We start from the raw sequence: 57,671 nt of genomic DNA, 5'->3' as shown, positions 1-57,671 counted from the left end.
CAAGTCTCCGTTTATTTTTTCTAACTTCAATGGAACATCAGGAGATGTGGATGTATTGACACACGAAGCGGGGCATGCATTTCAAGTTTATTCCTCTAGATGGATAGAGATACCTGAGTGTAATTTCCCTACTTATGAAAGCTGTGAGATTCATTCAATGAGTATGGAATTTTTTACTTGGCCATGGATGAATTTATTCTTCAAAGAAGATACAGATAAATATAAGTTTATACATTTAGGAAGTGCTATAAAGTTTATACCTTATGGAGTTACTGTTGATGAATTCCAACACTTTGTTTATGAAAATCCTGATATAGCTCCAGAAGAGAGAAAGACAGCTTGGAGAGAAATAGAAAAAAAATATCTCCCACACAAAAATTATGATGGTTGTGATTTCTTAGAAAGAGGGGGATGGTGGTTCCAACAATCTCACATATTTACCTCTCCTTTCTATTATATAGATTATACTTTAGCTCAAATCTGCGCGCTTCAATTCTGGAAAAGAGCTAATGAAGATAGAGAAGACGCGTGGAAAGACTACGTAGAGCTTTGTAAAGTTGGAGGAACAAAATCATTCTTAGAACTAGTTAATTATGCAAACTTGAAATCTCCATTTGAGGACGATTGTGTAAGTTCAATAATAACTTCTATAGATCAGTGGCTGGACTCAGTAGACGATAAGAAACTCTAATATTCTAAAAGATATTAAATAAAAAAGAACTCCAGGAAGGAGTTCTTTTTTTTAATGTTCTCTAGTAGCATCTTCTTTAACTAATCTTTCGATGAATCCAACTAATTCTAGTGAACCTTCATCGCCAGCTTTTCTACTTCTAACAGATACTGAATTATTTTCTACTTCTTTTTCTCCAACTATAAGAATATAAGGCGTCTTATCAACAGAAGCTTCTCTTATCTTATAACCAATTTTTTCAGCTCTGTAATCACCCTCAACTCTTATACCTTTAAGTCTCAATGATTTAACAACAGATTCTGCATAATCATTATACTTATCTGATATAGGAAGTACTTTAGCTTGAACTGGAGCTAACCATGTTGGTAGAGCGCCTGCGTATTTTTCGATAAGCATTGCTAGAGTTCTTTCATAGCACCCAATTGAACTTCTATGGATTACATAAGGAAGTTTCTTTTCGCCGTTCTTATCTATATAAGTCATATTGAATCTTTCAGCTAAAGCAAAGTCAATTTGTACTGTTATTATAGTATCTTCTTTTCCATGAACATTTCTAGCTTGAATATCAAGTTTCGGTCCATAGAATGCTGCCTCACCTTCAGCTTCAACGTAATCAATTTCTAAATGATTAAGGATTTCTCTCATTAAGTCTTGAGTGTTTTCCCAAGCTTCAGGGTTGTTGATATACTTTTCCTTATCATTAGGATCCCATTTTGAGAATCTGTAGGAAATATCATCTTGAATCCCTAATGTAGACATAACGTATTTTATTAAATCTACTACATCCTTAAACTCTTGTTCAACTTGTTCAGGAGTACATACAATATGACCGTCTGCTAAAGTAAATTGTCTAACTCTTGTAAGTCCGTGCATTTCTCCTGAAGCTTCATTTCTAAATAGAGTAGAAGTTTCAGCATATCTAAGAGGAAGATCTCTATAGCTGTGTTGTTCTGAATTATATATTGAAAATTGGAATGGGCAAGTCATAGGTCTTAAACCAAACACTTCACTGTCATGTTCCTCATCACCTAAAACAAACATTCCGTCTTTATAATGTTGCCAGTGACCAGATATTTTATATAAATCACTCTTAGCCATAAAAGGAGTTTTTGTAAGAAGGTAACCTCTTCTTTCTTCCTCATCCTCTATCCATCTTTCAAGAACTTGAATAACTTTAGCACCCTTAGGCATTAATAGAGGAAGACCTTGACCTACATTTTCATCAGTAGTGAATAAATTTAACTCTCTACCTAATTTGTTATGATCTCTTTTTTTAGCTTCTTCTAATGCTGCTAAATGTTCGTCTAGTTCTGATTTTTTTGGGAAGGAAGTGCCGTATATTCTTGTAAGCATCTTATTTTTTTCGTTTCCTCTCCAATAAGCACCAGCACTTCTAAGAAGTTTAAAAGCCTTTATTGGCTTTAATGACATTAAGTGTGGGCCAGCACACAAGTCAGTAAAGTCACCTATCTTATAGAAAGATATAATCTCGTCTTCTGGAAGATCGTTAATTAATTCTACTTTATAAGATTCATTTTTTTCTTCCATAAGCTTTAAAGCCTCTTGTCTTGGAAGTTCAAATCTTTCAATTGCAGCATCTTCCTTTATGATTTTTTTCATTTCTTCCTCTAGTTTTACTAAATCAGCTGCTGAAAAAGAACTGTCTTTATCAAAGTCATAATAGAAACCACTAGTTATAGAAGGACCTATAGCTAATTTAGTTTCAGGGAACAGTCTTTTAACCGCATATGCTAATATATGAGATGTTGTATGTCTAAACGCATCCTTACCCTCTTGTGAATCAAAAGTACAAATGCTCAAGTTGCAGTCAGCATCAACCTTAAATCTTAGATCAACCACCTTGTCATTAACGATGCCACAACAAGCTACTCTTGCAAGACCTTCACTTATGCCTTTGGCAATTTCATAAACTGATAAACCAGCTTCAAATTCTTTAACTGATCCATCTTTAAGAGTTATTTTTACCATTTGTGAATCTCCCTTCATAATGAAATTTATATAATAGTCCTAAGTTTAAACTCATATTCCGTGGAATACAGATAGAAGTACGTTTAAATATAAATTAAACTTGAAAAGGACAGTATTGAAGACAAAATAAAAAACTCCCGTCCCTATACAAAGGGACGGGAGAATACTATTCCCGTGGTTCCACCCAAATTACTTGAAAAACAAGTCACTTTAGTAATCTTAACGCGATTTTCACGAACTTTATTAAAGTCACTCAGAGTTAGTTTTCAGCTAATTCCATATAAAAATACTCACAGCAAATGTATTTTCTCTCTGCAAATGTACCAAAGCTTACTCTTCTCTTCATAGAATTAAACTTAGCTATTTTTTATAAATTATAAGTTTATTTTATTTTAATGTCAAGTATTTAATAGATAGCCTATTTACATTATTTAAAAAGCACATTAAAAATACATTTAACTATAATATTAAATTAACCTGATAGATTTTCCTTGGAACTGGGTTATCTATAAATAAGTTCTATTTAAAAAACATACATAGTTTTCAATGTGTTTTTCTTTCTTAACTTAAAGAGATTAAGGGCGGTAGGAGACACTGAAAATTTAAATTATAATATCTGCATAATATAGTTCAATTATGTAAACTTTTTTGTAAATATCATAATTTAGAGTTGTGAAATATATAATAAAACAACATATTAAGAAATGTAAGAATGTTATTTATTTAAATCTCCATACTGCAGTTTGTGAGTTATATTCATTACAATAAGAGCTTTCGTAATTTAGAAATTCCAAGCCTAGTTCGTTTTCATAATTGCTTATAAAACTTGTGAGCCCAATATTGTTTGTACTATATGAAGGTGTATATGGGGAACCTGTGATTTTTTCTATAATTCCAATTGTGGTAATTTCTGAATAGTCATTGTATAGCTCGGTAAGTGCCCTTTTTACCTCTTCTAATAAGATTTCATCTAAGTTTTTCATAGGATAGTTCCTCCAAATATTATTTCTTATGAATTATATTAATAATAATCAGGTAATATAACTAATTATAAAAAAATGACAAGTTAAAAAATCATCGATGTCTTAATTTACTAAATAGCAATAGTATCACCATATATTTACAATGTATGATTAATATGGTAAAATGTTACTGTGAATTATGAGCGGCAATAACTCAACGGCAGAGTGTCACCTTCCCAAGGTGAAGGCTGCGGGTTCAAATCCCGTTTGCCGCTCCAAAAAAATAATATAGAAAACTATTGATTTTATTTCTAAATAGTGTATAATATTTTTTGTGAGCAATGCAGATGTGGCGGAATTGGCAGACGCACTAGACTTAGGATCTAGCGCCTACGGCGTGGGGGTTCGACTCCCTTCATCTGCACCACTTGCGGAAGTGACTCAATGGTAGAGTGTCACCTTGCCAAGGTGAAGGTCGCGGGTTCGAGTCCCGTCTTCCGCTCCAAATAAAAAAGCAGCTAGAAAGCTGCTTTTTTCGTTTTACAAAATAATATTGTTAGTGCTAATATTAAAATAGTCAAAATCATAAAAAGTTTTATGATTTTGACTATTTTAATATATTTTTATATTTATATACAAACAATAAGATAGTAGTGAATATAATATTAGTAATTAGAAAGTATTTTTTCTAATATAAAATCTTCTATCATTTCACTGGTGTATGATTTTTGCCCCATTATTTGAAAAATGATATCTTTGGATTTATAACCTTCTTTAAACAGTTTTATATTTCTTACTAGTTTTTTTAAAGAGTTATTGTTTATTTCCAATATCCTTAATAAATCGATAAAAGTATAATGTTCTTTAAATAAAATGGTTTGGAGTTTATCCTGTAATTCAACTTTATATTTTAAATTGACTGCATTATTTCTATGGGGACCATCTTTGCCACGATGGTGGCTGTGGCATAAATATTTGTAATTTAGCATTATATCAAGTCCGCCTTCACTCTTATAAACGATATGATGAATATCTGCTGATTTTCCACAGATCTCGCATCGGTACATATGATTCCTCCTGAATATTTTATAATTATAAAATATCATGAACTATTGATTCAATCAAGCATGTAAATGTTGAAAAGTTGGATTTCTATTACATAAATGGCACTAATAAATCTGAAGCAAAGGGTTTTTTATATTGCATTAAAAGGTAGTATGAAATATAATTAAATAGAAAAGGTTTACATATTTAGAGAGGAAGTGGTTAAATGATAGTAACTTATAACTCTATAGATTATTGGGATAAACTAGTAAGAAATAATAAAACTTTAAAATCTAGAATATTCGAAAACGAACCTATAACAGAAAAAACTGTATATATGCATTATGTAATTTTTACAAGAAAGTCTGGAATACAAAGTGTTTGGACTCCAATACCCAAGGCAAAAATGTTATTAGGATATATACAATATTGCTTGCTTCCAGAAGCATTTTATAAATGGATAGAAGGAAAATATAAAAATATAGCTGAGTTTTCTCAACTGAATGCTGAAAAAATTATATCTGAGGGATTAAAGGATGCGAAGTTAAGTCAATCAGAGGCAGCTATAATGAAAAAACAAATAGCGTTTATCAAATCATTATGGGATGTTCCGAGCGATAAAGTTATGAAAGAATTAAAAAAGTTTTCTAGAGAGTTCAATATGAGCTGGTTAGGAGACATAGATACATTTCTATATATGAAGGTATTTTCATCTGCATCTGAGTTAGGTCAATTTATTATAAATACTAACCTACAAACTGATAGTGAAGATGACTTTGAGAAAAAGATTGGAATGAGTGAAGAAAACTGGATAGAACTATGTAAGCAGGTTCATAAGAATCCAATTAGTGGTGAAAAACTAAAGTTAACTTTAACAAGAGATTTGACAGAGATTGTGTAAAATATAACTGTTGACATATTGTTAAAAATATATTAAAATATATTTTGTTTGAAATGCGTCTTTAGCTCAGCTGGATAGAGCAACGCCCTTCTAAGGCGTGGGCCAGGGGTTCGAATCCCTTAAGACGCACCATATTTTGGGATGTCGCCAAGCGGTAAGGCAATGGACTTTGACTCCATTATCCGTAGGTTCGAATCCTGCCATCCCAGCCAAAGCACGTTATACGTGCTATTTTTTTATTCTTTAAGATTTGAAATAATTTTTATCTAAACTTATATATGTATATATTTACAAATATTCAATGTAGTGATAAAATTATTAATGTTGACATTGGGGTGTCGCCAAGCGGTAAGGTAGCGGACTCTGACTCCGCCAGTCGTAGGTTCGAATCCTACCACCCCAGCCAATTTATTTGAAAAAATGTTGACAAGTAGTTTTAAATTGATTTATAATATTTGTAGAGTTTAATATGCGGGTATCGTATATCGGTAATACTCCAGCCTTCCAAGCTGAAAAGGTGGGTTCGACTCCCACTACCCGCTCCAAATAGGCACCATTAGCTCAGTTGGTAGAGCACCTGACTCTTAATCAGGGTGCCCCGGGTTCGAGTCCCTGATGGTGCACCAAAAATCGTAATCAAGTGATTATGATTTTTTTTGATTTAAAAAATATTTAAATAAAAAAATTGCTGAATAGATCTGCATAAGTGAGTTTTTTGCGCATCTGCCTTTACGAAAGTGGTAGATGTTTTTTGTTTTTTAAATTTGTTTATTTTAAGGTTCATTGAAGGTTTAATTATATGATTAATAATTAAAATAAATAATGGTTACGGATTCTTAAGAAGGTTAAAATAAATAAACTATGAATTTATTTATAAGTATTATTAGATTGCTTAGGTGCAAAATATAATTGAACCATTTCAATATTAAGTTCCACTGCTGAAGTTAAGTAATTTGGTTATTCAATGCTTTAATAAACTTCCGAAAAGTCACTTGATTTTAGCAGTATTCCAAAACATATCATTAAATTATTAGTACTATAAACTTTAGCACATTTATATGAAAGAGTTTTTAAGGAGGTAATAATTATGAATGATGGAAGAAAACAAGAAGTAGAAAATAGAATAAATCAAATAGTGGATACTGTTGAGAAGTATACAAGGACAGAAAGACATATAGAGCAAAATCAAGATATAATATCTTCTGAGCAAATGAAACATGCTGAAGAAATACAAAATGCAAGAAGAAGAGAAATAGACACCCTAAAGGACAAGATTGTATATGGTGATAATTATAAAGAAGATGAGCAGCAAAATATAATTGATAACATGACAAATGCTGCAGGATACATAAAGAATAATGGAGAAAATATGTCAACAAAAGACCTCAACAATATCAAGGATAAACAAGCTAATAGAAAAGATCAACTAGAAACATTTTAGTTTTGGTCTAATTTAAAGATGTACCACTTTGTAGTCAAGTTAATACGTACGGTTTTTAGGACTATACGTATTTAACTGATTAACTGCAAAGTGGTATTTTCACTTAAAAAAATATTACATAATATGGGATTTTGTATAAAAAGTATTCAAATAATTCATATGAACTCACAAATGAAATATTATTATGAACATGTATAATATAATTACAGTGCAAACGATTTCGTACAAAGATGCAATCGATTGCACAAAAGTATGAGGGGGATGAATATGAGAAAAAGGTATTACAAAGCTCTAAGTTTATTCGCTTGCCTCACATTATTTATTACTTTGTTTAGTAATATTTATGTGAAGCCTGTTATGGCAGAAGATGAAGTTACAGTACAAGCTGATGCCATGGCAAACATTGTGGGAGATTTCTTTACGGAGAAATCAGATCAGTGGAATCCATCTAATTTGAAGGGTCTTATGAAAGAATATAAAAATGGAATATACGAAATCTCATTAGACCTAAAAGCAGGAAATTATGAATATAAAGTTGCCATGAACAAATCTTTTGATGAGAATTATGGCAAAGACGGAATTAAGAGTGGCGACAATATAAAACTAAAATTAGACATTGATGCAAAGGTATATTTTAGATTCGATTATAAACAAAAGAAAGTATATGATTCTATAAATAATGCAGATCAATTTAAAACAAAAGCCATACTAACTGGTAACATAGACAATCTATTAAATGATGGTAAGTCTTGGAATCCTGGAGATGATAATTTTAAGCTTGATTATATTGGTGGGGGAATCTATAGTAAAACTTTTGAAATAAAAGATTCTGCTAAAGCAAACGATTACGAACTTCAATATAAAGTGGCTTTTAACGGTGCATGGAGTAATGGAGAGGTTGGAAATAACGGAGATAATGTAAAGGTAATTATCCCAAAAGGAACTAATAAAATAACTATTTTTGCAGATTATTTACAAGGTTATGCAAGTAATGATATAGCTGTTCCCGAATATTTAAAAATTCCATCAGTGATTGGAACTATAAGACAGAGTGGTCAATCTGTTGATTGGAAGACAGATGAAAAGGGGTGGGAGTTAACACCATTAAGTAGTGCAGGATTGTTTATATACTCAGGATATTTTGCGAGTGGTGGTAATTTTGAGTATAAGATACTTAATAACTATTCTTGGGATGATGGTGGAGTTCCAGCAGGACCAAATGTAAAAATAACAATACCAAGTGGTGGAAAACAGGTGGTGTTTGTTGCTGATGAAAAAAATAAGCTTGTTTATGATTCCATAAATGACTATACAAAAATAGCTGAGCTATTAGGGCTTAAAAGTGTTCCTAAGCCACCAGTAGAGCTAAGTGGACCAGTTGTAAATGATAATGGTACTGTGAAGTTTTTATATAAAGATTTAAATGCCAAGGAAGTTTATTTGGCTGGAGATATAACAAATTGGCAAAATAATAAAATCAAGATGGTTAAAGATGCTGATGGAATATGGTCAACTTCAGTTAGAGTTGGTGATGCTGCAAAGGAAATCCAATATAAATTTATAGTTGATGGCAATTGGATAACGGACCCATCAGTACAAGATCAAAAGGATGGTAACTCTATATATAAGTTTGCAGGTTTTTCAGGTAGAAAAGTAGTTATAGCAGGTACTATTCAAACAGTTGCAGGAGAATCAGCATGGACTGCTGGTTCAGATAAAACTGCAATGGAATATGCAGGAAATGGAAAGTATAAGCTTACTTTAAAAGATGTTCCATCTGGAAGTTATGAATATAAGATAGCGATGGGAAGCTGGACTGAAAATTATGGACAGAAGGCTGTAAAAGATGGATCTAACATTCCACTTGTTGTTTCAAAGGTTGGAGATGTAACATTCTATTATAACGATGATAGCCACTTTGTGGTTGATTCAACCAGCTATATAATGGTAGATGCCTTTATAAATGGTCCTGAACTTTCTGAAAAGGTTAAGCTTGAGGATAATGACTATAAGGGAATTTATTCAGCTGAACTAAATTTGAAAAAAGGAATCCATGATAAATTAGTAATAGAATGTGGTGATAAAACTTATAAGGTTAATCCTATAGAACTCTCAGAAGATAAGCTAGTATCAATAAACTTTGATCCAGTAACTGAGACGATTTTTAATGATGCTGCTACAGTGAAAATTAATGAAAATGAAGTTTCCTTTGACTCTAGAAGTTCAGATTATAAATTACCATTTGGTGCAGCAAAAGAAGGGGAAGAATTAACTTTTAATTTAAAAGCTGCTAAAAATGATTTAACAGAGGCTAAGGTAATTGTAAAAGGTCCAGAAGGAATAAATAAATATGAGATGAGCAAAAACGGTATCTTTGATGATAGCCATGATAAATGGACTGCTAAGTTTACCCTTAATACTATAGGTCAATATAGCTATTATTTTGTTATATCCAATGGATCAGATGTAAAAACCTATAGTGACGATGATGGATATTTTGGAACAGGTAAGGCTGGAGATTTATCATCCATATTGGAGTATGGTTTAAATATTTATAAGAAAGATTTTAAGACTCCAGATTGGATGAAAAATGGTGTTGTATATCAGATATTCCCTGATAGATTTTTTGATGGAGATACTGATAATGATTTCTTGCAAAAGCTTTCAAGAGGAATGACTCCATATGAATTTTACACAAACTGGTATAGTATAACTGAAGATCCTGAACTTGAATATTTAAAAGATAAAGATGGAAATGTGATAAAAGATGAAAATGGAAATCCAAAGATAAACCCTGATTATAAGGGAACAGTAGGTGATGGTAACTGGAGTAATGAGATGTACGGGGGAGACCTTAAAGGTGTAGAAAAGAAACTTGATTATCTTAAGGCTCTTGGGGTTAATATACTTTATTTTAACCCTGTTGGACAATCTATTTCCAGTCATAGATATGACACTACTGACTACTCAAAGGTAGATCCATTGCTAGGAAACATGCAAGACTTTGCGAACCTTACAAAAGCAGCTAGTGAAAGAGGTATGCACATAATATTAGACGGAGTATTCAACCATGTATCTGATGATTCAGTATACTTTGATAGGTATGATAAATATATGGCTAAGAATAAACCAATAGGAGCATATCAATATTGGTCCAGAGTCTATGACCTAATGAATTTACAAAATCTAAGTCAGCAAGATGCTGAGAAACAGGTGACTGCTGATTTGGCCTCAAAGGGAATAACAGATTTACACTACAAAGATTGGTTCAAAGTTGAGAATGAAAAGGTAGATTCTGGTCTTCCAACTGAACATTATAGCTATGAAGGCTGGTGGGGATATGATTCAATGCCAGTTATACAAGCTTTAAACGGATCAGAATATCAGGTGAAGTCTTGGGCAAATGAAATAATTGATGGACAAGATGCTATATCTAGATTATGGCTAAGACAAGGTTCAAATGGTTGGAGGCTAGATGTTGCAAATGAAGTTTCAGATGAAACCTGGAGAAACTTCAGAGGTGCAGTAAAGTCTGAAGGAGACAATGTCATAATAGGAGAAATTTGGACTGATGCATCAAGATATATTCTTGGTGATATGTATGATTCTGTAATGAACTATAGATTTAGAGGTGCAGTCCTTGATTTTGCAAAAGGAACTAAAGATGATAATAAAACAGTAACTTCAGCAACAGATTCGGTAAAAGAATTAGAAAAGATGAGAGAACAATATCCAAAGGAAGCTTTCGAAGCAATGCTTAATTTAGTTGATTCTCATGATACTCAAAGAGTGTTATCTGCATTAGATGGTTGGCAAAAAAGTCAAAGAGGAATTGCAGGAGAGGCATCTGAATTAGCTAAACAGAAGTTGAGATTAGTACCTTTCTTACAAATGACTTATCCAGGAGCACCATGTATCTATTATGGTGATGAAGCAGGAATTGTTGGCGCTGATGATCCAGACAATAGAAGAGGCATGATCTGGGGAAAAGGGGATAAGGATATTGTAGAATGGTACGCTACTTTAGCTAATATTAGAAATGCTTATAGTGTTCTTAGAACTGGAGATATAAGTTCTATTGATGTAGATAAAGATAGTTTAAATGATGTAATAGCATTTACTAGAATTAACGAGGAAAATAAAGCACTAGTGGTTGCTAATAGAAAGACAACAACAGTAGAAATGACTTTAGAAGCTAAAGGAATAAGCAATGGAACTAAGCTAACTAATATACTCAACAAAAATGAAAGTTACGTAGTAGAGAATGGAAAAATTACAGTTAAAGTTCCAGCAGTTGGTGGAGTAATACTTGTAGATAAAGTTAAGGATATAACAATAAATACAGATGCATTAAAAGCTGCCTATGACCCAAGCTTTATAGTAAAGGAGACCAAGGCTCCTATAAAGGATAAAGATGTTATAGCAGAAGTAGGTAAAGCGTCTAATGCTGGTAAAGAAGTGGTTGTTTCAAGCCAGATTGAAGAAGTAGCTAGAGCTATATTCAATGAGGCTACAAGGAATAATGTAAAGCCAGTAATACAAAGAGGGGACACCACAATAACTATTGAAGACTCAAGTAAGCTTTACGATATTCTTACTAATTTTGGACTTACAGGTTTGATGTTTAGAACTTACGATACTTTAGAAAATCAAGAAGCTTTAAAGAGTATAAAGAAGGATTATTCTCCAAAATTAGCTTTTGAATTAAGAATGGAAAATAATCTTCCGGAAGGTAAGTTTGGTACTAATGTAACTGTAAAGCAAAAGATAGATAGTGAGTATAATGATAAAGATTTATATGTTTATTATATTGATAAGACTGGTTCATTAAATCTTATTAGTAAGAGTACTGTTAAAGATGGATATATTTCTTTTGTGACCACACATTGTAGCGACTATCTAATTACTGACAAAAAGCTTGAAAGTAGCAATAATGGCGGAAACACAGGAAACAACAATAATGGAAGTGGTAATGGAAATAGTAACAACAATAACAATGGAAATAGTAACAGTGGTAATACTGGAAATAATAGTTCATCAAATAACGGACAGAATAATAGTGGTTCAGCAAGCAATGGTGTAACTTCTAACACAGGAAATAATAGTAGTGCTGCTAATGGCAATGGAGTGAGTCAAATAGCTAAACTTGGAGGCATATCAACTACAAGCTTATTATTATTTGCAACAGTATTTATTGTAGCAGGAGTATTATTAGTAACAAAAAGAAAAAAAGCCGTTGAATAAGTAGCTTGCATGAGTTAAAATTACATTATAATGAAGTAGAGGGGGCATGTCATAAAGGCAGGCCCTCTTCACGTTATATTGATAGAAAGTAAAGTTAAGATTGCCGGTATGATAAATTTATATCTTATAAATCCTTAAAATATTGATTTATTGTTAAAGAATCTAGAGCATTAATTTTAAAAGTAATCATTTTAGATATTTATTACGACTTTTGGAGGTATTTATGTTCAACAACAAGATAAGTAGACTTAAATTAATATCTTTAATAATGATCATGCAGGTAATTGTAATAGTTATATGTTATTATTGTCTAAGCATTAGAGAAAGCTTTAAATACAGCATAGTATTATTTTGTAGTATATTAGTAGTAGTAACAATTATATTATTTATAGCTTATAATTTAAAAAGTTATGAAATAAAGAAGCTTGAAAATATAATAAATGAGCATGAAGACACAATAAATAGATTGATAGTTTATAAAAAAAGCGAAGAAGAGCAGTTTGAGCTATTATCAGATGTATCTCATGAGTTAAGAACACCACTTACATCTATTATAGGATTTGCAAAAATAATAAATAGAAGGCTTAATAAGATGATAATTCCGTTTATAACAAATGAAAATAATAATGAACAGAGTGATAAAACCGAAATTAGTAAAGCAATTTTAGGTATAAATAAGATAAGCGAGAATATAGAAATTATAATATCAGAAAGTGAGAGATTGACTTCACTTATAAATAATTTACTGGATTTCTCAAAGCTTAGATCAGATAAAATCGATTGGAAAGTAGAGCAGACAGATTTGAGAGAGATAATAAGTAAAGGTATACTTATATCTTATTCTCTTTTAGACAATAAGAATTTAGAGCTAAATGATGAAATCGATGAAAATATTCCGCTAGTATATGTGGATAAAAACAAAATTTTACAAGTTATAATTAATCTGCTATCTAACGCAATTAAGTTTACTGAAACAGGTAAGATAATTTGTAGAGCACAAATGTATAATGAAAATGAAGTTCTTATAAGTGTTGAAGATACTGGAGCAGGTATACCAGAGCGGTATTATACAAAGATTTTTAGAAGATTTGAGCAGATTCCAAACGATTCTCAAAAATCTCAGGGGTCAGGTCTTGGACTAGTCATATGTAAGGCTATTGTTGAAAAGCATGGAGGGAGTATTTGGCTTGAGAGTGTGGTAAATAAAGGGAGCATTTTTTATTTTACTATACCTGTAAATCAGACAGAAGGTGAATAATATGAAAAAGTTAATGATAGTAGATGATGATAATAATATAAGGCTATTAATAAAACAGACGCTTGAAGAATTAGAGGGTATTGAGATTAGTGAAGCCAATAATGCTGAGGATGCTCTATATATGGTACAGCAGATTAAACCAGATTTAATTTTCTTAGATGTTACTTTACCTAATATGAATGGGTATCAATTTGTTGAGAAAATAAAGCAATCCCCAGAGCTTGAGAGTATTAAGATATTTATGATAACGGCAAAAGCGCAAGAAAAGGAGATAAATAGAGGCATAGGACTGGGAGCAAATTTGTACATAACAAAACCTTTTGATCCAGAGTATTTGCTTATAAACACCTGTGAATATTTAAATATAAATATTGAATAAGGATAAATCACCTAACTAGCAGTCTTGTAAAACAAGATGTTAGTTAGGTGATTTACTATTTAAATCAATCTATTAAACATATCGCTTGTGCAGATATACCTTGCCCATTACCTGTGAAACCTAAACCTTCTTCAGTAGTTGCCTTTACATTAATTTGATCTATAGAAATACCTAAAGTAGAAGAAATATTTACTCTCATTTCATAGATAAAAGGAGCAAGTTTAGGTCTTTGAGCAATAACAGTGGAGTCTATATTAACTATCTTATAGTTATGGTCTAATAGCAATTTGTTTACTTCCGAAAGCAATTTTATACTAGACGCTCCTTTAAACTTATCATCGGTATCAGGAAAGTGCTTTCCGATATCCCCTAATGAAGCTGCTCCTAGTAGTGCATCCATAATAGCATGAAGCAGTACATCAGCATCTGAGTGTCCTAATAGACCAAGATGAAATGGAATGTTTACCCCACCCATTATAAGGTCTCTTCCTTCTACAAGCTTATGAACATCGTATCCCATGCCTATTCTCATGTTTATCACCTCAAAATCATATTTAAATAGTATTCTACCATAAAAACATTCTTAAGGTAATAGACAGCTTTCAGACTTTTATAAGTAGCACTTGAAGAATATTAATTAGCAATTAAAATTGTTTGAGTTAGTTTTAAGCATAAGTGTATTATAGTGTGAAGTATAATATATTAACTTATATAGCATGTGAAGCCGTAAAAACAATAACATTATGAACAAGTGCCTTATAAACGTTTACAAAGAGCTTGTTATAAAATAGTATTAGCTTTATATACAGTATCTAGATATTTTCTTGAGTTTGACTTACCAGAAAAAATCCTCTTAAATCCTACGGCTAATTTTCTAAACAATGATGTTTTGCACTCTTCTGAGGTAATTACTTTCTTTCTCTGGGCAAAATCAACATATACTACATTATTTTTCATGGTATCACCTCACTACATATTTTATAATATTATTATAACATAAAATTGTATGAATATTAAGAAAAAATCTTTTAACAACGAAGTCATTTTCTTTTATAGACTTTTTATATAGTTAAAATTAAGAACAAGTCTATGTTATAATATAGTATATGATTAATTTTTAAAAATGAGTAGGGGGAAGTGTATGAAAAAGAAAATTATTAATATAGTTGCAGTTATATTAATAGTATCAGGAATAGCAATGATAGGTGCTACTATTTTTATGAAATATACTGCCCATAAAAGGCAAGCTGAACTTAGAGCCTCTTTTGAAAAAATGAAGGATAGCAAAAGTGATTTAGGAGCAGATGAGGATAAAGGTACAGTTAAAGATTCTAGTAGTGATAGTAAAAATAATCAATCTAATGTTAAACCAATAGCATTGCTTATAATACCTAAAATTGATATAAATGTTGCAGTTGGAGAAGGAACAGATGATGATTTGCTCAGATATGCAGTTGGGCATTTTAAAAATACTGCATTACCAGGAGAAAAAGGAAACCTGTGTTTAGCTGGTCACAGAAATTTTACCTATGCAGAATATTTTAAAGACTTAAATAAGCTTGAAAAAAATGATGAAATAATAGTAAAGACTAAGGATAAAGAATTTACGTATTTAGTAACAACAAGTTTTATTGTAAATCCAGATGAGGTTGATGTGTTAAGTCCTACGAAGGATGAAACAATAACATTGGTTACTTGCACTATTGGAGCTAAACAAAGACTTATTGTGAAAGGAAGCTTAAAGAAATAAGTTTTACTTTAAGTTTATAGGAAGTATTAAAGATGGATGGATTTAGTAAAGACAAGTATATATTTTCGTCAAGACCTAAAATAAAGGTAGTTAAAGATATTAATTTCTCTTACGGCAAACAAGTTTCATTATTTATTAAAGAATTAAGATTATATGGTATTACAAATAAAAGTCTTATAAATAGAACCCCTAAGTATGAGACGAGAAATTATTTACTGAATATAGCCTTATTTGTAGTAGAAAATAATGCGATTTTTGAAGAGGTTGTTTCTAAAAGAGACATACAGATTTCTAAGCTTTCCAGAGTTACAGGTGCTTCTAGGAGTATTATTGAAAATTGGAGAGATTACTTAATTTCATATATTGTATTATTCTCGAATCCAAATTATATTAATATTAGAGAATATCTTAATATCCAAGAGAGAAATGTTGATGAAAGTGGTATATCAACTAATGTAAAACTAAATTCAAATGATATGGAGTATACAGGGATTTCTATAAAAAATGAAAAAAATTATTCAGATATACTCACTAGTATAGGAGAATTTATTAGAATAAAGAATAATGATTCAGATAAAAAAGTAGGACAAGAGCTGAAGGGGAAAGAAAGAAAAACTTTTAAACATTATAGCAAGATAGTAGCTTTTTTAGCTGTTATTATTATAGTTGCAAGTTCGGTAGCTATTTATTTATATAATGAAAATTATACAACTTTAGTTATTAATTCAAATGCTAAAATTGTATTTGAAATAAATAGATTTGGTAGGATAAATGAAGCTTACTCTCAAAACGCCAATAATCAAAACATGATTGATGACCTAAGGTTACTACATGATAATGTTGATGATGGAATTACTAAGCTTTTTAAATATCTAAATGAACAGAAAAAGTTATCAGATAAAGATATAGTATTAGTTATTTCTGGGCATAAATTAAATGAGGATGCTTTGCAAATGCTAGAACAATATATACGAGATAATAATGAGCAAAAGGATAATAAGAAAATTAAAATAACTATAAATAATATGGGCAATGAAAAAAAGATAGATTACTAATTGTTATAATATAATTTTAAATCTAGGTGCTGTTAAAGCACCGTGTTGAAATTAAGTGGTTATACATCCGATGCTTTAATGAGCTTACGCAAAGAATTAATATGATTTTCTCATATTCCATGGCTAAAACTGTAAACTCACTACGTTCGAACAGTACAGTTTATTAACGCCATTTCATCTGAAAAAATCATTTAATTCTAATAGCTCGCTCATATAGCATCTCCTTTATAACCACTTAATTTCAACAACATTCTTAAACATAGCTTAAATCTAAGTGGTACATACACATTATAGAGAATGTCGTGAATATATTACTGAAAGGAATTTCATAGATGAATAGCAACACCAAGAAGAAAAATGTAGTTATACATAATGAGAAGAAAGAAGAATTAAGGATAAATAAATATATAAGTGAGACTGGCATATGTTCTAGAAGGGAAGCAGATAAATTAATAGAACAAGGAAGAGTAAGTATAGATGGCCAAGTTGCTACTACTGGAGCTAAAGTAGGATTAAATCAAAAAGTTTTAATAGACGGAAAACCAATTACAAAAGAAAATGAAGCAGTCTATATTGTTTTAAATAAGCCTGTGGGGATAACCTGTACTACTGAAAAAAAGATTAAAGGAAATATAGTGGATTTTGTGAAGCATAAAAAGAGAATATTTCCTATTGGAAGGTTAGACAAAGATTCACAAGGGCTTATTTTGCTTACTAATGATGGAGACATAGTTAATAAGATTTTAAGAGCTGGTAATAATCATGAAAAAGAATATATTGTAACGGTAAATAAACCTATTACAGATGAGTTCATAACTAATATGGCTAAAGGAGTTCCTGTTTTAGGAGTGATAACAAAGAAGTGTGTTGTAAAAAGAGAAGGCAAAAATGTATTTAGAATAGTACTTACTCAAGGATTAAATCGACAAATCAGAAGAATGTGTGAGTATTTTGGTTATAAGGTTGTAAAGCTAGAAAGAATAAGAATAATGAATATTAATCTTGGTGGTTTGAAGATTGGACAATGGAGAGAATTAAATAGAAAAGAGATAGACGGCATAAATAAGTTGATCTCTGATTCAGTGAAAACTGAAGAAGCGTCTACGATTTAATTGAGTTATAAATTCCAATAGAATAAAAAATGGGCACTTACTGTTATCATATGGTAACAGTAAGTGCCCATTTTTATGAGTTATTTTTTCTTGGTATTTAATATTTTAATAAAATCATTTAGTGTATGTTTATTTCCTATGTATAACCTATCCAAATTATATATGTTGTCTTTCTTATCCGCTAAAGCTAATGTAGTGCTCTGAAGATTAAAAGACATTTTGTATCCTGCTTGTTCTGCTGCTTTCTTTGAATCTTCAGTTAAGTTAGAAGCGGGGAAGGCTACATAACTTATACTTTTACTTAAAAACCCTTCAAGAGTTTGTTTTGACTTTTTTAATGTATCAATTTGTTTATTTATATTTAACTTTGATATATTAGAAACTTCACCAAAATGGTTTTGTATATCTATACCATAGTTTGAGAGCTCTTTAATTTGTTCAACACTTAAATATGACGGATTATTTACATAATCACTTATCATAAATATAGTAGCCTTAAATCCAAATTCCTTTAGGATAGGAAAAGCGTATGTATATGTGCCTAAATAACCATCATCAAAGGTAATAACTATTGATTTCTCAGGTATCCCCTTATCTTCTTTAAGATAACTATAAAGCTCGTCTAAGGTTATTGGAAAGTAACCGTTATCCTTTAAGTATTTCATTTGTTCCTTGAATTTAGCAGGGTCTAAAACTAAATCTGAACCTTTAGATGAACTTATGTCATGATAGCACAAGATAGGTAGTCCATTATCAGCATTTGTGAGCTTTAATCCTGAAAATCTATCTTTATTAGAATTATCTGTTGAAGTATTTTTAGTATTATCAATATTTTTATCGGTAGTGCTCGGTGTTTTATCAGTTTCCTTGGCAGTATCTTTGGTATTCTTTGTCTCCAAAGTAGCTGAACTATTATGGTTTTTTGCTGATTGTCCTATAAATACAACAAAAACAATAGATATAGCAAGAATTATGCATGCTATAGATAAAAAGGTATCCTTCTTGTTCATATAATCCATCCTTTTTACGTGTAATATTTAATACCCATATTATAACATAATAAGTGTCATTTCTACAAATAAACAATAGATACAAATGGAAAGTGGTCAAAGATGCAACACTTCGATCCAAAATCTATTTTCAAAACTCCTCTGGGTTCTGAGAGGAGTTTTGAAAATATAAATTTTATTACCAAGTGGTACATCTATATATAATTGAAAAGTTTAAGCTCACTTCATGGTAACTATCCTTATGAAATCGCTCATAGAATAATTATTGCCTATGTAAAATCTATCTAGGTTGTATATATTATCCCTCTTATCAGTTAAAGTTCCTTGAACATTAAAAGCCATTTTATATCCTGCAGCAGCAGCAGCCTTCTTTGAGTTATCATTTAGTTTACCATAAGGATAGGCTATATAGTCAATTGGTTTGTTTAAGAGTTTTTCAAGTGAATGTTTTGATTCTTTCATTATATCTATCTGTTTTGATAAACTAAGTTTGGTAAGATCGGAATGATCTGTAGTATGACTTTCTATATCAATGCCATATTCTGAAAGCTCTTTAATTTGACCAGAAGTTAAGTATGGACCATTATCCACACACTCACTTATCATAAATATAGTTGCAGTAAATCCAAATTCTTTAAGTATAGGGTATGCATATGTATAATTGCCTATATAACCGTCATCAAAGGTTAGTACTATTGATTTTGATGGAATGGCTATATTTTCTCTTAAGTATCCGTAAAGTTCATCTAATGTAAGTGTAAAAAAACCATTATCCTTTAAGTATTTCATCTGTTGTTTAAATTTATCAGGATTAAGTAAAAGATTATTACCTTTAGTGGGATTAACATCATGATAGCATAAAATAGGAACACCAGTATCCGCAGTAGTAAGTTTAGCGCCTTCGAATTTAGTAAGAACACTTTCAGTAGTGAAGGCGCATCTTTCAATAGAATATATATCATTAGATATCACAGGTTTTATAGGGATATTTTCATTTTCTTGAGCAACTTTTAATTGTGGTAAAGTACCTAATTTGTTTTCAATTCTTAATGACTGACCAATTAATACAACTAAGATAATCAAAGTAGTAATAATTACACATACAATAGATAGTAATGAATCTTTTTTATTCATAAAAATTCTCCTTTATCGTAAAGTTTGATATAAAGATGAAAGACTTCAAAATAAAATCTATTTTCAAAATGCCTCTAAGCTTTGTGCGGAGAATTTGAAAATATAAATTTAAGTATGCAGAGGTTCATCTATATTTAAGCGGATTTAAAATGCTATATAGTAAATTTAAAAATATATAGATTTTTTTTACTTTCAGTCCAATTAAAACCACCATTAGTTATTATATTTAATGGAAATAAAATTATTCAAAATGTATATTACATATAATGGAAAATTATTCACATTATCCACATTTACATGTGGATAAGTTGTTAAAGTTTTGTGAGTTTTATGTTTATAACTACTTATAGTTATTAAAGTTGTGGATAAAATATTATCAAAAGTATAAGGAGGGATAAGAGTATGATAAAAATAAGAAAAATATCTAAATCAATTGGAGTTATTTTTTTAAGTTTTATTATGTGTGGAATGACTTTAGTAGATGAAGGGTATAAGTTCACTGAAAAGAGAATAAATGAAACTAAGTCCTATGGAACTATAGATATAAAGATACCAATTATAGCTGAAAGCAATAATAATAACGTGAAAGAGTTTAATGGTATAGTTGAGGGAGATATAGCCGATTGGCAAAAAGATTTAATTGAATTAGCTAAGCAGGATGAAGCAGAATCAAAAAGTAAGGGTATAGATTTTAGGCCTTATTCATTAGATACAGTATATAAAATACCTTATAACACTAAAAACTTTGTAAGTTTAGTTGTTGATTATTATCAATATACTGGTGGGGCACACGGGTTAACAACAAGAAATACATATAATTATGATTTTAATCAAGGCAAAAGATTAAGATTATTTGAATTATTTAAAGAAGGCTATGATTATCAAACTAAAATAAATGATATCATTAGGCAACAGATTGCTAAAAATCCAAGTGAGTATTTCCAAGATGAAAACGGATTTAAAGGGATTAAGAACAAACAGGATTTCTATATTGATAAAGATGGAATAGTTATAGTATTTCAACTATATGACATAGCCCCATATGCTTCAGGGATTAAAGAATTCCATATTCCATTTTCAGCTGTTCAGGATGGATTACTCTATAAGTTTAAATAATAATTATTGAAGCTAATATATATAAATCATATAATAGATATTAAGGAAAATTGTGTATATTAGTATATTTAAATTTAAGGTGCTATTAAGGCACTGTGTTGAAATTAAGTGGTTATTCATCCTATGCTTTAATGAGCTTTCGCAAATATAACCACTTAATTTCAAGAATGTTCTTAAACGTAGCCAAATTTAAGTAAGAAGTAAAATAGACAAGCTTGTGAAATAATTTAATCCTATTTTAAGGAGAAGAACATTTTGAAAAATAGAAGTGATTATTTATTATTACTTAGGATTTTAATAATTATATATTGTATATATGATTATATTGAAGATAAGTTATTCTCTACCAATATTGTGATATTGCTATTAATTTATATCATAACAAGTGTTTCATATTATGTTCTTATAAAACATAAAAACAGTATAATCATACCCATAATTTCTATTAGCGTAATATTATATTCAAGCGTATATATAAACAATCTATTTATAGTTTTGTTGCCATGTTCAATATATGATATTGTAAAGGCAATTAATCTAAATGAAATAATATTTTCAGTGGTATCACTAGTAATGCTTATTATTATGAGTATAAGCATTCAGCCCATATATATATTTATAGTTTTACTAATTGTAATGTTAGATTCAATTTTTACAAAACATTTTGCAAGAATTGATAATCTTCTAAAGGAAAATGACTTTCTTAGAGAAAAAAATAATAATTATACTCAAGAGATAGATGATTTAAAAAGTTATGAGAAACAAGTGTTATATACAACTCAATTAGAGGAACGTAATTCATTATCCCAAAAGATGCATGACAAGATAGGACATACAATCGCAGCAAGTTTAATGCAGCTTGAAGCTGCTAAATTTATAATGAAGAGTGACAAAGATAAGGCTGAAGAAATGATTGATAATTCTATTAGGGTTCTAAGAGATGGAATGGATGATATAAGAATTACGTTAAGGAAGATAAAACCTCCAACTGAGCAGTTAGGAATAAATAGAGTAAAGATGGTGCTAGAAGACTGCACAAAAGGAACAGAATTAAAATATAGTTTGATATACACAGGAGATCTTAATAAGATAAAGTATAGTCACTGGAGCCTAATTATTGAAAGCATTAAAGAAAGCTTGACTAATACTATAAAATACTCAAATGCGAATAACGTAGAAGTGTCTATAGATGTATTAAATAAAGTAATAAGGGTTTTTGTTAAGGATAATGGACTGGGAATAGTTAATGTAAAAAAAGGACTAGGACTTTCAGGAATTGAGCAAAGATGTATAGATGCTGGTGGTAATGCACTATTTGATGGAAGTGATGGTTTTGCAGTAACTTTATTATTACCTATATTAAAGGAGAGAGAGTATGAGTATAAGACTTCTAATATGTGATGACGATGCATTAATTAGAGAAAGTCTAAGGATAATTTTGTCCATGGATGAAGAACTAGAGGTAATAGATGTAGCAGAAAATGGGCTGAAGGCATTAGACAGCTGTATTAAAAACATAATAGATATAGTTTTACTTGACATAAGAATGCCTTTAATGAACGGAGTAGAGGCTACTAGGGAAATAATAAACAAAACTAAATCAAAGGTTATAATACTTACTACTTTTGATGAAGATGAATATATAAAAGAAGCTTTAAGTAATGGAGCTAGTGGATATATATTAAAAAACAATCCTCCAGAAAAGATCATAAGCACAGTAAAGCTAGTAGCAAGTGGCAATAGTGTAATGGAAGAAAGCGTATTTAATAAATTTAAGGAAAATATGTCCTATAATGAGGAAAAGATAGATACTTCTTTATTTACCGAAAGAGAATTAGAGATAATAAGGGCTATATCAGAAGGTATGTCTAATAAAGAAATATCAGCCAAGCTATTTATATCTGAGGGAACAGTGAAGAATTATATAACTAACATTTTAAATAAGACAGACTTGAATCATAGAACACAAATAGCGATATATTATCTAAAAGGTAAGGTTTAGGATGTAACGATATTAAAGCGTTGTATTGAAATTAAGTGGTTATTCATCCAATGCTTTAATGAGCTTACGCAAAGAATTAATATGATTTTTTCATATTCCATGGCTAAAAATGTAAACTCACTACGTTCGAACAGTACATTTTCCTAACGCCATTACATCTGAAAAAATCATTTAATTCTAATAGCTCGCTCATATAGCATCTCCTGCATAACAACTTAATTTTAATAACCTAGCTTATACTTAAGAAATTGGCTGAAATAAAGATATCACTAAATATAATGCTTTTATTTTAGATATAGCAAGAAGTAAAGCTGTTTATGATATAAGTAATGTAAGATAAGAATGATATATATGACGAAAGTCATGTGAAGATATGACCTTCTCTACTGATGAAGTAGAGAAGGTTTTTCTATAATATAAGTATAGAAAATAAGTAAAGAGTTAGCACTTCGATCCGAAATCTATTTCTAAAACTCTGCTGGATTTTGAGCAGAGAATTTAGAAATATAAACTATATTACGAAGTGCTAAAGCTATAAGTCGTGAAGCGATCTTAAATAAAATGTTATTTTGAGAGGAGAAATTATAATGAATTTATTAAGTATTAAAAATTTAACTAAAAGATTTGGTGATTATGTAGCGGTGGACAATCTTTCATTTGAGGTTAAAGAAGGAGAGATATTTGGGCTACTTGGACCAAACGGGGCAGGAAAAAGCACAACAATCAATATAATGACAGGACTTCTTAAGCCAAGTAGAGGTGAAATATATCTGTTTGGAAAAGACTTTAAGGCAAATGAAAGATTAATAAAAAACCAAATAGGGTTGGTACCTCAAAGTCTTGCTATTTACAACGCATTAAGTGCAGAGGAGAATGTAAGCTTTTTTGCAGGTCTATATGGATTAAAAGGAAAGGAACTAAAGGCTGCTGTAGAAGAGGCACTAGAATTTACAGGACTTTTAGAACATAGGAAGACTCAAGCAAAGAAATTTTCAGGTGGTATGGCAAGGAGACTTAATATAGCCTGTGCAATAGCACATAAACCTAAGCTAATAATAATGGATGAACCTACCGTAGGAATAGATCCTCAATCAAGAAATCATATACTAAGATCTGTTAAAGAATTAAACAGACAAGGATGTACTGTTATATATACTTCACACTACATGGAAGAAGTTGAAGAGCTGTGTTCTAGAATAGTGATTATGGACCATGGTAAGGTAATTGCTGAAGGGACCAAGGAAGCTTTAATATCTATAGTATCAGATACTCAAAGTCTTGAGATTCAAGTTGAAGGTATAGAGAAACTAGTTGAGAAAGAACTGAAAGAGATACCAGGTGTTAAAGGCTTTGAAATAAATGATGAAAATATAACTATAAATTCAGTAAGAGAAATAAATAACTTAGATAAGATAATCAGCTATTTTAGCAGCAAAGATATGTTAATAAGAAATATAGAGTATAAAAAGATAAATTTAGAAACTGTATTTTTAAGTCTTACAGGTAGAAAGCTTAGAGATTAGGAGGAAATATCATGAGGATTTTAAAGCATGTAGGGTATTCTATATTGTATTCCATCAAAGAAAGATCTGGTATAGTGTCAATGTTAGTATTTCCAATAGTTTTTATGGTGATACTTGGAAGTGCATTAGCCAATGCCTTTGATAGTACAGTTGACTTAAATAAAATGAGTATAGTTTATGTAGATAATAGTTCGAAAGATACTAAAGATATATTTGATAGATTTAAAGAAGAGCAAAAAGATGGTAAAGTAACTTTTAAAGAAATCAGTAATATAGATGAAGCTAAGGATATAGTAAGGAAGAACTCTGATAATATATTAGTAGAGCTTCAAAGTGATAAAATACAAGTTTATAAAAATGAAAAAGATAATATTTCAGTAAATATTGTCATGGGTGGCCTACAGGGGATAGTAGAAAGATATGGTGTGTATGGCGCTATAGTAAAACTTGCTCCACAAAACATAAAATTAGTGGATGATGATTTTTCCAAGAGCTATACAAAAGTGAATACTGTATCCATAGGCAGACAGACTAGATCCTTTGATTACTATGGAGTGGTTGAAATAACAATGATGATATTATATGGTGGAATGTTTGGGTACTTTATGGTAATTAAAGCAAGAGACATGAAGATAGAGGGAAGGACTATTGTATCTGGAGTATCTAGAGGTGAGTATGTATTTACTAAAATAATAGCAACCTTCATTATAACCATTGTAACACTGATACCTGCATTTTTATTTGCTACCTTCGCTTTGAAAGTCTACTGGGGAGCTCATCTTCTAAGCATCTTAGTAGTAATGCTAGCTTTAAATTTATTTTCATCATCCTTAGGTGTATGTCTCGGATTCATAGTTAAAGATGAAAAAACTGGTCAAATGCTTTTAAATGTTGTTATAATTCCAGCTTTAACATTCCTTGGTGGAGGATATGTTTATATAAGCGAAAATGTTACTGGGGCATTAGCTATAGCAACAAAGCTATCACCAGTTAGATGGGTAAATAGAACTATTATTAATATAGCGTTTAATAATGATTTTTCCAAATTCAACACCACATTATTGATATGCTTATCATTATCAGTCTTATTTATGGCACTACCATTTATTATGAGAAGAGAGGAAGCTTAAAATGAATGAGATTTTGGTTTTAGTAAAGAAAAACTTGAAATTAATTTTTGATTCTCCAAAAGCATTAATGCAGCTTTTAGTACCAGTGCTTGTAATATTGGTATTTATGAAATTATATACTGTATCTCAAGGTGTAATAAGAGTAGGTATCATAGATAATGATAGCACTAAAGTATCAAGCCAAGTAATAGAGAATGTGAAGAATATGACGCAGGTAGACATAGTTACAGTAAAGGATGAGAAGGATATAAAAGAAAAACTAACTCAGAACGATATAATTTTAGCCATATCAATACCTAAGGGTTTTGAAAATGATATTATGTCTGGAAATACTACTGGAGCAGAAATTTATTCATCAAAGGCAAATAGCTTCACAGATAGCTTAAAAGGAGTATTAGATTTTCAAACTAAAAATATTTCTGATTTAGGAAAAGCCTCTTCTGGAGATAAGGATAAATTTTATAAGATGTTAGAAGAGTACAAAAATGGATCTATAAAGATTGAAAAGACTCCGCTAAAGGATAAAGGTGATGGATTGGCTGTAACAGAGGCAAGTATTGGGTTTATGATATATTATATGATGTTAAGATCTATAATGATATCAGGACTAACACTACAGGAAAAGAAGGAGAATACCTATTCAAGAATATTTGTAGCTCCAGTATCCTCTATAAAATATACTTTTGCCAATATATTGTCTAATGTAATATTCTTAGCACTTCAAGTGGTGGTAATCTTAGTTTCATTAAAATATGTCTTTAAAATAGAAACAGGCGTTGATTTATTACCAATGTTCTTGCTTTTAATTATGATATCAATAGTAACCGTTGCTTTCGGTATGTTATGTGTAGCATTGTTTAATGAATCTCAGAGTTTCTCTACCTTTACCGGCTTAATAGTTACAGCAACTGCTATGTTTTCTGGATGCTTTGTTCCAGCAAAATTATTGCCTGATACAGTTCAGAAAATATCCTTTTTTACCCCTCAAAGATGGGTTATTGATGGAATACAAAAGCTTCAAAATGGTAATAGTTTAAGTGATATCAGACTAAATTTTGTTGTTCTTCTGTTATTCTCAGTAGCTTTCTTGCTAATAGCTGCATACAGAATGAGACATAGTCAAAAAGCAATGAGTTCGATGGGCTAAGATATAATTTGTGAAAATATATTATGAAAAGCTTAACCTATTTAAAAATATTTAGAAAAAAGTCAACTTACTAATGGATGTAAGTTGACTTTTTTGTCAATAAGTGATTAGATATAAATATAGATGTCTTAATTGCACATTGTTGTGCAAACGATTGCCCTAATAAAGAGGAGGAAGATGTATGGTTAAAAAGAGGCTTAAGAATAAGGGAAAAAAGAAGGATTTAGAACCATCTACTAAATCTAAAAGTTTAATCGGTTGGTTTTCAACCAAACTTAGCAATAAGCATAATGATAACGTTTTTATTAAGGATATCTTTAGCATAAAAAGCTTACTTGGAAGATTAGTTATCGCCTTTGTAACTCTAGTATTAGTTGTTATGATAATTACTACTTCGTTTAATTTTGTAGTTATGTCAAGTAGTATGACTAAAGAGTTTAAGGCATCTACAGATCATATTTTAAATCAGAACAAACATTATGTAAGACTTATAAGTGATTTTTCAGATCAAATATCGTTTCAGATATTATCCAATGCCAATATTACTGATGCCATGAGTTTCTCAAGCAGTGAAAGAGATCAGGTTATAAGTAAAGCATCAGATGCTAAACAGAATCTTCAAAAAATCATAGGTCTTAATAATAGTGGAGTATTAGATAGTATATATTTATATAAAGACAATGACGGATTGTCAATTAACACTAAAAACGAGGTGTTTGAAGATTCTTCACAAAAAATAGGAGAAGAAGCTAAGAAAACAGAGTGGTATAAAAAAGCTATAGATGAACCAGGTAAGGGCTTCTGGGCGGTTACAGATCAAGATGGAGAAAAGAAATTAAGTTACATCAAGTCAGTAAATAATGGTGTTTCAAGCAAGCAGCTTGGGGTGCTTCAAATAAATGTAGCAGATAGTATATTTAAAAAAGCCATGGAAGACATCAATATAGGGGACAATGGTAAGGTAATAATAGTCGATGAAAAAGGACAATTAATTGGAGGAAATACTCAAGTAAGCTTGGGAGAGAAGTATAATGAGGCTTTTTATTCTTCTATAAAGGACAAGCAAGAAGGAGAACTTACGGAGAAAATAAGTGGACAATCTTATTACATAGCATATTCTACTTTATCAGAGACTGGATGGAAGTATGTAGCTTTAATACCTACAAGTGAACTATATAGTACTGCTCTACATGTAGGCAGATATTCCTTAATGATACTAGTAGTATGTTTGTTTTTAGCAGCATTAGCATCTATTCCAATATCCATGCAAATCACTGTGCCAATAAAGAATTTTATATCATTAGTTACAAAGGTTTCTAATTGTGATTTTACGGTTATATCTGATAAGAAGTACAAGATAAAAGAATTAAACGAGTTATCCATTAACTTTAACAATATGGTGGCAAGGCTGAAAGGTGCATTAACAAACACTGCAATATTAGCAGATGAAACAGCATCTATTTCATCTCATCTTTTAGAGGTTTCAAATAGCATAAATGAAAAGTCAGAGGATGTTGTTAGAAATATACAAGAAATATCAATAGGATCGTCTAAACAGGCAGAAGATACTATGAACTGTGCATCTATAAATACAGACCTAGATGACCAGCTTAAGTACACCACTGAAGTATTAGGAACCCTTAATGATGCAAAAGAAAATGCCATAAATGCTATAAAAAATAATACGAAAGATATAAATGAACTACATGAAACCTCAAAAGAAAATTCTCAGGCTATGACTGAAGTAGCAAGTACAATAAATAAGTTAACCAATAGCACTCAGTTAATCTTAAAGATACTGAACGAGATAAATAGCATAACTAGCCAAACGAATCTTTTATCATTAAATGCTTCTATTGAGGCAGCAAGAGCAGGAGAAGCTGGAAAAGGATTTTCAGTTGTAGCAAATGAGATAAGAAAGCTAGCAGAGCAATCTCAAAAGGCTTCATTAGAAATAAAAAATATAATTGGAGATGTAAATTCAGCTATTAATGATTCAATGATAATTGCGGACAGTGCAAAAGAAGCTTTTGAAAAGGAGCAGTTACAGGTTAAATCAACTATAGTATCCTTTAGTGAGTTAGAAAAGACCTTTGGAGAAGTATCTGCTGCAATAGAGCAATCAATGACTTCTGTAAGAAATATAGACGAAGGAAAGAATAGTTTGAATATGGCTATAGGCAATATTGCGGCTATTTCACAGCAGAATACTGCAGCTACAGAAGAGGTAACAGCAGTAATAGAAGATGAAGCTTTGGATAATAAGAAAATTAATGAATTAGCGTTAGATTTAAACGGACAAGCTGAAAGCTTAAGAGAAGTAATAGAGAAGTTTAAATTGTAGCGTGTGTAAGCGATGTTGAAATTAAGTGGTCACGCATCCAATGCTTTAATGAGCTTACGCAAAGAATTAATATGATTTTGTCATATTCCATGGCTAAAACTGTAAACTCACTACGTTCGAACAGTACAGTTTCCTTACGCCATTCCATCTGAAAAAATCATTTAATTCTAATAAGCTCGCTCAAAGAGCATCTCCTGCATAACCACTTAATTTCAATAATAATCTTAAACATAGCATTAAAATAAATAAGAAACCAGCTTGATCTAATCTCAAGCTGGTTTCTGTAAGTCATATGCGGACTTTATATAGATGTCCTAAATTAAGAACTAATGTTAGTTTTTTCAATAGTAAGGATTGACCCATCATTTGATATATCAGATACTGTTCTGCCAAGAGATTTAATCTTTCCAGAAATACAACTTCTACAGTGAGCAGGAGTATCATTTATACATATCTTTCCTGGATATAAGGCATAAAGTCTTCTATAATCACCTTCAGTAACATTAGGCATTACAACATTGGCACCACTTTCAAGGGCTATGACTCTACCATTTTTATTGAGAGTTTCCATAGCAGTAGTTGCAGTAATTCTTATACCAGGCATAAGAAGTCTAGTTAAGGCCATAACTTTAATCGACATGTGGAAGTCACCACCAGCACAATCTGCCAGCGGAGTATCTCCATTTGGTATAAATGGACCAATACCGATCATATTAGCATCTATTTCTTTGAAGAATAGAAGATCATCTGCTATAGATTCAATTGTTTGGTTAGGAAGTCCAACTAATGAACCACAACCTACTTCATAACCTAAGCTCTTTAAATCTCTAAGACATCTTTTTCTTTCAGCATGACTCATACCAGGATCAAGTTCATGATATAAATCCTCATCAGTAGTTTCTATTCTAAGTAGATATCTATCTGCACCAGCTTCTCTTAGCGCTTTGTATTCTTCGTAAGTTTTTTCACCTATACTTATAGTAAGAGTAACACCTAGTGCTTTTATCTTTCTTATTATGCTAGACATTCTATCTATAGTAAAGTAATCATCTTCTCCACCTTGAAGAACTAAATTCTTATAACCATAACCAACTGCTTTAGTGGCAAAATCTAAGATTTCTTCTTCAGATAATCTATATCTTTCAATGTTTTTATTATCTCGTCTAAGTCCACAATACATGCAGTTTCTCTTGCATATGTTAGTAAATTCTATAAGTCCTCTTAAAAGAACTTCGTTTCCACGATATTCTTCTCGAACTTCATCAGCTGCTTTATATATTGCTTCATTTATTTCGTCATTTTTTAAAAGTTCAACTAACTCATCCTTTGTAAGACAATGAGTTTCTTTAGCTTTTTGTACTAACTCCATTAGTTTATCCATAAACTCCTCCTAAAAACGGACCTTTGATATTCGTAATAATTATACTATTTAAGTAGGCTTTTTGAAAGAGAAAGTTTGTAACCAAATTGGTTACCATATAATAGCTCCTATTATGCTTATGAAATAATTTATAATTTAATTTTTATTAGTGGTTAAGCTAAGAATGAACAAATAAGTGGAGTTTGTATTTTTGCACTTATGAATTTATATATTAAATGCTTTGATAAGTTTTATAAGATATAGCATTTATAATAACAAATACTTACTGATAATTGTTATTGACAACAATAAAATGTTAATGTATGATGAAGTTATAAAGTTATTAAAAGTAATTAAGTATATTTTATATAGAGGTGAAGAATATGATAAGAAAAATTAAAAGTAGTGATATGGGACAGAGTAAGAATGGATGGCTTGAGAGCTTATTCCACTTTTCTTTTGCAGATTACTTTAATGTAGAAAACATTAGTTTCGGAGACTTAAGAGTGATAAATGATGATTTGATTAAGCCTCATACAGGTTTTGATATGCATCCACATAAGGATATGGAGATTATATCCTATGGAATAGAAGGAGAACTTACACACGAGGACTCAATGGGAAGCAAGGGAGTAATAGGAAGAGGTCAGGTTCAATATATGAGTGCTGGAACAGGCGTTTATCATAGTGAGCACAACAAAGGAGATGTAACTGCAAGGTTCCTTCAAATTTGGGTTTTACCTGATAAGAAAAATCATACTCCTCAATATGGAGATTTTAAGTTTGCATGGGAAGAAAGAAAAAATAAATGGTTCAACTTTGTTTCTTCTAAAGAAGGAGATGCACCTATAAAAGTAAATCAAGACATAAACTTCTATGCACTTGAACTAGAGGAAGGTAAAGAGATTGACTTCGTAGTAGGGAACAAAAGACAGGCATATATGGTGCAAATAGAAGGAACAAGTACAGTGAATGGTACAGAGCTTAATCAAAGAGATGCAGCTGAGATTGTTGAAGAAGATGTAAAGATTAAGGCTACAGAGAAATCTCATATATTAGTTATCGAAATGAAAAAGAAAAATGTGATTTGGAGATAAGACAACAATTAAATCGTGAAAATGCTATTCGATTATAGCTTCTAAGGTAGCGCTATAAGAATAATAGACTAGATTTAAATTAATAATAAGTCTTTTGTTTATAGGAGGATGTGAAAAATATAGCTATTCTTTTTCGTGGGCATCTTATGGCACCCACGTGAGGTGTAGAGAAACCTATATAATAGCTTTTTTTCGCAGCCTCACATAAATTATCTTATAAATTATATTAGACTAAACTTTGTATTTTAGAGATTTCCTCAATTAATAAATTAGTAAATTTTTTAGAGCCATGCTTATTTAGGTGCGTGGCATCATAGAAATCGATATAATCAAAAAAGTTAGATTCAAAATAATCAATAATTGTTACTTGTTCGGTATCTTTAAAATAACTCAAGATTTGATTGAATGCTTTTTTGATGTTTGAAGATATATTATCATAATAGTAATTAGTTGTTGGACATATTACTATTATTGGAGTAACATTATTCACCTTCAACAGTTTTATATATTCATTTAATATAGATATATTTTCTTGAACAGTTAGAGGGAAATTCTTTTTTGAATCTTTTAACGCCAGTCTGATTCCTTCATCTTTTTTGCTGGCTGAGAATACTCCACTAACAAACTTATCCCAGTTAGCTTCATTAATAGTGGCAAGTAGCTGAAATAGAGTGGATTTAAAGTTATTTGTTAAGACTTCTCTCTCTATACTTTCAAACAAGGTGAGTTTATTGAGGATATTATTGGTATCAGTATAATTATGAAGAGTTTTTAAAAAAGGATAATAAAACCAAACTCTCTCTTTTAAACTAGATTTAGAGAGATCATAATTAAAACTGTAATACGATAGACCAATAAAACAATATTCAATATTTTTGCAGTAATTCTTATTACTGAATATATACTTGGCAATATTATAATCAAAGTATAAATCTTGGCTGGAATTAGCAAAGTTTACAGTAGAGAATGGAAATTCATTAGCGTTTATTCCTACTTCTGCAAATGATAGACCAGTAATAAATGCATGCAAGTTTTTTTTCTTTTCCTCGTACTGAAAAAATGAACGATATATTTCAAAGTCATAGAAATATCTAATGAATTCATTAAGATTTAATATTTTATTATCATTGGATTCTAACATCATATCATTAACTAATATGATATAATCATAATTAAATTTATTTAGGTCACTAAGAGGAATTACTGGTATGCTATTAATATGTTTGCCTATATTATTTGGGTTATCAGACACAAAAGCTTCGATTGAACAGTTTTGGGAGTTGATTAAAAGCTGTATTTTTAAAGATATATAATTTATTCCAATTACGATTAGTCTTTTCATTGTGGCACCAAACCTTTTAAACTTAAAAATAGTATTTTATTTATATAAGTTCCATATTGAACTTTGGAAGTTACTCGTCAAATATTTTGATTAGGCAACAACTTGCTATCATCGTATCTATAATAGTAACCCCCAAGCTTCAATAATATTAAATATAGAAATGTTTTAAATATTATTATAAAATATATAATTTAGCAGAATTCATTTAAGCATATATTGTTTTATAATTCTATTCTAATCTCGTTATTGTATAACCTTTAGCTTTTAGTTTCTCTATTAATCCATCTTGTCCTATAATATGGGCGGCACCAACTACAATGAAGTATTTATCATCAGAAGCTATGTAACCTTCAACTTTCTTTAACATAGCATCATTTCTTTCTACAATTGAAAGATTATAGAAATCTCTAGTTTGTTTATTTTCTGAGTTTTTAAGAGCATCAATTACATCTTTTTCTAAGTATGAAATATCTCCATCAATAAAAGCATTGTATTCACCTTCAGCATCTTTTTTTGATTGATCTAATAATGGAATTTGTGAAATAGTATAATTATTATAAGCATCATCACCAAACTTGTCCATTTTGCTTTGAATATCATAATCTTCTAAAGAAACTATATCCTTCTTGTCTTTTTTAGCTTTCTGAATAAAATCCATATCTATTCCTTTATCAAAAGAATAACCTAACTTTGATAACTGTAATGGGGCAATTGCAGTTGCAATGTAGGATAGTTTATATCTCTTCAATTTATTATCATATTTCAGACCAAGTTCATTTAATACTTTAATTAGGTGATCTTTTGCCTCAGGGGTTATGTGGTCATCTAAACCTTGGTTACCTTCATATACTTGATCAGTTGTTCTTTGTTTAGAGAGATTAGGATCAGTTAAATCCACTTCTACTCCTAATTTGGTTGCTTCTTTGTATGCATTTTCTACTTTATCATTATATTTGATATTATCTGATATCTTAGCGAAGTGTACCGTTCCACCCAGATATAAGTACTTACCATCCTTTTCTACCTTATAGAAAATCCCTTTTGCAAGTTTTTCGGTTGGTTTTTGTTGAACTTGTTGCCCACAGCCATAGGCTGTAGTAGTTAAAATTACTAGTGATATCATTAATGAGAATGCTTTTGTTATTTTTTTCATATTAACCTCCATGTCGCTGCCGCTACGACTTAAATATTTATTAAAAAATGATGTGCGGCTTACATCACTTGTCAGTAATTAAAATGAGGAAAACATATATTAGTATATATTTCCATTAGAAAGTATCTTCAATAAGAGATGAAAGAAGATTTGGAGTTTGCCTTATTAAATGCAATACATCTTCAAAATTACTACACTCTAATAAACCGGATTTTTTCCAATATTTAGCTTCTGAGTAATCTGTTTTTTGAGGAATACTATAAAACCTTTTACATGAACTAAAATAACGTTCATGAAAATCAGTTGAAGGTATTTGCTTCTGATTATCTATATATTCTATTATATTACTAATATGATTATCTAGAAACCCTTTATTAAGTTCTTTGTTTGACAGTAGGTAAGGGATATCTGGATAAGCAACTTTAATATTAGAAATTATATGAGCTCCTAAGATTTCAGCTATATTTTTTAAATATCCACTAGATTCTTTTATTCCGCTATTTGCTGATGTTGTAATTACTACAGCTGGCTTTCCCGCAAGAGGAATTAAATGTAGTAGATACGATATTCTATCAATAAAAGTTTTCATATCTCCGTTTACCATACACGCATATACTGGAGAACCTAATATAATCATATCAGCCTCAATTAGTTTCTTTTTAATATTGTTAAATTTATCAATATTGTCTAATGGGCAAATTCCAGTCTTAAAGCAGTTGTTGCATCCTCTACAATTATGTATCGATAATTCATTAGCTGTTATAAGCTCATACTCAATATTCGTTTCACAATGTTCTATAATTCCTTTTATCAATTGATCTGCAACCATAAGTGTACTAGAGTTTTGACCTCTTCTGCTTGAAACATATGCAAAAATTCTCATAAATTCACTCCTATCATCGTGTTTTATAATTTCGGTTAGTTATATATTGAACGATTTCTTTTTGTGATATAGAATCAGTAAAATCCTCTTTAATAGAAGCTATTCTGCTAAGGATTTCCTTGTGGTTAATCATATAGTCAGCTAAGTGTTTTACATTAGAAGAATTAAACTTATGTTTTCTTAAGTCTACACCAATATTTAGGTTATCTATAATCGTTGCATTTAAATGCTGATCATTTGTTAAAGGATACACCATCATTGGAACTTCATAGTATATTGATTCGTAGATACTATTATAGCCACCATGTGTGATAAAAAGAGATGCTTCACTTAGTATTTTCTTTTGATCAACAAATTTTTCTACTTTAACATTATCCGGAAGAGTGAAGCTTATTGCTTTATTATCAGCTAATGGAAAAGATATGATGACATCGTAATCAGAATCTTTAAATGAGCTTATTATTGTATTATAAAATTTAATATCTGCACTAAAGATTGAACCTGTTGAAACATATATTAATTTCTTTTTACAATTAGTATGACTATCAGGTTTTATATTTTTATTTTTTGTTGAAAAAAGTGATGGACTAACAACTTTATATATTAAATTATTATTATTTTCGATTTTAGGTTGAAGCAATTTAGAACTAAAAATTATATTGAAGTTTTCATGAGGATCTAGTGTAAAAAATGTTGGTATTGATGAAATGTCATATTTATCACACAATTGTTTTATGCCATTTTCAAGACTTAAGTAAAGGTGTTTAAGAGTATCATCATCATAAGAACTCAAATCTAAACAAAAGGCATCTGAAAGATTTTTTTGAAGGTCATTAAAAATATACTCCTTACTGATTGCTAAATTAGTAATATATCCAATAACATCTATACCCAATTTTTCGCCAATCATTTTCCCAAAGAGAGCACAGGAGTCTCTTAATATTAAGTCAGGGTTAATTGCTTTAACTATATCAATTATTGAATCTCTATAGTCTGTACATACTTTTAATGCAAAATCTGTATTAAAAATTCCTTTATATATTAGGTTTTCTATAAGATTATCGTTGGAGGGTTTATCTTTGTCATTTATATAGGCTTCAGTTATATTACCAAATCTTGAACCTATATTACTTGGATACTCTATAAATTCCATGTCTATATAAGAGTAAATGCTTTTAAAGGTACTTTTACCAAAGCAGAAAACTTCATTGCCTTGATTAACTAATTCATTAAGTAATGTTGCTATACTAGTGTTGTGACTATAATTCGGATATGTCATTACTACAATTTTCATATTTACCTCCACATTACAAAAAACTATAACTAAAGTTAATGTCAATTGATTAAAGTTGTAATAGTTCTATCTAAAATGTAACTTTATGCATTTTAAAATATTACCTAAAAGTTAAAGAATGTAAGTTGGCCGTGAGCACGTACATCTATATATAAACCATAAACTTAAAATAGACTGATGATTATATAATCAACAGTCTATTTTGTTAAATTAGCAATTATATTCGCTAAAGTTTGAACCAGTTGTACTAATACCTGTTACTCCAATTATTGAATAAAGAATTGTGCAAGGCCAACTAGTACCACCATCGACATTGATAAAGTTTTCATCTTCACCTGAAAACTTCGAATCTAAATTGAAATCGTCAAGAGAAATATCATTAAAATTATTCATGTAGTAAAACCTCCCATTTAAGATAAAAATTAGAAACGTTTCTATAGACACATTGTAAGCTTTGTTTTGTTAAAATGCAATATAAAAACAAGAAAAAAATACATTTTTATAAAAAAATATGTTTTTTTGGTGAAATTTTACTTATAAGAATAGATAAAGTAAGATTCTCGTGTAAAAAAAGTATCTAAGTAACAAAAATGAGTGGTTTATATAAGAAATGATAAATGTCTGATATTAAATAAATCAATAAAGATAAATAATGTACATCTTTATAAATATTATTGTTTATATGTAAAATTAGTCTTAAGGGATATTATATTCATAATCTTTATTGAAAGTATTATAAGTAACATTGTTTTGTTATTAGTGATTATAGACTTGTACATCTATGTAAAACGTTAAACTTAAAATTTGAAATAGACTGATGATTATATAATCATCAGTCTATTTTAGTACATTAGCAATTGTATTCGGTAAAATTTGCACTACTTGTATTAGTATCACCTATACCTGTTATAGTAGGTAATCCATAAATAATTGTGCAAGGCCAACTAGTGCCACCATCGACATTTATGAATTTTTCATCTTCGCCTGAGAATCTTGAATCTAAATTGAAATCATCAAGAGAAATATCATTAAAATTGTTCATGTAGCAAACCCTCCTATTTAAAGTAGAAATTACAAACGTTTCTGTATAAATATAGTAACCCTTATTTTTTTAGAATTCAACATAAAAAACACATATTTTCAAATATAAGGTATTTATTTACCTAAAATCAACTGTCTTAAATAAATAAAATACAATTATCATATAAAAATATATTTAAGTAACGATGTTGAACTATTATTATAAGAATTGATAGTTATATGACGTTAAATAAATACAAAAAATAAGAAATATGTGTTTTGTGTATAGAAATGAATTCGTTTGATATGCAAAAAAGTAATAGATATTAATATATTTGTTTAAATTCATTCCATAAAATGTTTTTTAGAAACTATTGTATAAAAATATTGTAAATACATTTATACTAAGATACAATATATTTATGTAAAAAAATACAAATTATTCTATATTATTATCTTAAGTGATTAAATAAGACCTACCTTTAAAAATGTAAGTCTGATGAAGGAGATGAAAGAATGTCACGCAAATTAAAAATAAAAGATAATACTGATATTTATAAAACAGCTAACTTTTTTATGATGCGTACTCCAATATTAAGTTTAGATAAATATTATGAACTATCAAACATAAATGAATCATTCATCCACATGATAAAGGATCTATTCCGAGTTCCGTTAATTAGAGAAGCTATACTGGTATCAAGTAAATCACTTTATGATTCTTTGAAAAATTCTGAAAATTACAATCAGCAAATAGTAAGCTCATTCCTGAAGTATTTTATTCGTATGTCAACTAGGACAACCCCTTTTGGATTATTTGCAAGTGTAAATATTGGATCATTTGATAAAGAAACAAATATGGAATTAAATGATTACAATCACTATACAAAAAGAGCACGTGTAGATATGAAGTGGTTGCTAAGTGTATTAAAAAAAATAGAAATGGATAAAAATATATTGTTTAAGTTGCGAGTTAAATGTAATTCAACATATCTTTTTAAAGGTAACAGAATAGATAATCTATTTTTAAGTTATTATGGGCAAAAACTTGAAACAGAAGAAAGTAAATATTCTGCGGTTTCTATAAAGTTATCAAGAATGGTGCAATATACGTTAAGTTTATGTAGTGATTATATTAGAGTTGAAGATATTTTAGAAAAGTTCTCAAAGTTTGCAGTGGATATCCCTAAGGAAACAATTTTAAGCTTTATTATTGAACTCCTGAATAAAGAATATATAATTTCAGAACTTAGACCACCTTTAACTGACGAATCACCATTAGAATACGTACTAAATATATTATATGAAATACAGGAAGCTAAGAAAATTTATAATGTGCTACTAGATTTAAAAAAATCTATAGATAATTATAATTGTTTAGAATTAGGACAAGGAGAAGAACAATTTTTGGATATAGTAGAAAAAATGAGCGCATTTGAGCAAGCTTCTCATTATCTACAAGTTGATTTAAAATCATCTATGAAAAAGTGCATATTAAATAGTGAAATTGCAAGAGATGTAGAAAAATTTTCGAAACTACTCACTAAGTTATCAGTTCTTAAATCTACGCCTCACCATTTAGCTCAATATAGAAATACTTTTATAGAAGTGTATGGTACACATAGAGAAGTTCCGTTTTTAGAGCTTATTGATATAGATAGGGGAATAGGATTCCCTGCTACGTATATGAATCCTATTAGTAATAAGAGTTTGAATGAAGGAACTCCTATTGAAAATGAACTGAAATTTCAAAATTATATTTATTGCAAGTTAAGTGAAGTAATGATTGATAAAGCTGCACAAATAGATATTCGAGATGAAGAAATAGATGCTTTAAATCTTACGGAATATGATGTGAACAAATTGCCAATATCATATGAAATAAATATGTTTGTAGTAGGATCTAAAAAGGCAGTTGATGATGGTAATTATAAGTTGGTTTTAGGACCGAATTTTGGATCGGCCAAAGTTGGTAAAACTTTTGGAAGATTCATGTACATGTTTGATGATAGTATAAATGATAAACTTTCTTATTTAATAAGACAAGAAAATGAAATAATTAATGATGATAATGTAATTGTCGGTGAATTAGCTTATCTATCTGAAAATGGAAGAAGCCTGAATGTAGCGTTAACAAAGAATTACCTTGGATATGAGTTGCCTATAGCCACAAATTCTAACAAAGATAATGTGTTAGATCTTCAAGATATAGTTGTAGGCGTTGAAAATAATGAATTTTATTTGAAATCAGTTAAACTAAATAAAAAAATAGTATTGAATGTTAATCATATGCTTAACCCAAATATTTGTAATAATATATATAGGTTGCTAGTAGAAATATCGATAATAGATAATCATTTTTCTATGATGAGTACTTTGAATGTAGTGATGGACAAGTTTATTTATATACCCCGAATTAATTATAAAAATATAATAATTTCGCCACGTACATGGAAGGTTAATTGCGAATTATTAAAAATCAAATCTAGTAAAGAGAATTTTGACAACTTTAAAACAAAGTTTTTAGAATTTAGTGAGAAGTATAAAATTGATCAGTTTGTATATTTAACTTATATGGATCATAGGTTGCTTCTAAATTTAGAGAATGAGTTGCACTTAAGAGAACTTTTTTTAGCTGTTACTAAAAATAAGAATAAATATATAAAATTAATAGAACAAGAAACAAACTATAAAGAAAGTATAGTTGAATCAAAAAACGAAGTCTTTTTTTCAGAAATAGTTGTTCCTTTAGTGAGAACTATAAAAAATAATTCAAAAAAGCAAAACATTAATAGTAACACTGATTTAGATATATGCTCAACCTTTGATAGAAGAAGAGTTGATATACCTTTTGGAGAATGGATTTACTTAAAGTTATATGGAAATAAAAACAGGGAAAATGAACTTATAGCAATTCACTTGAATAAGTTTCTCTCTAATTTATTAAATCAGGGATTAGTAAGAAAAGTTTTTTTTATAAGATATTCTGATCCAGAACAACACATTCGTATTAGAATGTTGAAATCAGATGAATCAAACATTGAACTATATGAGCAAATTAATAAATTTTTAAACTCGCTATATGATTTAGCATTGATAAGAAAAGCGACTATGGATACTTATGAAAAAGAAGTGGAAAGATACGGAGGATTAAAGTTAATAAGCTATGCAGAGAATTTATTTTATAAAGATACTTTATCAGTGATTGCCACACTAAATCTAATTGAAGCAAGAAAAATTAATATGGATATAAAGATAATAGGAGCCATAGGCATAATAAAGTTCTTAGAGGATTATGGTATGGAGTTTAATTCTCAGCTTGAATTATTTAATAAAGTAGTTAACCCAAATGAATATAGAGAATCTTTTGCTAAATATAGAAAAGATTTAATCAAGTTAGCGAATTCTAACGATAATTGGAATAGTCTAAAGTCTATAAATGATGGAAAGCTACTATTTGAAATAATGACAATTAGAACAGATTCAATTATGGACTATAGAATAAACATTAATGAATCAAAGAAGCAAGGTATACTAACTAATACAGAAGAAAATATAATACTTAGCGTAATTCATATGTTCTGCAACAGATTATATGGTACTAATAGAATGTTGGAGAAAGAAGTAATGGCGTTGGTTAGGCATACACTATATTCATTAAAATATTTTAAAAAATAAATTAAGGGGATTTAGGACATGTGTCTAAATGATGACAGTAAAAAATTTTCTATAGATAATATCATAGATGATTTAGTGGAAAAGTTTACAGATTTACATTACGTATATGATAATGTTTGTGGTGTCGAGGACGATGTAAGAGATTTTTCATTAATAGGTAGAGTTTTACCTTCGGTTAATATTTTGCTTAGCGAGGTAGAAAAGTATAAAAATATAGATTTAGAAAAATATACTCATTATAATTTAAAGATTCTTAATGAATATTATTCACGTAATAATTACGGTTTATCATCCTTCAGTGGGTTAGCGCATTTAGGGTATTCTACCTTAAGTATATCTAACAATAAAAAACAGTATACAACATTCTTGGATTCTATTAATAAGATTATGATAAAAGGTGCAAATCACTATATTTTATCTGGAACTAGAGCAAGTATGCACAATTGTGATTGCATTAATGGCTTTGGAGGGGTTATTAGATATTTGCTTCACTTCAAAGAAAATAATGATGTGTTAGAAACCATAAGACAGTTATTAACATATTTAATCTCTTTAACACTAGAAAATAAGGAAGTACTTGGAGTTAAGGTGCCGTATTGGTTTTTGTCAGCAGAGGAGCAATTACCACATGAGAGAGCAAGTTTCCCAAACGGAAAGATAGATCTTGGGTTATCACATGGAATTACTGGAGTGATATCTATATTATCTATAGCTCTACTAAGCGGAATTGAGGTTAAGGGGCAAAGGAGTTCAATAAGGCGGCTTTTGGAGTTTTGTTATGCTTATAGGATGGAAGTGGACAACCTAATATATTGGCCTAGAAAAATAGCTATAGAAGATTGGATTGATGGTAAAAAAGACTTTGATTGGTCCAGGCCTAGTTGGTGCTATGGTGAAGCTGGGATATCTAGAACCATATATCTTGCTGGTAAAAGTTTAGGGGATTCCTACTTTGTTGAAGATTCAATAAGAGTAATTATATCACAAGCAAACTCAAATAGAGAGGATTTTGGATTTATTTCACCTACATTTTGCCACGGATATTCTGGATTATTACAAACCCTTAATGTATTTTATCAGGATACTAAAATTGAGAGTTTTTTAGAACCTATAGATAATATTACTAATAAGATACTTAGTTTCTATGAAAAAGATGCTGCGTTTGGGTTTTATGATTATGAATATAAGTTTAATCAAGAAGTAAGTAAAAATATTGATATTGGTATAGTAAAAGGAACTACTTCAATACTATTGCCACTTTTAGCCACTATACAATATAGCAAAACTAATTGGGATAATATGTTTTTAATAAATTAGAAGAAGAACTGATATGTTTAATACATTTGGATGAAGGTGATGTAGAATTGAACAATATATTTAAGAGATACGTTTGCATAAAGCAACATGATTCTAAAGATTGTGGATGCGCATGCTTAGCTACAGTTTGCAAACAATATGGACTTACTATTCCGATTTCAAAAATTAGAGAGTTAGCATCAACTGACAAAGAAGGAACAAGTGTATATGGATTGATTAATGCTGCAGAAAGTATTGGATTTGATGTTAAAGCTGTTAAAAGTAATGATTTTAGAAAAATATTTAGTAATCTTCCATTTCCAGCTATTGCTCATGTTATCATAAATAAAACTATACCACACTATGTAGTAATACATGAAGTTAGTGAAAATGAAATAATTGTAGCAGATCCCAATGTTGGTATTGTTAAGTATAAACCAGATGACTTCTTTGAGATTTGGACTGGGATAATTATGTTGATGTTACCTAATTCTAGATTTGAGCAAGGGAATCAATCAAAAGGGTCATTTAAGCGTTTCTTAAGTCTTTTGAAGCCACAAAAGGGATTAATAGTTAATATATTTTTAGCCTCAGTACTTTATACTGCTTTTGGAATTGGGGGATCATTTTATTATCAATACTTAGTTGATAATGTATTGCAATATAATATAGAAAATACATTGAATGTAATATCAATAGGATTCGTTATGTTGAGTATATTTGGAGTTTTATTAAATACATTTAGAACACAGCTACTATTATATCTAACCCAGAGAATTGATGTTCCATTAATGCTGGGATATTATAATCATGTAGTTAAATTGCCTATGAACTTTTTTGGAAGTAGGAAAATTGGAGAAATTCTATCTAGATTTAATGATGCTAACAATATAAAAGAAGCTATTTCAGAAGGTACATTAACTATATTGATTGATACTATTATGGTTCTTATAGGTGGATTCATTCTATATAGTGAGAATCATCTTTTATTTAGTATTACATTGATTCCAGTAATTTTATATATAATTATAGTTTGGAGCTTTAATAAGCCAATAAGTAACATAAATAGAACGACAATGGAAAATAGTGCAAATATGACTTCGTATTTAGTTGAATCATTAAATGGTATTGAAACTGTCAAATCATTTAACGCGGAAAGAGAAGTATGCATAGAGACTGAAAGGAGACTCATTAGAGTTGTAAAGGCTGTATTTAAAAATGGGTTTATTAATAATATTCAGACATCTCTAAAAAGCGGAATAAAAGGTGTTTTTGGGATTGTGTTGTTATGGATAGGTGCACATGAAGTAATTAATGGAAGACTAACAATAGGGCAATTGTTATCATTTAATGCTTTATTAGTTTATTTTCTTACTCCAATTGAGAATTTAATTAATTTACAATCTAAAATACAAACAGCTATAGTTGCAGCTGATAGATTGAGTGAAATATTAGATATAGAAATTGAGAAATCTAGGGACGAGGATAAGAAGATTAAGCCAGAATCGCTAAAAGGAACTATAGAGTTCAAAAATGTTGACTTTAGATATGGAGAAAGAGAACATATACTTAAGGATCTGTCATTAATTATAAGGCAAGGTGAAAAAATTGCTTTAGTAGGTGAAAGTGGAGCGGGAAAAACTACTTTAGCGAAGCTTCTTATGAATTTTTATAAGTGTAATAATGGTGAACTTCTGATCAATGGTTATAATATACAAGATATAAATTTAGATGTTTTAAGGGAAAAGGTTGTATATATATCCCAAAATATATTCTTATTTAGTGGAACAATAAAAGAAAATTTGTACTTTGGTAAATCAGATATAAATTTAGAAAAAATAATATCTGCATGTAAAAAAGCCAAAATACATGATTATATTAATTCGTTACCGTTAAGATACGATACATTAATAGAAGAAAACGGATCAAATTTTTCTGGAGGTCAAAAACAAAGGCTAGCAATTGCAAGAGCTATACTGAAAAAACCAGATATAATAATTATGGATGAAGCTACAAGTAGTTTGGATTCAGTCACTGAAAAAGCAATTGAGAAAACTATGTATGAGTTTAGTAAGGATACAACTACTATTATTATAGCTCATAGATTAAGTACTATAATGAGATGCGATAAAATATATGTTATTGATAAAGGTACGATAGTGGAGGGAGGAGCACATAACGAATTGATTAACAATCGAGGAATTTATTATAATCTCTGGAAAGATCAACTGCCTGATTATTATATTAGTAATGAGATTGCATCAACTATGATTGATGAGGTGATTTTCAATGAATAATATAATATTAGACTTAGATGAAATAACTGATAGTAAAGAGATGTTAGAGGCTAAACCACATAAATTTATTAATATATTTATATATATTATAATTGTATTTTTATCTAGTGCTTTAATTTGGGCATATTTTAGTGAGACTGAAATTGTTGTTAAGGCAAACGGGATAGTAAGATCTATTACTGAAAATCAAAGAGTAATTAATCCTTCAACAGGAAGAGTTGAGAGTGTTAACCTTAAAGATGGGCAAGATGTAAGAAAAGGAGATATTCTTTATACTATAGAACACACTTCTTTAAATCTGCAAAAAGAGAATTATGAAAAACAAATCGACAATATTAATAATGAAATCATTAATTTGAAAAAATTAAGCGATAGTATTAATAATAATAAAAATTATTTTGATTATTCAGATCCTAAGGAAAAAGAGTACTATAATAAGTTTTTAAAATACAAAAACGATATAGATGACGCTAACAATCAGTCTGACTTGAGTAAAGATCAAGCAGAAAATCAAGTGAATATTTTACAATCACAAGTAAATGAAACTCAAAGTGATTTAGACAATTTGGAATTGCTTGAAAAATCAATAAATGAGGGGATTAACTATTTAAAGAAAGGGAGTTCTTATTATAGTCAGTATTTAGACTACGACATTAGTGTAAGTAATTATAAAAAAAAGATAGATGAAATTCAAAGCCAGTATGATAATATCAAAGGAAAATCTGGTGTTGGAACCGAACAGTTAGATACTGTACAAATTAATTTGGGCGATGCTAAAGATGATTTAATAAAATATAAAAATCAATTCAATACAAACTTAATTAGTAGTTTAGAGCAAGATAAGAAGAAATTGAATGAATTACGAGGAACATTGGATAACACTAATGATTTATTTAATAAAACTTTAAATAGCAGTAAAACCTCACTAGAAAAATATAAACTTTCTATGTTAACTCAAATTGACGATACTATAAAAGCTGATGAGAGTAAGCTTCAAGAATTAAAAGTAAGCTTACAGCAAATAAAATTGAACATAGAATCCTATATTATTAAGGCTTCAATAGACGGAAAGATAAGTATTGATACAAATATTAGTAAAGATGATATGATTCAAGCAGGTATGGATATAGCTACAATTGTTCCTAAAGAAAGCTCTCAGTTTAAGGTGCAATTATCAGTTGCAAACTCTGATATTGCAAATATAAAAGAAGGGCAAAATGTTAAATACCATTTTGCTGCGCTTCCATATAAAGAATATGGAGAGTTACAGGGCAGAATTTCGAATGTAGGCATAGATTCTAAATTAGATACACGAAGTGGTACAAGCTATTATTCTGCTGAGGGGGTAATAGATAATAAGACTGTTTATAGTTATAAAGGAGAAAAGGCTCAGATAAAGGTTGGAATGTTGTGTGAAGCCCAAGTCGTTACAAGGAAGGAAAAGATAATTTACCGTTTATTAGAGAAAATTAACTTCAAGTGATAATTGTTATTTTAATATGGATTTATAATAATATTAAATTACTGAAGATTTCGAGAATTAATAAAAAGGTTTATAAATTTAGGGAGGAATTAATATGATTTTTGCTCCACCGGTGTTACCAATGATTTTTGTAACCAACAGGACTGATAAAGATATAACTAATATATATTTTAAAATAGAGGATTATAAGTCAGGAGATTTAAGGATAAAGAAAATACGAAGTAAATAAAATGGTGTAGTAAGTTTTTTTAATAGGGGATATAGTGGTACTAGAGATCTGTATTTATATCATTATGATAGTAATAACAATAAAATTCAGTATTTAATTTTCGATAAATTAACATATAAGTTTTGTTCTAATATAAGAGTTTTAATAATATCTATAAATGAAGATGAATCTCTAAATTTTGCGGTTTCAATAGATTACGATAACACAAGATACTAAAAAATTTATATAAATAAATTGTTTTTTAAACTTCATTAATTAGTGTGGATAAAATTGATATAAAGTAATAGTTATTTCCATTTATTTGAAAAGATATTTCACACTACTTCAGGGATAAACATAGTATAGTGTATAACAATACTTGGAGTTGAAGGCTAAATGCTTTATGCACTGATTTTAGCAGGAGGCAAGGGAACAAGACTTTATCCACTATCTAGATCAGACAGACCTAAACAGTTTTTGAAGGTGGTAAATAACAAAAGCTTTTTAGTTAATACTGTTGACAGAGTTCGCCCATTGGTACCGACTGACAATATCTATGTTATTACCAATAAAGATTATGAGAATCAGATAAAAGAAGAGCTATCAGACATTTGTGCTGACAATATATTCACAGAGCCTAGTAATAAGGAGACTGCTACCTGTATAGGTCTTGCGGCTGCAAAACTTCTTAAAAATGATAAGGATGCTGTGATGATGGTATTACCTTCAGATCACCACATTGAAGGAGAGAAGAACTTCTTAGACACTTTAGAGCAGGCAGTGGAAATAGCAGATAGAAGAAGAGGTATAGTAACTTTAGGAATTGAACCAACTAGACCGGAAACAGGGTATGGTTATATTGAGATGGGCGAAAGAGTTGGTGGAAATATAGCTACCTTTAAGGTTGCAAGGTTTACTGAAAAACCTAATGTTGAGGTAGCAAAAGACTTCATACTAAAGGGCACCTATCTTTGGAACAGCGGTATGTTTGTTTTTAGAGCAGACGTAATTTTGAGAGAGATAGAAAAATATCTTCCTAAGATGTATAAAAGTTTGATGGAGATATATAAAAATCTTGGAACAGAAAATGAAGAAAGTACAATAACAGAACAATATTGCTTGATAGATGGTATCTCCATAGATTTTGGAGTTATGCAAAAAACAAGAAAGGCCTATGTTCTGAAGAGTGACTTTTTATGGGATGATATAGGAAGCTTTAGTGCATTAAGTAGATTTTTAAACACCCATAGAAACAATAGTATTTCAAAGAATGTGTTTTTGGAGGAATGCGAAAACTGTTCTATATTTGGTAATAAAAATCTAATAATAGGCTTTGGAATAAAGGACTTAGTTATAGTAGACGCAGGTGATGTTATCTTGGTTATGGATAAAGATAAGGACCAAGAGATTAAGCATCTTTTAAATACACTAAATGATGATGACAATTATAAGGGATATATCTGATGCAAAAGGGCAGCTAGTAAATAGCTGCCCTTTTGTTATTTTTGTTTATAGAGGATTCTATCATTAAAATTTAAGTCGTGCATATTTAAAAATAAATAGAAGTTTAAAGTTATACACAATTGGTGAAAGATACTTGTAATTATATTTATAATTATACATAAATTGACTTTAAGTGAAATTTATAGTAATGTTTTGTTTACAATATTGTATTGGAGGTAAATAAGTGCATATCATATTTAAAACATTTAAAAGAAAAAAATTAGCAACTGCATTTCTGATATTTGGAATTTTTATAGGTATAACCGTTTTATCTTTTAATATAAGTTATATGCAAGCCTTAAAAAATCAAAATTCTATACAGAATGTTGATACAGAAAAGATATCAAAAATCATTATACCTAGTTCAAGTGAATTAAGTTTATTAAGTGAATATTTGTTAGATATTAAAGATAAATCATATACGGAAGTTAGCTTAAAACGGTCAATTAAAGATAAAGAGTATAATTTAAAGGGGATTTATTATACTAATGACTACACTGATAAAAATGTACTTGGTAATAAAAAGTTTAGTTTTGCACAAGTAGATTCTACTAATCAAATTGCAATCGTTGGGATGAAATTAAAAAATTATATATATAAAAGAGATGGAAATGAGTATATATCTTTAGACGGTAGTGAGTTTAGCGTTATCGGAGTAAATGAACTACCGTTTAATGGCAATTCAATAAATATTCCTCTAAAAACCTTCTTAAAGCTACAGGGCAATCAAAATATAATGGATATGACATTTTTGATGATATCAGATAGTATAAGCAAATATTCATTAGATCAAGATTTTCAAAAATTATTGAATATAAACGGAGGGGTAATAGATCTAACATCGGAGCAATACAATGTTTCAAGCGGGGTATTAAATGTCATTACCTTCATAATTATAGTGATTGCTATAATTAATGTTATGAATTTTACTGTTTTATGGATATCTGAAAGAACGAAAGAAATAGCATTGAGAAAGACAGTTGGAGCAACCAACAAGGATATAAGAAATTTGATATTTAACGAGATTTTGGCTTTATCTATTGTTGCGTTAGTAATCTCAATAGTTTTTCAAGCTATAATGTATAGAATTATAAATAGCATGGGATCGTTAGAAATATATTTACAGCTCTCCATAAAGAATATTGTAGTTTCCTTTATAGTTTCTTTTCTTATATCACTTTTAGCAACTATTCCTCTTTACTTTAAAGCAAGTGAAATAAGTCCAGTAATAGTACTGAAGGAGGAATAATTATGAGAAACATATTTGTACAAGCTTATAAAGCATTAAGGAAAAGAAGATTTTCAACAAGATTAATAATTGCACAGCTTTCCATATGCATAGTTAGTTTTTTATTTTTATTCCAATTAGTTAATTATTATAATGAGAGATACAACAGATATAATAATATATTTGAAGCAAATAGAACGTTGACATATGCGAAATATTCATCAGGCCCTAGTAGCTCAGCTATGGCTTTTCAAACAATGGACTATTTAAATACGTTGAAGAATAAAGGGAAAATCTCTGATATTATGATTTATAGACCGTACTCAGCTAGATTGGTTATAAACAATGAAAACTATTTGTGCTATCAAGTTAGCTCCGGTTTCTTTAATAAACTTAATATTAATATTGCAAAAGGAAGAAGCTTCACTGATGATGAGCTGGATTATACAAAGTATAAAGAGGATCTTCCTATAATAATAGGTAGCAAATTAGGGGAGATATTGAAGGTAGGAGATGTTATATCGGATTCCTATGATCATGACCTAGGAAAGTTTACTGGTCACTATAAGAGGAATTTCAAGGTTGTGGGAATAGCTAAACCAGGAAGTTTAGCTACATTTATAACATCTACTTCTGACCTTATGAATATGTTTATAAATGATTATGGCATATACTCACCATTAGGATATTATAAGTACTATACGACGTACAAGACTGAAGCTAAGGAAAATATAGCTCAAGCTATAGAAGGCCAAAAGAAATTGGGATTGGGCTATGAAGTAAAAGATAATACAATAATTACTGAACATAGCGACTATGTGAGCGCTATAGTAAATTTCGATTTTCAGGTAGTAGTAAATAAAGGTGAAAGTGTAGATAGTGTTAAGGCTATGTTAGCTAAGTATAATAATGAGATTAAGGGTGGTTATAAGATACAAGATATTAAATCTACTAATGGAACTATATCAAATGTATTTAGGCAGCTAGAGATAGGCCTTTTAACACTAACAATAGTATTATTTTTCTTTTCCATAGTTGGCATAACTGGCACAACTTTATATTCAATAAATCTTAGGCATAAGGAATTTGGAATAAGACTTTCGCAAGGGGCCAGGTTAAAGGATATAGCTCAATTAGTATTGGCAGAAGTGTTTTTGAAAAATTTAGCAGCCTTTTTGATTTCCGTTGTACCTTTCAAAATATTTGAATACTTTGTAAACAAAAATGGAGAAAAGGATATTAGTATGGCTTATACACTTACCTTTGACTATAAGCTATTTATTATACTAATTGCTTTAATATTAGGAACCACATTTATTTCAGTGATAATTCCAATAAGGAGAATAATGAAATTAGATATAGTTGAGTTAGTTCGTAAGTAGCACATCTTTACCAAAGTTTTCTATACAAGGAGGAGAATTAATTTTGAGCGTAATATCAATGAATAATATAGTAAAGGTTTATGGAAAAGAAATAAAAACTGAAGCTTTAAAAGGTATTGATTTAGAAATACAACAAGGAGAAATGGTTGCTATAATGGGGCCATCAGGATCTGGAAAATCTACTTTGTTAAACATTATTGGATGCATAGATTCACCAACCTCAGGAAGTTATTTTCTAAATGGTGAATCTGTTGATAAACTTACAAAAGACCAATTGGCCTCAATACGAAATAAAAATATAGGATTTGTGTTTCAAAGTTTTAATCTTCTCAATGACTATGATTTAATAGATAATGTTACTTTACCACTTGTTTATGATAGACAATTCAAAGGGTCTATGAAAACGGCCGCTATAAATATATTGGACAAGGTTGGTCTTAAGGATCATGCTAAAAAGGCGCCAAATGAGCTGTCTGGTGGACAACAACAAAGAACTGCTATAGCAAGAGCCTTAATTACAAATCCAGATATTATTTTAGCAGATGAGCCTACAGGTTCACTCGATAAAAATACTGGAATAGAGATAATTGAGCTTCTGAAAGAAATAAATAAAAACGGTAAAACTGTTGTTATAATAACTCATGATCAGAATATAGCTAACTACTGTTCAAGGACAATAAGAATAGAAGATGGAAAAGCAATATATAGATGAATATAAAAATACAGAGCTAAGAATAAAACAACTTTTATTCTTAGCTCTGTTTATTTTTATTTAAGACTTTCTACAGCCTTTTTAGCCCATTCTGAATCCTTAAGTATAGCTCTTCCTACACCTATTAAATCGGACTTATCATCTGCTAGAAGCTTTTCAGCTGCATCAGCAGAAACAACTCCACCAGTTAATATTATAGGAATATTAACAACCTTCTTTAGTTCTTCAGTTACAGGATAGAAGTAACCTTCATCTGTAAAGCCAGGAACTACAACACGATTGTATCCTCCAGAGATATCTAAAATATCAACTCCAGCTTTTTCAAACTCCTTAGCAGCTATTTTGGCATCTTCAAGAGTAGCTCCACCTTCCTCATAATCCAAAGCACCTAATCTTAATAATATAAGGAAGTCATCTCCTACAGCTTCTTTTACTGCTTTGATAACTTCAAGATGAAGTCTTATTCTATTTAATAGATCTCCTCCATATTCATCAGTTCTTTTATTGAACATAGGTGAGTAGAATTGATTTAATAGATACCCATGAGCAGAATGCATTTCAACACCATCAAAACCAGCCTCTTTAACTCTTCTAGCAGCTTCGGCAAAATCCTTTATAACCTTCTTTATATCTTCCTTTGAAAGCTCTTTTGTAACAATCTTAGTATATGGGTTTTCTATAGCAGAAGGGGCTTCAGGTAGTGAACCTGTAACTTCTTCTTTGGTAGACCCTCCAGCGTGATTAATCTGCATAACAGCTTTGGAACCATTATCTTGAATAGTTTTAGCTAGTGCTTTTAAGGCATTAACATCATTGTCTCTAGAGATTGATAGTTGATTATGATTAGCTTTACCTTCTTTTGATATATAACTATGCTCTATAATTATTAGTCCGATATATCCGCCTTTTGACTTTTCATCGTAGTAATTTATTATATCTTCTGTAAGTTCACCGTTTACTCCAGCTTTAGAAGTAGCCATTGGTGGCATTACTAAACGGTTTGGTAAGCTTAATTTACTAGTGTTTAAGGAATTAAGTAGCTTTGACATAAAACAATCCTCCTAAATTATAGATAATTCAAGTATTTATGGATGCACCACTTTGTAATGAAATTTATTACTTTTAAATTCTCTCACCAGAACCAGTGAGAGTTTTGAAAATGGTTTTTGGATTGAAGTGGAACATCTTTATTAGTCCTATAGGAATAGTATATATTATTTTAAAGTTAATTTAAATAGTATAGCGAATAAATAATAATAACTGAACATTGGAAAAAATATATTGCATATTTTTACCTTATAAAGTATATTATTGAATGTGGATGCAAATGCAAAGCATTTGCAAAAAGTCTTGAAGTGCCTGAAAAGAAAGAAAAGACTGATTTTACGATATTAAAGGATATATCTAATTTAATGATATTTTAATTTTAATAAAGCTGAACTAAGGGTGGTGACTATGAGAACTAATATAATTTTAGTAACAGGACTTTTGGGTGCAGGAAAAACATCTTTTATAAACGGACTCCTAGAAAAAGCTTTTGAGCAGAAAGAAAAAGTAGTAGTTATACAAAGAGAAATTGGAGAAGGAAAAATTAAGCATAGTAATGAAGATTTGAAAATAATGACTGTTTCAAAAAATGAAGATATAACAACAGAGTATTTACAGGAGGTTATAAAAAAGTACTTACCAGATACACTAGTAATTGAGTGCAATGGTTTTGATAAAATTCAGTCTGTAATTGATGAAATTGAAAAAAGGTCTTTAAGAAAAATAGGCTTTCTTGGAAAGGTCATAAACATAATTGAATCAAATAATTTTGGAATATATTTTAATAATTTAAACTCAACTATGGTTGAAAACATGCGTATATGTGATTTAATCGTATTAAATCACAGCAGTGATATAGACAAAGAGAAGCTAGAAGATATAAAAACGACCATTAGAAATATAAATAATAATATGAAAATATTAATGAGCTTAAAGGTTGAAGAAGATCAACTAGATGTATATGAAGATAAGAAAGCAGTAAAACAAGATTTATATTCAAATATTATAAATAAGATAATAATATTTTTATTATCAGTTTTAGGTGGCTCTGTTTTTTATTTCATAAGAAAAGGTACAAACATACCACTTATTGATTACGGTAAAATCCAGATTTTCAGTACCGTATTTCTTAGCATTTTGATTCAAGCAATTCCATTTATTTTGGTAGGAGTAGTTTTTTCTTCAGTCATTCAAGTGTTTGTTACAAGTGATGCTATAAGTAGGTTTTTTCCGAAGAGCCCAGGACTAGGATTTATAGCTGCATTGGTAAGTGGAATATTTCTACCTGTATGTGATTGTGCCATAGTTCCAGTGGCCTCACGATTAATTAAAAAAGGAATTCCTTTACCTATTGCTATAACTTTTATGCTAGCAGCTCCAATAGTTAACCCTGTGACTATTGCCTCAACAATTTATGCTTTCCCAACTCAAACTTCTATAGCTTTATATAGAATATATTTTGGAGTTACAGTAGCGTTTTTTACAGGACTAGCGTTTTATATATTTCCTGAAAAGGATATATTTTTAGAAGATAAAAACATAATAAGTAACTGTGAATGTGGCTTTTGTGAAGACAATTCAGGTGCTACAAAATCCTTTAAGGGGAAGTTAAGAGCTATATTAACCCATAGTAGCTTGGAGTTTTTTCAAGTTGGTAAGTTTCTTATAATAGGAGCATTTCTTTCTTCCATAATGCAAGTACTATTACCTAAAGAGCTTATATTTAAATTAGGAGGTACTACTTTGACTTCCTTAATTGTTATGATGTTAGCTGCATTTGTACTCTCTGTATGCTCTACCTCAGATGCATTTATAGCTAGAACTTTTATAAATCAGTTACCTTTTAGGTCAGTTTTAGGGTTCATGGTGATTGGTCCAATGATAGATATAAAAAATTTATCTATGCTACTAGGGAGCTTCAAAAAGAGATTCGTAATTAAGCTTGTGGCTATAATATTTTTTGTAGCTTTCATAAGACTTACAATATGAACCTAGTTTAAAGGGAGGAATAGGATTTGAGCAAGAATAGATACAAAATTGAACCCTTAATGAAAAGCTTAATTTTAATATCCATTGCTATCTTCTTTATATATATAATTGCAACTGGAAAAGTACTTTTATATGTGCATCCTAGAATTGTTCCATATATAAAGATTTCTATACCAGTTATGCTAATTCTAGCCCTTGCTACTATGCCAGAGATGTTTCGTCCTAGAAGAAGAAGCAATAAAAGTGAGTATATGTTTTTCTTAATACCAATAGCATTAGCTATATTAATACCAGGTAAGACTATGGATTCTAGTACAATTTCTTTTAGTAGTATAGAAGCAAATACTCTTGCTTCTAAAGCAAAAGATAATAGTACATCTAATAATAGTTCAAATCAAAATAATGAAGCTCAAGTGAATAAGGATACACAGTCTGAATCAGATAGTAAAATTGATACTAACAACGGACTTTTAATGATTAATGATGAAATTGTTATGACTGATACTAATTTTGTTAAGTGGGTAACTGAGATATCTGAAAACATGAATAAATACAAAGGAAAGAAAATCAGTGCTGTGGGATTTGTATTCAAAAGTGATATGCTTTCAAAAAACGAGTTTGTGCCAGCTAGACTTATGATGACTTGCTGTACTGCAGATTTACAGCCAGTAGGATTCTTATGTAGATATAATGAGGGAGAGCTTCTAACAAAGGATTCCTGGGTGTTAGTTAAGGGAACTATAGATGTAGAGAATTATAAAGGTCAGGATATGCCAGTAATTATAGGTGAATCTGTAGAGAAGGCAGATAAACCAAAAGTAGATTATGTGTATCCATATTAAGTGGTTATGTAAGCTCATTAAAGCATCGGATATATAACCACTTAATTTCAACACAGCGCTTTAACTTTAACAGTGCCTAATTTTAAGAAGCAACGCTTGCTCTATACTGACTTGGTGTAAGACCTGTGTATCTTTTAAAGGTTTTAGAAAAATGTTTTTCATTTGTGTAGCCTACCTTATAAGCAATTTCATAGTTTTTTAGAAGTTTATTTTTTAATAATTCCTTAGATTTCTCTATGCGATATTTATGAAGAAATTCAAGAAAGTTTATTCCTGTCTCCTGTTTAAATAACTGACTTATATAGCCTGGGGTTAAATGTATTTCTCTCGCTATACTTTCTAGTGTAATATCTTTAGAATAATTCTCTGTAATAAAGTTAATTGCTAGCTTTATCAGGGAATTATTTTTATTTAGCGGATTAGTTTTTGCAAATATATTAGAGATAATAAGCTCAAGTTGATTTTTTAATTCATCGATTGTTTCACATTGAAGGACTATATCAAAAGGTGAACTTAGCTTCGACAAAGCATTTATATCAATATCATTTTCTATACAGAATTTATTAATAGATCCTAGAAGAGACAGGGTAGCACCTTGAATATTTTTCTTTGTAGGCATACCTCCATTACAAAGTTTATCATAAAAGCTATTCAAGGCTGATCTGATTTCTTCTATTGCACCAGTTCTAAGATAATTTATTAACTTAAGCTCTTCATCTATTGGATAGGGGTTATTTACAACTTTATAACCATTTATATAATCTGAATGAATTATATTATTGTCACCTAGAAAAAATTTAAATTCTAAAGCTGCTTTAGCATTTAAATAAGATGAATTTATATCCTCTAATCTATTTACTAGCTTTCCAAGAGCAAGAGTTACAGAAAAACCTAAAAAAGCTTTTATAGAATTTCGTATATTTTCAAATGAAAGATAAATAGTATCACTTTTTGCCGTTTCGTTGTTGAAGGACAGGAAAATAATAATATCATCATCTTCTTCAAAGTAATCCATATATTCCACTGTATTTAAAGCTTCAGAGGCAATAGTTTTTATTGAACCTTTTATAAAATCTATATCAGAATCATTAAATAGGTCATATATAAGCGTAGAGTGGTCTATAGATATTATGAAAATCAATAGATTTTCATATTTGAGGTTATATAATGCTATATTTTCTTCCGAGACTTTAGTTTTATTATATGGTTTTAATATAAGTTCTTGAAGAATGTTTTTCTTAATGATTGGTAAATATTCATTAAGATTGCCTTCGTATTTTTTTAGAAGTTCATCCTTTAATCTCTCTTCTATCAGCTTGTTTTTAGCATCTATTACTGAATCCAATATCTCTGATGGACGGCAAGGTTTTAACAGATAGTTGCAGGCTGATAAGCTAATTGCTTTTTTAGCATAAGCAAAATCATCATAGCCACTCAGTATAATGCATTTTGAGTTTAAACCCCTTGAAAATATATTTTCTAATAGTTCAATGCCGTTCATTTTAGGCATTTTTATATCCATTATTATAATATCTGGCTTTATTTTAAGAATTTGCTCTAAGGCACTTACTCCGTTATCTGCTTCCCCGCATATCTCAATATCATAACTATTCCAGTCAATTAGTTCCTTTAAACCTTCAACAAGTTCTATTTCGTCGTCAACCAAAAATAATGTATACATCCAAATTATCTCCTTTATATTAAAGTGATATATCTTTAATTGGAATAGATATTATAATTTTTGTACCTAGTCCGATTTTACTTTCCATATTCAATGAGTAGTTTTCTCCAAAGTAAAGTGATAGTCTTTGATTTACATTTCCTATGGCATAACCTTTTTGTTTGTTAAGCTGGTTAGAATTGGTGGAATTACTATTAAGTAAAGAATTTATTGTTTCGTCATCAATTCCATTACCATTATCTTCAATTGAAAATACCAAGCTCCCTTCTACAACGGACCCAGTTACAGAAATATAGCTTTTATCACTATCAGCCTCTGTACCATGTATTATTGCATTTTCTACGAAAGGTTGTATTATCAATTTTGGAATTGAATAACCAAGTATATCATCATCAATAGCTACAGAGTATTCAAGTTTATTTCTAAACCTCTTACCTTGAAGTAGCAGATAGTTCTCTATAAATTCCTTTTCTGATTTTACTAAGATGAAATCTTGTCCATTATTTAAAGTAGTACGAAATAGCTTTGATAGAGCGTACACCATTTCACTTATCTCAGTTTGCTTAGCTTTTTCTGATTTCCAAAAAATCATATCCAAAGTATTATATAAAAAATGAGGATTGATTTGAGCTTGCAGAGCCTTTAATTCAGCTTCTTTTTCTTTAAGCTGCAGCTTATAAACCCTGTTAATAAGATTTTGTATGTTATCAATCATATCATTATACTGATATACTAACATTCCTATTTCATCATTAAATTTATAATCAACTTTTTCTTTAAAGTTTCCACTTTTTACTCTTCGCATAGAAGCCAATAATTGTTTTATAGGGTTTGTAAGCTTAGATGAAACAAATATTGATATAAAAAATGAAATTATAAGGCAAAATCCGATTACTGTAAGCGTCATTGTCATTATGGAACTAAGACTTTTAAACATTTCTACT

General features: G+C 29.7%; 45 protein-coding genes, 8 tRNA genes and 1 other annotated feature (2 of these 54 cut by a window edge). Of the genes, 36 read left to right on the top strand and 17 right to left on the bottom strand.

The window, feature by feature from the left end; all coding sequences use genetic code 11:
• A protein-coding gene (locus J3477_RS16090; protein ID WP_206870980.1) for a M3 family oligoendopeptidase crosses the window boundary here: on the top strand, positions 1-691 show its 3' portion. The gene continues 1,004 nt to the left of window position 1, outside the view; 691 of the gene's 1,695 nt are visible here — the last part of the coding sequence; its start codon lies beyond the left edge, outside the window; the stop codon is at positions 689-691.
• Positions 692-742: 51 nt separating this feature from the next.
• Here J3477_RS16090 and thrS read toward each other — a convergent pair whose 3' ends face one another.
• Together thrS and J3477_RS16080 are read right to left on the bottom strand one after the other, a co-directional pair.
• Entirely contained in the window at positions 743-2,680 is a 1,938-nt protein-coding gene (thrS, locus tag J3477_RS16085; protein ID WP_206870979.1) for a threonine--tRNA ligase, read from the bottom strand.
• A 148-nt stretch (positions 2,681-2,828) separates the two neighbouring features.
• Positions 2,829-3,035 (bottom strand) — a binding site (T-box leader).
• Positions 3,036-3,399: 364 nt separating this feature from the next.
• Positions 3,400-3,663: a hypothetical protein gene (locus J3477_RS16080; RefSeq protein ID WP_183279077.1), complete on the bottom strand. Its 264-nt coding sequence runs from the start codon at positions 3,661-3,663 to the stop codon at positions 3,400-3,402.
• 182 nt (positions 3,664-3,845) lie between these two features.
• On the opposite strand from J3477_RS16080, the gene J3477_RS16075 reads away from it, so the two are divergent.
• From J3477_RS16075 to J3477_RS16065, 3 genes are all read left to right on the top strand, one after another.
• A tRNA-Gly gene (locus J3477_RS16075) sits at positions 3,846-3,920 on the top strand.
• Positions 3,921-3,985: 65 nt separating this feature from the next.
• Positions 3,986-4,069: transfer RNA gene (locus tag J3477_RS16070), tRNA-Leu, on the top strand.
• A 3-nt stretch (positions 4,070-4,072) separates the two neighbouring features.
• A tRNA-Gly gene (locus J3477_RS16065) sits at positions 4,073-4,147 on the top strand.
• Positions 4,148-4,307: 160 nt separating this feature from the next.
• Here J3477_RS16065 and J3477_RS16060 read toward each other — a convergent pair.
• A complete protein-coding gene (locus tag J3477_RS16060; RefSeq protein WP_206870978.1) occupies positions 4,308-4,709 on the bottom strand; it encodes an HNH endonuclease in 402 nt (133 codons plus the stop codon).
• 203 nt (positions 4,710-4,912) lie between these two features.
• Here J3477_RS16060 and J3477_RS16055 point away from each other — a divergent pair, with 203 nt between their 5' ends.
• The 10 genes from J3477_RS16055 (at position 4,913) to J3477_RS16010 (ending at position 13,909) form a co-directional block, all read left to right on the top strand.
• Entirely contained in the window at positions 4,913-5,587 is a 675-nt protein-coding gene (locus tag J3477_RS16055) for a hypothetical protein (protein WP_206870977.1), read from the top strand.
• A 55-nt stretch (positions 5,588-5,642) separates the two neighbouring features.
• Positions 5,643-5,719, top strand: a tRNA-Arg gene (locus J3477_RS16050).
• 5 nt (positions 5,720-5,724) lie between these two features.
• A tRNA-Gln gene (locus tag J3477_RS16045) sits at positions 5,725-5,799 on the top strand.
• A 119-nt stretch (positions 5,800-5,918) separates the two neighbouring features.
• A tRNA-Gln gene (locus tag J3477_RS16040) sits at positions 5,919-5,993 on the top strand.
• Between the two features lie 65 nt (positions 5,994-6,058).
• Positions 6,059-6,132 (top strand) — tRNA-Gly (locus J3477_RS16035).
• A gap of 5 nt (positions 6,133-6,137) precedes the next feature.
• Positions 6,138-6,213: transfer RNA gene (locus J3477_RS16030), tRNA-Lys, on the top strand.
• 461 nt (positions 6,214-6,674) lie between these two features.
• Positions 6,675-7,028 (top strand): hypothetical protein, encoded by a 354-nt coding sequence (locus J3477_RS16025; protein ID WP_206870976.1) that lies wholly within the window; start codon positions 6,675-6,677, stop codon positions 7,026-7,028.
• Between the two features lie 267 nt (positions 7,029-7,295).
• The gene (locus J3477_RS16020; protein WP_206870975.1) at positions 7,296-12,272 is read left to right on the top strand and encodes an alpha-amylase family glycosyl hydrolase; all 4,977 of its coding nucleotides are present in this window, start codon (positions 7,296-7,298) and stop codon (positions 12,270-12,272) included.
• A 223-nt stretch (positions 12,273-12,495) separates the two neighbouring features.
• On the top strand, positions 12,496-13,530 hold the full coding sequence (locus J3477_RS16015) for a sensor histidine kinase (protein ID WP_206870974.1): 1,035 nt from the start codon (positions 12,496-12,498) through the stop codon (positions 13,528-13,530).
• Position 13,531: 1 nt separating this feature from the next.
• Positions 13,532-13,909: a response regulator gene (locus tag J3477_RS16010; protein ID WP_206870973.1), complete on the top strand. Its 378-nt coding sequence runs from the start codon at positions 13,532-13,534 to the stop codon at positions 13,907-13,909.
• Positions 13,910-13,973: 64 nt separating this feature from the next.
• Here the strand turns inward: J3477_RS16010 and ispF are convergent, their stop codons facing one another.
• Positions 13,974-14,441, bottom strand: a complete 468-nt coding sequence (gene ispF / locus J3477_RS16005) for a 2-C-methyl-D-erythritol 2,4-cyclodiphosphate synthase (protein WP_206870972.1) — start codon at positions 14,439-14,441, stop codon at positions 13,974-13,976.
• 248 nt (positions 14,442-14,689) lie between these two features.
• Positions 14,690-14,866 carry a hypothetical protein gene (locus J3477_RS16000; protein WP_206870971.1) on the bottom strand — a complete coding sequence of 59 codons (177 nt, stop codon included), beginning with the start codon at positions 14,864-14,866 and terminating at the stop codon, positions 14,690-14,692.
• Between the two features lie 184 nt (positions 14,867-15,050).
• On the opposite strand from J3477_RS16000, the gene J3477_RS15995 reads away from it, so the two are divergent.
• The 3 genes from J3477_RS15995 (at position 15,051) to rluF (ending at position 17,826) form a co-directional block, all read left to right on the top strand.
• Positions 15,051-15,659, top strand: coding sequence for a class D sortase (locus tag J3477_RS15995; RefSeq protein WP_206870970.1), 609 nt, complete (start codon positions 15,051-15,053; stop codon positions 15,657-15,659).
• Between the two features lie 32 nt (positions 15,660-15,691).
• A complete protein-coding gene (locus J3477_RS15990; RefSeq protein WP_206870969.1) occupies positions 15,692-16,714 on the top strand; it encodes an anti-sigma factor domain-containing protein in 1,023 nt (340 codons plus the stop codon).
• 332 nt (positions 16,715-17,046) lie between these two features.
• Complete coding sequence (rluF, locus tag J3477_RS15985) at positions 17,047-17,826, top strand: 23S rRNA pseudouridine(2604) synthase RluF (protein ID WP_206870968.1); 780 nt, start codon at positions 17,047-17,049, stop codon at positions 17,824-17,826.
• Between the two features lie 80 nt (positions 17,827-17,906).
• Here rluF and J3477_RS15980 read toward each other — a convergent pair whose 3' ends face one another.
• Positions 17,907-18,836, bottom strand: a complete 930-nt coding sequence (locus tag J3477_RS15980) for a polysaccharide deacetylase family protein (protein ID WP_206870967.1) — start codon at positions 18,834-18,836, stop codon at positions 17,907-17,909.
• Between the two features lie 219 nt (positions 18,837-19,055).
• Positions 19,056-19,970, bottom strand: a complete 915-nt coding sequence (locus J3477_RS15975; RefSeq protein WP_206870966.1) for a polysaccharide deacetylase family protein — start codon at positions 19,968-19,970, stop codon at positions 19,056-19,058.
• 402 nt (positions 19,971-20,372) lie between these two features.
• Here J3477_RS15975 and J3477_RS15970 point away from each other — a divergent pair, with 402 nt between their 5' ends.
• The 7 genes from J3477_RS15970 to J3477_RS15940 all read left to right on the top strand — a co-directional run bounded on the left by J3477_RS15970 (position 20,373) and on the right by J3477_RS15940 (position 29,232).
• Positions 20,373-21,086, top strand: a complete 714-nt coding sequence (locus tag J3477_RS15970) for a DUF3298 and DUF4163 domain-containing protein (RefSeq protein ID WP_206870965.1) — start codon at positions 20,373-20,375, stop codon at positions 21,084-21,086.
• 255 nt (positions 21,087-21,341) lie between these two features.
• On the top strand, positions 21,342-22,487 hold the full coding sequence (locus J3477_RS15965) for a sensor histidine kinase (RefSeq protein ID WP_206870964.1): 1,146 nt from the start codon (positions 21,342-21,344) through the stop codon (positions 22,485-22,487).
• Complete coding sequence (locus J3477_RS15960; RefSeq protein ID WP_206870963.1) at positions 22,462-23,088, top strand: response regulator transcription factor; 627 nt, start codon at positions 22,462-22,464, stop codon at positions 23,086-23,088. The genes J3477_RS15965 and J3477_RS15960 overlap by 26 nt, the downstream gene beginning before the upstream one ends.
• A gap of 587 nt (positions 23,089-23,675) precedes the next feature.
• Positions 23,676-24,611 (top strand): ABC transporter ATP-binding protein, encoded by a 936-nt coding sequence (locus J3477_RS15955; protein ID WP_206870962.1) that lies wholly within the window; start codon positions 23,676-23,678, stop codon positions 24,609-24,611.
• A gap of 11 nt (positions 24,612-24,622) precedes the next feature.
• Positions 24,623-25,741 (top strand): ABC transporter permease, encoded by a 1,119-nt coding sequence (locus tag J3477_RS15950; protein ID WP_206870961.1) that lies wholly within the window; start codon positions 24,623-24,625, stop codon positions 25,739-25,741.
• A 1-nt stretch (position 25,742) separates the two neighbouring features.
• Entirely contained in the window at positions 25,743-26,888 is a 1,146-nt protein-coding gene (locus J3477_RS15945) for an ABC transporter permease (protein WP_206870960.1), read from the top strand.
• A 181-nt stretch (positions 26,889-27,069) separates the two neighbouring features.
• The gene (locus J3477_RS15940; RefSeq protein WP_206870959.1) at positions 27,070-29,232 is read left to right on the top strand and encodes a methyl-accepting chemotaxis protein; all 2,163 of its coding nucleotides are present in this window, start codon (positions 27,070-27,072) and stop codon (positions 29,230-29,232) included.
• Positions 29,233-29,551: 319 nt separating this feature from the next.
• Here the strand turns inward: J3477_RS15940 and hydE are convergent, their stop codons facing one another.
• Positions 29,552-30,613 (bottom strand): [FeFe] hydrogenase H-cluster radical SAM maturase HydE, encoded by a 1,062-nt coding sequence (gene hydE / locus J3477_RS15935; RefSeq protein ID WP_206870958.1) that lies wholly within the window; start codon positions 30,611-30,613, stop codon positions 29,552-29,554.
• 362 nt (positions 30,614-30,975) lie between these two features.
• On the opposite strand from hydE, the gene J3477_RS15930 reads away from it, so the two are divergent.
• On the top strand, positions 30,976-31,689 hold the full coding sequence (locus tag J3477_RS15930; protein ID WP_206870957.1) for a pirin family protein: 714 nt from the start codon (positions 30,976-30,978) through the stop codon (positions 31,687-31,689).
• A gap of 226 nt (positions 31,690-31,915) precedes the next feature.
• Here the strand turns inward: J3477_RS15930 and J3477_RS15925 are convergent, their stop codons facing one another.
• The 6 genes from J3477_RS15925 to J3477_RS15900 all read right to left on the bottom strand — a co-directional run bounded on the left by J3477_RS15925 (position 31,916) and on the right by J3477_RS15900 (position 37,403).
• On the bottom strand, positions 31,916-33,031 hold the full coding sequence (locus J3477_RS15925; RefSeq protein ID WP_206870956.1) for a hypothetical protein: 1,116 nt from the start codon (positions 33,029-33,031) through the stop codon (positions 31,916-31,918).
• A 229-nt stretch (positions 33,032-33,260) separates the two neighbouring features.
• Positions 33,261-34,184, bottom strand: a complete 924-nt coding sequence (locus J3477_RS15920) for a TraB/GumN family protein (RefSeq protein WP_206870955.1) — start codon at positions 34,182-34,184, stop codon at positions 33,261-33,263.
• A gap of 115 nt (positions 34,185-34,299) precedes the next feature.
• Positions 34,300-35,067 carry a flavodoxin family protein gene (locus tag J3477_RS15915; protein ID WP_206870954.1) on the bottom strand — a complete coding sequence of 256 codons (768 nt, stop codon included), beginning with the start codon at positions 35,065-35,067 and terminating at the stop codon, positions 34,300-34,302.
• A gap of 13 nt (positions 35,068-35,080) precedes the next feature.
• Positions 35,081-36,361: a nucleotide disphospho-sugar-binding domain-containing protein gene (locus J3477_RS15910; protein WP_206870953.1), complete on the bottom strand. Its 1,281-nt coding sequence runs from the start codon at positions 36,359-36,361 to the stop codon at positions 35,081-35,083.
• Positions 36,362-36,571: 210 nt separating this feature from the next.
• Positions 36,572-36,754: a hypothetical protein gene (locus tag J3477_RS15905; protein ID WP_206870952.1), complete on the bottom strand. Its 183-nt coding sequence runs from the start codon at positions 36,752-36,754 to the stop codon at positions 36,572-36,574.
• Between the two features lie 457 nt (positions 36,755-37,211).
• Positions 37,212-37,403, bottom strand: coding sequence for a hypothetical protein (locus J3477_RS15900; RefSeq protein ID WP_206870951.1), 192 nt, complete (start codon positions 37,401-37,403; stop codon positions 37,212-37,214).
• 494 nt (positions 37,404-37,897) lie between these two features.
• Here J3477_RS15900 and J3477_RS15895 point away from each other — a divergent pair, with 494 nt between their 5' ends.
• The 9 genes from J3477_RS15895 (at position 37,898) to J3477_RS15860 (ending at position 51,168) form a co-directional block, all read left to right on the top strand.
• Positions 37,898-41,059: a lantibiotic dehydratase gene (locus J3477_RS15895; protein ID WP_206870950.1), complete on the top strand. Its 3,162-nt coding sequence runs from the start codon at positions 37,898-37,900 to the stop codon at positions 41,057-41,059.
• Between the two features lie 18 nt (positions 41,060-41,077).
• Entirely contained in the window at positions 41,078-42,376 is a 1,299-nt protein-coding gene (locus J3477_RS15890; RefSeq protein WP_206870949.1) for a lanthionine synthetase C family protein, read from the top strand.
• Positions 42,377-42,423: 47 nt separating this feature from the next.
• Positions 42,424-44,652: a peptidase domain-containing ABC transporter gene (locus tag J3477_RS15885; RefSeq protein ID WP_206870948.1), complete on the top strand. Its 2,229-nt coding sequence runs from the start codon at positions 42,424-42,426 to the stop codon at positions 44,650-44,652.
• Complete coding sequence (locus J3477_RS15880) at positions 44,645-46,135, top strand: beta-barrel domain-containing protein (protein WP_206870947.1); 1,491 nt, start codon at positions 44,645-44,647, stop codon at positions 46,133-46,135. The genes J3477_RS15885 and J3477_RS15880 overlap by 8 nt, the downstream gene beginning before the upstream one ends.
• A 94-nt stretch (positions 46,136-46,229) precedes the next feature.
• Positions 46,230-46,364, top strand: a complete 135-nt coding sequence (locus J3477_RS26330) for a hypothetical protein (RefSeq protein WP_284692002.1) — start codon at positions 46,230-46,232, stop codon at positions 46,362-46,364.
• 375 nt (positions 46,365-46,739) lie between these two features.
• Entirely contained in the window at positions 46,740-47,807 is a 1,068-nt protein-coding gene (locus J3477_RS15875; protein WP_206870946.1) for a mannose-1-phosphate guanylyltransferase, read from the top strand.
• 223 nt (positions 47,808-48,030) lie between these two features.
• Positions 48,031-49,095 (top strand): ABC transporter permease, encoded by a 1,065-nt coding sequence (locus J3477_RS15870; protein ID WP_206870945.1) that lies wholly within the window; start codon positions 48,031-48,033, stop codon positions 49,093-49,095.
• A 2-nt stretch (positions 49,096-49,097) separates the two neighbouring features.
• Positions 49,098-50,456: an ABC transporter permease gene (locus J3477_RS15865; RefSeq protein WP_206870944.1), complete on the top strand. Its 1,359-nt coding sequence runs from the start codon at positions 49,098-49,100 to the stop codon at positions 50,454-50,456.
• Positions 50,457-50,499: 43 nt separating this feature from the next.
• On the top strand, positions 50,500-51,168 hold the full coding sequence (locus tag J3477_RS15860) for an ABC transporter ATP-binding protein (RefSeq protein ID WP_206870943.1): 669 nt from the start codon (positions 50,500-50,502) through the stop codon (positions 51,166-51,168).
• A gap of 56 nt (positions 51,169-51,224) precedes the next feature.
• On the opposite strand, the gene J3477_RS15855 is transcribed toward J3477_RS15860, so the two are convergent.
• Positions 51,225-52,217, bottom strand: a complete 993-nt coding sequence (locus J3477_RS15855; RefSeq protein WP_206870942.1) for an NADH:flavin oxidoreductase — start codon at positions 52,215-52,217, stop codon at positions 51,225-51,227.
• 406 nt (positions 52,218-52,623) lie between these two features.
• On the opposite strand from J3477_RS15855, the gene J3477_RS15850 reads away from it, so the two are divergent.
• Both J3477_RS15850 and J3477_RS15845 read left to right on the top strand, forming a co-directional pair.
• A complete protein-coding gene (locus J3477_RS15850) occupies positions 52,624-54,204 on the top strand; it encodes a permease (protein WP_206870941.1) in 1,581 nt (526 codons plus the stop codon).
• 26 nt (positions 54,205-54,230) lie between these two features.
• Complete coding sequence (locus J3477_RS15845) at positions 54,231-55,046, top strand: TIGR03943 family putative permease subunit (protein WP_206870940.1); 816 nt, start codon at positions 54,231-54,233, stop codon at positions 55,044-55,046.
• Positions 55,047-55,128: 82 nt separating this feature from the next.
• Here the strand turns inward: J3477_RS15845 and J3477_RS15840 are convergent, their stop codons facing one another.
• Positions 55,129-56,727 carry a response regulator transcription factor gene (locus J3477_RS15840; protein ID WP_206870939.1) on the bottom strand — a complete coding sequence of 533 codons (1,599 nt, stop codon included), beginning with the start codon at positions 56,725-56,727 and terminating at the stop codon, positions 55,129-55,131.
• Positions 56,728-56,746: 19 nt separating this feature from the next.
• Positions 56,747-57,671: the 3' portion of a sensor histidine kinase gene (locus J3477_RS15835; RefSeq protein WP_206870938.1), read on the bottom strand. It continues 758 nt past the right edge of the window; only the last 925 of its 1,683 coding nucleotides appear in the window; its start codon lies off the right edge, out of view; it ends in the stop codon at positions 56,747-56,749.

The organism is Clostridium zeae (genome assembly GCF_017312485.1).
In the GTDB taxonomy this organism is placed as follows: domain Bacteria; phylum Bacillota; class Clostridia; order Clostridiales; family Clostridiaceae; genus Clostridium_AR; species Clostridium_AR zeae.
This window is presented reverse-complemented; position numbering and strand designations above follow the sequence as displayed.

Excerpts from the sequence above, each read along its gene's own strand:
- thrS (WP_206870979.1), bottom strand. The coding sequence starts at position 2,680 with ATGGTAAAAATAACTCTTAAAGATGGATCAGTTAAAGAATTTGAAGCT.
- J3477_RS16080 (WP_183279077.1), bottom strand. The coding sequence starts at position 3,663 with ATGAAAAACTTAGATGAAATCTTATTAGAAGAGGTAAAAAGGGCACTT.
- J3477_RS16060 (WP_206870978.1), bottom strand. The coding sequence starts at position 4,709 with ATGTACCGATGCGAGATCTGTGGAAAATCAGCAGATATTCATCATATC.
- J3477_RS16055 (WP_206870977.1), top strand. The coding sequence starts at position 4,913 with ATGATAGTAACTTATAACTCTATAGATTATTGGGATAAACTAGTAAGA.
- J3477_RS16025 (WP_206870976.1), top strand. The coding sequence starts at position 6,675 with ATGAATGATGGAAGAAAACAAGAAGTAGAAAATAGAATAAATCAAATA.
- J3477_RS16020 (WP_206870975.1), top strand. The coding sequence starts at position 7,296 with ATGAGAAAAAGGTATTACAAAGCTCTAAGTTTATTCGCTTGCCTCACA.
- J3477_RS16015 (WP_206870974.1), top strand. The coding sequence starts at position 12,496 with ATGTTCAACAACAAGATAAGTAGACTTAAATTAATATCTTTAATAATG.
- J3477_RS16010 (WP_206870973.1), top strand. The coding sequence starts at position 13,532 with ATGAAAAAGTTAATGATAGTAGATGATGATAATAATATAAGGCTATTA.
- ispF (WP_206870972.1), bottom strand. The coding sequence starts at position 14,441 with ATGAGAATAGGCATGGGATACGATGTTCATAAGCTTGTAGAAGGAAGA.
- J3477_RS16000 (WP_206870971.1), bottom strand. The coding sequence starts at position 14,866 with ATGAAAAATAATGTAGTATATGTTGATTTTGCCCAGAGAAAGAAAGTA.
- J3477_RS15995 (WP_206870970.1), top strand. The coding sequence starts at position 15,051 with ATGAAAAAGAAAATTATTAATATAGTTGCAGTTATATTAATAGTATCA.
- J3477_RS15990 (WP_206870969.1), top strand. The coding sequence starts at position 15,692 with ATGGATGGATTTAGTAAAGACAAGTATATATTTTCGTCAAGACCTAAA.
- rluF (WP_206870968.1), top strand. The coding sequence starts at position 17,047 with ATGAATAGCAACACCAAGAAGAAAAATGTAGTTATACATAATGAGAAG.
- J3477_RS15980 (WP_206870967.1), bottom strand. The coding sequence starts at position 18,836 with ATGAACAAGAAGGATACCTTTTTATCTATAGCATGCATAATTCTTGCT.
- J3477_RS15975 (WP_206870966.1), bottom strand. The coding sequence starts at position 19,970 with ATGAATAAAAAAGATTCATTACTATCTATTGTATGTGTAATTATTACT.
- J3477_RS15970 (WP_206870965.1), top strand. The coding sequence starts at position 20,373 with ATGATAAAAATAAGAAAAATATCTAAATCAATTGGAGTTATTTTTTTA.
- J3477_RS15960 (WP_206870963.1), top strand. The coding sequence starts at position 22,462 with ATGAGTATAAGACTTCTAATATGTGATGACGATGCATTAATTAGAGAA.
- J3477_RS15955 (WP_206870962.1), top strand. The coding sequence starts at position 23,676 with ATGAATTTATTAAGTATTAAAAATTTAACTAAAAGATTTGGTGATTAT.
- J3477_RS15950 (WP_206870961.1), top strand. The coding sequence starts at position 24,623 with ATGAGGATTTTAAAGCATGTAGGGTATTCTATATTGTATTCCATCAAA.
- J3477_RS15945 (WP_206870960.1), top strand. The coding sequence starts at position 25,743 with ATGAATGAGATTTTGGTTTTAGTAAAGAAAAACTTGAAATTAATTTTT.
- J3477_RS15940 (WP_206870959.1), top strand. The coding sequence starts at position 27,070 with ATGGTTAAAAAGAGGCTTAAGAATAAGGGAAAAAAGAAGGATTTAGAA.
- hydE (WP_206870958.1), bottom strand. The coding sequence starts at position 30,613 with ATGGATAAACTAATGGAGTTAGTACAAAAAGCTAAAGAAACTCATTGT.
- J3477_RS15930 (WP_206870957.1), top strand. The coding sequence starts at position 30,976 with ATGATAAGAAAAATTAAAAGTAGTGATATGGGACAGAGTAAGAATGGA.
- J3477_RS15925 (WP_206870956.1), bottom strand. The coding sequence starts at position 33,031 with ATGAAAAGACTAATCGTAATTGGAATAAATTATATATCTTTAAAAATA.
- J3477_RS15920 (WP_206870955.1), bottom strand. The coding sequence starts at position 34,184 with ATGAAAAAAATAACAAAAGCATTCTCATTAATGATATCACTAGTAATT.
- J3477_RS15915 (WP_206870954.1), bottom strand. The coding sequence starts at position 35,067 with ATGAGAATTTTTGCATATGTTTCAAGCAGAAGAGGTCAAAACTCTAGT.
- J3477_RS15910 (WP_206870953.1), bottom strand. The coding sequence starts at position 36,361 with ATGAAAATTGTAGTAATGACATATCCGAATTATAGTCACAACACTAGT.
- J3477_RS15905 (WP_206870952.1), bottom strand. The coding sequence starts at position 36,754 with ATGAATAATTTTAATGATATTTCTCTTGACGATTTCAATTTAGATTCG.
- J3477_RS15900 (WP_206870951.1), bottom strand. The coding sequence starts at position 37,403 with ATGAACAATTTTAATGATATTTCTCTTGATGATTTCAATTTAGATTCA.
- J3477_RS15895 (WP_206870950.1), top strand. The coding sequence starts at position 37,898 with ATGTCACGCAAATTAAAAATAAAAGATAATACTGATATTTATAAAACA.
- J3477_RS15890 (WP_206870949.1), top strand. The coding sequence starts at position 41,078 with ATGTGTCTAAATGATGACAGTAAAAAATTTTCTATAGATAATATCATA.
- J3477_RS15880 (WP_206870947.1), top strand. The coding sequence starts at position 44,645 with ATGAATAATATAATATTAGACTTAGATGAAATAACTGATAGTAAAGAG.
- J3477_RS26330 (WP_284692002.1), top strand. The coding sequence starts at position 46,230 with ATGATTTTTGCTCCACCGGTGTTACCAATGATTTTTGTAACCAACAGG.
- J3477_RS15875 (WP_206870946.1), top strand. The coding sequence starts at position 46,740 with ATGCTTTATGCACTGATTTTAGCAGGAGGCAAGGGAACAAGACTTTAT.
- J3477_RS15865 (WP_206870944.1), top strand. The coding sequence starts at position 49,098 with ATGAGAAACATATTTGTACAAGCTTATAAAGCATTAAGGAAAAGAAGA.
- J3477_RS15855 (WP_206870942.1), bottom strand. The coding sequence starts at position 52,217 with ATGTCAAAGCTACTTAATTCCTTAAACACTAGTAAATTAAGCTTACCA.
- J3477_RS15850 (WP_206870941.1), top strand. The coding sequence starts at position 52,624 with ATGAGAACTAATATAATTTTAGTAACAGGACTTTTGGGTGCAGGAAAA.
- J3477_RS15840 (WP_206870939.1), bottom strand. The coding sequence starts at position 56,727 with ATGTATACATTATTTTTGGTTGACGACGAAATAGAACTTGTTGAAGGT.